Origin of the sequence: Halorubrum sp. CSM-61, assembly GCF_003781945.1 — an archaeon.
Classification (GTDB): domain Archaea; phylum Halobacteriota; class Halobacteria; order Halobacteriales; family Haloferacaceae; genus Halorubrum.
On sequence record NZ_RJJW01000002.1, the window covers coordinates 168,883 to 226,553 of the forward strand.

The following is a 57,671-nucleotide window of genomic DNA, read 5'->3' on the forward strand; positions in this document are numbered from 1 at the left end:
GTCGGACCGCCCCGTCGCCGTCGTCGACCGGAGCGCGAACGCGAGGTCGGCCACGTCGTCGTCCAGCACGCCGAGGTCAGCGTCGCGCGCGACCGCCTCGACCGCCGCGGGGAAGGGCCGCCCCCGCGCGACGTGGCCCGAGACGGCGTGGACGAAGTCCGCCAGCTCGCGGTCCTTCGCGTCGTCGATCCGGGTGCGCCTCCCCGCGACGGCGCCGACGGGGAGCGCGAAGGCGGCGTACGAGAGCAGCCCCACGTTGACGAGGGTGTACCCCTCGAACGCGAGCGCGGCCGCGAGCAGCGCGGCGGGCGGCGCGCAGACGACCGCGGCGCTTGCCGGATTGTGCCCGGCCGAGGCGAGGATTCCGCGGGGGGTCGCCGGCAGGTCGTAGCTCGCGCGCTGGTTCGGCGGGCGGAGCGTGCCGACCGCGACCGCGCCGACGAGCCCGATGGCGACGAGGAAGGCGACGGCGCCGTAGAGGACGACCGCCCGCGTCGGCACCACCCCGACCGGGGTGTCGACCGGCGGGAGCAGCTCCGGGACGACGACCGTGAGCGCGGTCGCCGCGATGACGAGCAGCGCCGGCAACACCAACACGACGACGAACAGCTCCGTGAGCAGCTCTAAGAACCGCCGCGCGCGCTTCCGGGCCCGGTCCTGCCGGTGGGCTAACATTCGGCGCTCCGTCCGCAGGTACTCCGCGAGCGCCGCGTCGCCGGTCGCCGCGTGCTTGCGGAACTTCAGCAGGAACGGCGCGAGCAGCTCTCGCGAGGGCGTGTCGCGGGCGACGCGACGCAGCCCCTCGTCGAGGCTCCCGGCGAGTTGCGCGGCGTTGATCGCCTTCCGCAGCGAGGCCGCGGTCCCGCCGTACGCGTCGTTGGCGGCGGCCTTCTCGACCATCTCGCGAGGGCCGTCGCTCCCGGCCGCGAGCAGTTCGAGGTAGCGCACCGCGGACGGGAGGGTCCGCTCGATGTCGGTCCGCCGGGTCGCCGTGAGCCACCGGAGGTGGAGGCCGCCGAGCCGCACCGTCGCGCGCTTCGCGAGGAGCCCGGCGAGGGCGGCGGCCACGAGGGCGACGCGGTCGGCCGACAGCGACCCGATCGGGACCGGCGATCGCGCGCCGATCCGGGCGTCGGCCGCCGCGAGCACGCCCGGAACGATCGACGCGGCGACGATCAGCGCCGGGACGACGACGGCGACGCAGGCGACCCACGAGAGCCCGTACACCCGCGACAGGTACGTCTCGAACCCCGTGTCGAGCGCGGTGCCGCGGTACCGCTTCCGGTCGGCGTCGTGCCGGCGGTCGCCCGCGTGGCGCGCGAACAGGGCGTACAGCACGCGGTCGACCACCGAGGAGCCGCCGGCCCGCGCGAACCCGTCTGCCTCGGCCGCGTCGAGGGCGCGGCGGCCGCCCGGGGCGTCGGTCCGGGTCCGCGAGTCCCCGCTCACGGTCGCCCCTCCCCGTCCGCCGTGCGGGCGGCGCGCTCGACGGTCGCCGCCTCGTCGGTCCGGAGGTCCGCGAGGAACTCGAACAGCGCGTCGAAGTCGTCGATCCCGTCGCGGACGAGGTACTCGACGTACCGGCGCTTGGACGCGAACTCGGACTCGACGGCGGCCACGTCGCGGTCGGTGTTGTCCGCGACGCGAGCGAACGCGTGGAGCCGGGGACCGTCACCGCCGGGCACGGTCGACCCGCCGGTCTCGGGGGCGCCCGAGAACCGGAACTCGCCGCCGGCGTCGCGCCACGCGACCGTGTTGTAGTACACCGTCTCGGTCCCCTTGTCGACGACGCCGGCGCCGCCGTGTTTGGGGTTCCCCGTCGGGCTGCGTTTCGCCTCCGGGTCGAGCGCCTCGTACTCCGCCTCGGAGAGCAGCTCGACCGCCCGCGAGACGTAGCGCTCGCCGTCGACCTGCCGCGGGAAGACGACGAGATCGACCTCGCGGAGGAGGTACGCGGGGAGCCCGCGCTCGATCACGCGGTTGACGAGCGCCTCCACGTCCTCGGCGTGGGTGGTGCCGATCACGCCGTGGCCCGTGTTGAGCGTCTCCGCGAACGTCTCGAAGCTCGCGGGCGTGTTGATCTCGGCGATCACCTCCACGTCGGGGTTGAGGTAGTTCGCTTCCGCCATCAGCTCCGACATGCTCACGGCCTTGTACGCGTCCTCGTGGTCGCGCGTCGTGAGCGACACCCCGGTCTCGTGCGGGAGCCGGACCTCGCGGGACCCCTCGTCGATCGACACCGGCCGGTCGTCGAACGGGATGAAGGGCGTGTGGGCGTTCAAGAGGGTCGTCTTCCCCACGCCGGTCGGTCCGGCGAAGAGGACGGTCCCCCGGTGCTCGTACAGCAGCCACAGCAGGGTGACCAGGTCGGGCGAGAGCGTCCCCCGATCGACCAGATCGACGGGCGTCAGGGCGTCCGCGCTCTGCTTCCGGATCGAGACGTGCGGCCCGCCCTCGGAGATGACGGGGAGCGCCACCGCACACCGGATCGTCTCGTCGACGCCGTCGACGTCGAGGTTCACCTTCGCCGACGGCGTCGACGCGTTGAGCTCGGTGCCGTCGCGGGCCGCCAGGCCGGTGACGACGTTGACGAACGCGGTCTCGTCGTCGAACGCGAGGTTGGTCGGGACGCGTCGCCCGCCGTCGCCGGCGTCGTTCCCGGCCCCCTCCAAGATCGAGGTCCGGGGAACCACCTTCACGCGCTCGCCGACGCGGTTCGCCTCCACGTCCTCTAAGTTCGGGTCGCGGATCGGGACCGTTAAGATCCCCTCGCCGACGAAGTCGCGGAGCACGTAGTACGCCAGGTCGTCGAGCCGGTCGTGGGCGTACCGCGAGTCGATCGGCGGGGCCGCGAGCCCCCGGTCGGCCAGCGCGGAGCGGGCGCGGTGGGCCGCCGCGCCGAGCCACGCGCGGGTGTTGCGCGCGGTGAGCCGCCGCGAGAGGAACCGCCGGGCGTGCTCGGCGACGAACGCCTCGCGGTCGTCGACGACCCCGTTGACGGTCGTCTCCCAGATGCGCTCCTTGCACTCCTCGATCAGCGCCTCGTCGCCCGGGAGGAGGTCGGGCTCGCGGACGGCGTACTTCGTCTCGAACGCGTCGGAGCCGAGCAGCCGCTCGCGGGCGACGACGACCTCGACGGAGAGCCCGGCGAAGCCGACCGCGTACCGGGCGAGCCGCTCGGCGGCGACCCGCTCGACGTACTCCGCGTCGACGTCGACGCCGGTCTCCAAGGGTGCGAACGTCTCGGTGTGGACGACCAGCTCGCGCTCGTCGCCCACGTCCGCCACCTCGATCCGGTCGTCTAAGGCGAGCGGCGTCACGTCGCCGAGGAGCCGGAGGTCGCGCAAGGCGTGGTAATCGATCCGGCGGCGCGCCGCCGCGCTCGCGTCGAGCAGCCGGTCGAGCGCGCGCTCGTACTTCGGCTCGAACCCCGCCTCTGCGCGCTCGTTCACGCCGACCCGCGTGAGGGGTCGCCGGTGGCGCACCCCGGAGAAGTGGTCGCGGACGCGCTCCAGCGCCACCTCGTCGCCCGCCGACAGCGGCGGCTCGCGCACGTCGTAGCCGAACCGGCCGCCGTCGCGCTCGCGGACGGTGGCGACGACCCCCGGCTCCGACTCGTACTGCGCCCGCACGTCCGGCGCGTACCACGCCTCGGGGTCGTCCGGCGGCACCGGCGCGGGCACCGCGCCGCCCGGGTCGTCGTCCGCGTCGTCGACGATCCGGAGGGTCGGCCCGTCGCTCACGGCTCGGCTCCCCGCGTCGCTCGGTTCGTCGCGGCGTCGGCGTCCCGTCTCCGCGTCATCGTTCGATCGGCGGGTGGCCGACGGGTCGGTTTAAGCGTTGTTTTCTGTCAGAGACAGGTAATTTCAGCGTTCGAAAATATACGCGCAAATAGCCCGGTTCGGACGCGCCGCATCCGCCTCCGACGCCGATCCCCCTACCGAGCCCACACGCCCTCGGTGAAGTCGATCGCGTCGTTCCACTTGCCGACCACGGTCGCGACCGCGAGGTCGCCGGTGACGTTGTTCATCGTCGCGATGCGGCCTAAGATCGGGTCGACGCCGGCGACGAAGCCGACGACCGCCAGCGGGAGGCCGACCTGACTCAACACGACGGTCAGCATGACGAGCCCGGCGCCCGGGACGCCCGCGGTCCCGATGCTGATCAGCACGGCGACGACCAACACGAGGAGCTGCTCGGTGAGCGCGAGCGGCTGTCCCACGGCGTTGGCCGCGAACATCACGGTGATCGCCTGCCGGATCGCGGCGCCGTCCATGTTGGCGGTGGCGCCGACGGGGAGCGCGAACGAGTACACCCGCTCTTCGATCCGGAGGGCCTCCTCGGCGTTCGTCATCGTCACGGGGAGCGTCCCGCTGGAGGAGCGCGTCGCGAAGGCGGTGACCATCGCGTCCTTCGCCCCCCGGAGGAACGCGATCGGAGAGACGCCGGCGACGACGCGCATGAGCACGAACAGGTAGGTGAACGAGATGTGGACGACGACCGCGACGGCGACCGCCAACACGAGCGCGCCGAGCGAGGAGAACACGCCCACGCCCTCGGTGCCGATCCCGACCGCCATGAGCGCGAACACGCCGATGACCCCGTACTCCAACACGCCGCGGACGACGACGAACATCGCCTCGGCGCCGATCTCGAACGCCTCGAACACGCCGTCGACCTGGTCTCCGAGCTCCGGTTTCTGCGCCCGGACGTAGGTGAGCGCGATGCCGAACACGATCACGAAGAAGACCGTCGCGAGCAGGTTCCCGTCGGCCATCGCGGCCACCGGGTTGTTCGGGACGATCCCGAGGACGACCTCGGTCAGCGACGGCGGCGCCTGCGACTGCGCCTCGCCGCCCGTGAACTCCACGCCGCGACCCGGCTGCAGCAGGTTCGCGACCGCGAGCCCGATCAGCCCGGCGAGCGTCGTCGTTACCGCGTAGAGCCCGACCGTCGCGCCGCCGATCTTCCCGAGCTTCGCCGGCGAGAGCTGTCTGATCCCGGTGAGCAGCGTGAAGACGATGATCGGGACGACGAGCATGTTGAGCAGGCGCAAGAAGAGGTCGCCGAACGGTTCGACGACGGTCATCCGCTCGCCGAAGACCGCGCCGGCGAGCGATCCGAGGAGGAACGCGAGCGCGATGCGATAGATGAGCGGTACCGATCGGTATCGACGCCACAGCGATCCGGTGAGACTGGCCATGCCGACGGATAGTGATCGAGGGGGGAAACGCCTCCGTTACGGACCGCACTTGAAGAGACCTGTGACGCCGCTTCCGGAGACCGCGATGGGAAGTTCGTCATCGAAACGCGGATAGCCGGCCGGCGAACGGCCGGAAGCGGAGCCGATGGCCGCGTCGGCGGGGATCGAGTCGCCGGAGATCCCGAGTCGAAATCGGTCCGGTTGAGAGTCGGACCGTCACCGGAACCGGCAAACGCGGCGGTCGTCGCTCCCCGTGCGGCGTGTCGGACCCGACCGATCTCCGTCTCCGAATCCCCTCTCGCCGTCACCGATTCTCCGAGTTGATACCGAACCGCGAACGGTTAAACCCCGGTGACGACGAGTCGACACTAATGCGGACGACACGGATCCGGAACGTCGGGGAGCTGGGGCTGCTCGCGGCCGTCGGCCTCGTTCCCCTCGGATACCACCTGACATCGCTGTCGGCGATGAGCGACCCGGCCGCGATCGTGACCGGCGCGCTCGTCCCCATCGCCTGCAGCGCGCTCGTCGTCGCCGCGACGGTGCCGGTCGCCCGGTCCCCACTCTCGCCGACGTACACCCTCCGTATCACCGGCTGGAGCGCGCTAGGGGCGGTGACGCTCGGCGCGGTCGCGCTGCTCTTCGTCGCCTACGAGATGAGCCAGGGACCGCCGCCGGAGCGACCGTTCGTGGTCATCGTCGGCGCGGCCTCGGTCGGGTCGGTGTTCGGGCTCGCGTTCGGGCTGACGGACGCGCGACAGCAGCGCACGCAGGATCAGTTGGAGCAGGCGAACGACCAGCTCACGGTGTTGAACCGCGTGCTCCGACACAACATCCGGAACGCGATGACGGTCGTCAGCGGGCGGGTGGAGCTCCTCAGCGAGCGCGCCGACGGCGGCGAGGAGAGCGCCGCGGTCGTCGAGGAGAACGTCGACCGACTGCTGACCGTCAGCGAGCACGCCCGCCACATCGGCTCGGTGATCGGCACCGACGGCGCCCACGAGGACGTGGAGGCGGTCGTGGACCTCGTCGAAGTCGTCGACGGCGTGGTCGAGCGGCTCCGGGCCGAACACCCCGACGCCGAGTTCGACGTCCCCGACGCGGAGGCGTGCCGGGTGCGGGCGCACCCGCTCGCAGAGGTCCTCGCGTCGGAGGTGATCGAGAACGCGGTGGTGCACAACGAGGGCGACTCGCGGCGGATCGACGTCTCGGTCCGCCGCGTGGACGGCGGCGCCGCGCTCCGCGTCGAAGACGACGGCCCGGGGATCCCCGAGGAGACGGTCGAGACCCTCCGGCGCGGCTACGAGACCTCGATGCGCCACACGGACGGGCTCGGCCTGTGGCTCGCACAGTGGGTCGCAGACCGATCCGACGCCGACCTCGCGTTCGAGTCGACCGCCGAGGGTCAGGTCGTCGCGATCCGGTTCGAGCGCGTCGAGGGGACGGAGGGGGTGCCCGCGAGCGACGAGATCGTCGGGGGCGACGGAGACACCGAAGGCGACGGTCCCGGCTGAGAGACAGACGGAGAACGTTGCCCGAACTGCAGGCCCTTTCACCCGGTCGGGCGAACCCCGACGAGATGAGCACGCTGGACCGGCTCGAACGGGTTGGACAGTTCACGAGCAAGTACTTCGTCCTCTGGGTCCTCGTCGCCTCCGCGGCCGCGCTGTACGCGCCGTCGGCGTTCACGCCGATCGCCGAGTACATCACGCCGCTCTTGGGGATCATCATGCTCGGGATGGGACTGACGCTCACGCCCGACGACTTCAAGCGCATCGTGGAGCGCCCGCGCGACGTGGCGATCGGCGCCGCGGCGCAGTGGCTCGTGATGCCGACGCTCGCGTACGCGCTCGTCGTCGCCCTCGGGCTCCCGTGGGAGGTCGGCATTGGGCTGATCCTCGTCGGCGCGGCGCCGGGCGGCACCGCCTCGAACGTGATGACGTACCTCGGTCGCGGCGACGTGGCGCTGTCGGTGACGATCACGACGGTGACGACGATCGCCGCCCCGCTCGTGATGCCGGCGTGGATCGTCGCCCTGGCGGGCGAGCAGATCTCCGTCACCTTCGCGCAGCTCTCCGAGACGATCGTCTGGGTGGTCTTGGTGCCGGTCGTGGCGGGGCTCGCGCTCCGGCTCCTCCTCGACCGCTACGCGCCGACCGCGGCGAAGGTCGGGCTCTCGGTGTTCCCCGCGGTCAGCGTGGTCGCCATCGTCGCCATCGTGGCCGCCGTCGTCGGCCTCAACGTCGAGAACATCCTCACCGCGGGCGCGCTGGTCGCCGTCGCCGTCGTCCTCCACAACGGGCTCGGCCTCGGCGCGGGCTACGGGGTCGGGAAGCTGACCGGGATGGCCGAGGACCGCGCCCGGGCGTGCGCCTTCGAGGTCGGCCTCCAGAACAGCGGGCTGGCCGTCGCGCTCGCGACCGCCTTCTTCGACCCCATCACGGCGCTGATCCCGGCGCTGTTCAGCGTCTGGCACAACGTCTCGGGACCGGCGCTGGCGACGCTGTTCACCCGGATCGACGGCGAGCCGATCTCGGAGTACGAGCCGGCGGTCGGCGCCGACTGAATTCCGGAACCGACCCGCGGCCTTTTGTTCCGCGCGCCGGTACTCGATCCCATGCGCGCCGCCATTTTCAACGGTCCCGGAGCGATCGGCGTCGAGGAGCGACCGCGCCCCGAGATCGAGGCCCCGACCGACGCGATCGTCCGCGTGACCCACACCGCGATCTGCGGCTCCGACCTGTGGTTCTACCGCGGCGACAACGACCGCGACGCGGGCTCTCCGGTCGGTCACGAGCCGATGGGGATCGTCGAGGAGGTCGGCGACGAGGTCACCTCCGTCGACCCCGGCGACCGCGTGCTCGCCCCCTTCGCCATCTCCTGTGGCGAGTGCGAGTTCTGCCGGAAGGGGCTCCACACCTCCTGCGAGAACCGCGACTCGTGGGGCGGCGACAACGGCGGGGGGCAGGGCGAGTACGTCCGGTCGACCCACGCCGACGGGACGCTCGTCCGGGTCCCCGACCGGTTCGCCGACGACGAGGAGACGCTCCGGTCGCTGCTCCCGCTGACCGACGTGATGGGGACCGGCCACCACGCGGCCGTGAGCGCGGGCGTCGAGGCCGGCTCGACGGTGGCCGTCATCGGCGACGGCGCGGTCGGGCTCTGCGGCGTGCTGGCGGCCCGGCGGCTGGGGGCGGAGCGGATCGTCGCGGTCGGCCACCACGAGGACCGCCTCGATCTCGCCGAGGAGTTCGGCGCCACGGAGACCGTCTCGGCGCGCGGCGAGGCCGCCGTCGAGCGGATCCGCGAGCTCACGCACGGCGGGCCGAACCACGTGATGGAGTGCGTCGGCGCCGCGAGCGCCATGAACACCGCGATCCACGCCGTGCGTCCCGGCGGCACGATCGGCTACGTCGGCGTCCCCCACGGGGTCGACGACGAGGGGCTCGACGTGTTCGGGATGTTCGGGGACAACGTGACGCTCGCCGGCGGCGTCGCGCCGGTCCGCGCGTACGCCGAGGAGCTGATGGACGACGTGTTACAGGGCACCCTCGATCCCGCGCCCGTCTTCACGGAGACGATCGGCCTCGACGAGGTCGCCGAGGGGTACCGCATGATGGACGAGCGCGAGGCGATCAAGGTGTTGGTCAAACCGTGAATCGTCCGATCTAGGGGGGCCGTCCACGATCCGGTGGGCGGACCCGAGGGGAGCGAATCCGGAGAGCGCGAACCCGAGGGGCGCGAACCTCGGCCGAACCGCGTGCGCCGGCCGACGACTGACGCGGCCGGGGCGGCTCAGTCCCCGAATTCCGACGGTTTTTCGCGGTGAGTTGCTCGCTCGGGAAGGGGGTCGCAGCGGACGGATCCGCAGAGAATTCACTCGCGTCCGACTCAGAGAAAATACCCCCGCGTGAGGTATCTTTATTTTCAGGGATAAGTATGATAGACTCGGATATGCCAGACGTTACCCTTCGTCGAACGCAGTTGGCGACGCCGGCGAGCGACGAGAAGATGATGCACTCGGCGGCCGACAGCGACGCCGACGAGGTGTTCCTCGATCTGGAGGACTCGGTCGCGCCGAACGCGAAGCCCGACGCGCGCGAGCCGCTGATCGAGGCCGCCCGCGAGGAGGACTGGAGCGACAAGGTGCTCAGCTTCCGGATGAACGGGATCGACACGAAGTGGTGGTACGACGACCTCATCACGGTCGTGGGCGAGGCCGGCGAGCACATCGACGACATCATCGTCCCGAAGGTCAAGTCCGCCAGCGACGTCCACACGGTCGAGAACCTCCTCGCGCAGGTCGAGGAGAACAACGGGTTAGAGGTCGGCGCCATTGGCCTCGAACCCCAGATCGAGGACGGCGAGGGGATCCACAACGTTCACGACATCGCGCACGCGTCCGACCGGCTCTCGTCGATCATCTTCGGACCCGGCGACTACTCCGCGGCGATGGGGACGCCGGGACTCGACATCGGCCAGTTCCCCGAGTACCCCGGCCACTACTGGCACCACGCGCTCTCCGAGTGTAACTCCGCCGCCAAGTCCGCCGGCCTCCCCTGTCTCGACGGCCCGTACGCCGACATCGAGGACGCAGACGGGTTCCGCGAGTCCGCCGAGAACGCCAACATGATCGGCTGCGACGGCAAGTGGGCGATCCACCCCTCGCAGATCGAGATCGGCAACGAAGTGTTCGCGCCGGACCCGGAGACCGCCGAGCGCGCCAAGCGCATCGTCGACGCCTACGCCGAGGCGATGGAAGAGGGCAAGGGCGCCGTCAGCGTCGACGGCCAGATGGTCGACGAGGCCACCAACAAGATGGCCCAAGACATCGTCGAAACCGCCGAGGCCGCCGGGATCCTATAACACCTCGATCGAGCGCGCTCGCGTCCTTCCGGCACACCGACTTTTTCGCGTCGATCGCGTCTCGGAGCGGTCACCGACTGATCGATTACGGGAGTGAGTATCGCAGATCGGTGGTGGCGAATCAGTACTTAAAGGATCCGTGAGCGATGGCGACGATCGCTTATAAATAACAACGCGGTGGCGCGCCCCGGTGAGCGGCCCGTAGGGCCGCGAACCGACGGTGCGAGGGAGTCGCTGGCGGCGACAGCCGCCAGCGACAGGGCGAGAGCGAAGCTCTCGCTAGCAACCGGACGTAGTCCGGTGACGAGGCTGGGGAGGCGTGAGGCGCGGTTGCGGTGCTGTGCGGGTGGGATTCAAAGGGGCAGTCGCTGTGGGCGGCGCAGGCGACGCAAGCACCGCAAGGAGCGAGTAAAACGAGCGACTGAGGCGCGCAGCGAGCGTGCGCCGCCCACAGCGACTGGGGCTTTGGAGGTCTTCGCCGCAACACCGTCGACCACTTATAAACAACCGACAGCAACACCACTCGATCGCTTATAAACAACCGATCAATCCACGTGCAATACCCACTCCCGAAATCGCTCGTCTTCCGTCTGTTCCATTTATAACGGCTCGATCAGCTCGACCGCGTGCCCGTCGGGGTCCTTCACGAACGCGGTTCGCGCGCCGGCCTCGGGCTGGTCGCCCGGCTCCTTCACGACGCCGTGGTGGTCGATCGCCTCGAACGTCGCGTCGACGTCGTCGACGCCGACGGCGACGTGGTCGTAGCGGTCGCCGTCCGCGCTCGGCTCCTCACCGTCGGTGTCGGACAGCTGTAACTCGACGCCCGCGTCGTCGGCGACGTACACGTTCCGGGTGTCGCCGTCGGCGGTCGTGAACTCCCACGACCGCTCGAACCCGAGCTGCTCGACGTACCAGTCCGCGGTTCGGTCCGCGTCGGCCACGTTCAGACACGTGTGGAGAATCTCCATGCCTCGGCGTGTCGCGGCCGGATAATAAATCCCGGTCGGAGCCGCGAAAATGTATCATCAACAAAGGTTTTATTCGCGTCTCGTCCCCCCTATACGGTATGGCAAGCGAGCCCACGCGAGGAAGTAGCACGCCCGACCTGGACACGTCGGCGGCCGCACTCGGCCACGATCGACCGGACGTGGCCGCGTATCGGGCGCTCGCGGAGGATCTCCGCGATCGCGTCGCCGGCGAGGTGCAGTTCGACGAGTACGCGCAGGTGCTGTACGCGACCGACGGGAGCATTTATCAGGCGCGTCCGGCCGGGGTCGTGATCCCGCGTTCGATCGCGGACGTGCAGGCGACCATGGAGGTCGCTGCCGACCACGAGGTCCCCGTCATCCCGCGGGGCGCCGGCTCGTCGCTCGGCGGCCAGACCGTCGGCCCCGGCTGTGTCGTCCTCGACTTCTCGACGCACATGGACGAGATCCGCGAGGTCCGCCCCGACGACCGGCGAGCGGTGGTCCAGCCGGGGGTCGTCCAGGACCACCTCGACGACCGGCTGGCCGAGGACGGCCTCAAGTTCGCGCCCGATCCGGCCTCCTCGGCGCGCGCGACCGTCGTCGGCGGCATCGGCAACAACTCGACGGGAGCGCACTCGGTGCGGTACGGCATCACCGACGCGTACACCGAGGAGCTGAAAGTCGTCCTCGCGGACGGCTCGCTCATCCACACGCGCGAGGTCGTCCTCGACTCGCCCGAGTACGAGGAGATCGTCGCCAAGGACGACCGGGAGGCCGCGCTCTACGAGACCGCGCGCGCGCTCGTCGAGGAGAACCGGGCCGAGATCGACGAGAAGTACCCCAACCTCAAGCGCTCGGTCTCCGGCTATAACCTCCACAAGGTGATCTACGAGAACGACGCGGGCGAGGAGGTGATCAACCTCTCGAAGCTCTTGGTGGGCGCCGAGGGGACCCTCGGCACGATCGTCGAGGCCGAGGTGTCGCTCGTCACCCGCCCCGAGGAGACCGCGCTCGCGCTGTACACCTTCGACTCGCTCGGCGACGCCATGAAGGCGGTCCCCGAGGCCTTGGAGTTCCCGGTGAGCGCGGTCGAGTTAATGGACGACGAGGTGTTCGCGCTCGCCGCGGGCTCCCAGGAGTTCGCCCAGTACGCCGAGCCGATTCCGGACCGCGCCACCGCGGCGCTCATGCTGGAGTGGGACTCGGAGCTCGTCGACGACTTCGAGGCGGCGATCGCCGACACGAACGCCCACTTCGTCGACGACGGCGACGCGTTCGACGTGCTCGAAGCGTACACGCCCGAGGACCAGGAGGACCTCTGGAACCTCCGCAAAGCGGCGATTCCCCTCTTGATGAGCATGCGAGGCGACCCCAAGCCCTACCCGTTCATCGAGGACGCCACCGTGCCGCCCGAGGAGCTCGCCGAGTACGTCGGCCAGTTCGAGGACGTGCTGGACGACCACGACACCTCGGCCGCCTACTTCGCGCACGCGGGGAGCGGCACCCTCCACATCCGCCCCATCCTCTCGCTGAAAGAGGAGGAGGGCGTCGAGAAGATGCACTCCATCGCCGAGGACGTCACCGACCTCGTCTTAGAACACCACGGCGCCTTCTCGGGCGAGCACGGCGACGGCCTCGCGCGCACCGAGTTCAACCCCAAGATGTACGGCGAGGCGCTGTGGTCGGCGTTCCAAGAGCTCAAATCGACGTTCGACCCCGACTGGCGGATGAACCCCGGGAAGGTCGTCTACGTCGACGGGGACACCGCGGCCGAGCGGGGGTACCCCGACACCGCCGCGGACACGGACATGCGCGAGAACCTCCGGTACGGGCCACAGTACCAGTCGATCGAACCGCAGACCGAACTCGACTTCTCTGACGAGGGCGGCTTCTCCCACCTCGTCGAACTGTGTAACGGCTGTGGCACCTGCCGGGAAACGGACTCGGGCGTCATGTGTCCGACCTACCGCGCCTCCGAGGAGGAGATCCAGGCGACCCGCGGACGGGCGAACATGCTGCGGGCGGCGATCAGCGGCGAACTCGACGAGGACGAGATCCACTCCGACCGCTTCCAGGAGGAGGTGCTCGGCCTCTGCGTCGGCTGTAAGGGCTGTCAGAGTGACTGCCCGACCGGCGTCGACCTCGCGAAGCTGAAGGCCGAGGTGAAACACGAACACCACGAGAAGGAGGGCGCGGGGCTGCGCGAGCGGATCTTCCGGGACATCGATCGGTTCTCGGCGCTCGGGAGCACGCTCGCGCCGATCTCGAACGCGGCGACGAAGATCCCGGGCGCTCGGAAGGTGATGGACGCGGTCGCGGGGATCGCCCCGAACCGCGAGCTGCCGACGTTCCGCTCGGAGAGCTTCGAGGAGTGGTTCGAGGCGCGCGGCGGGTCGGCGGTTACCCGTGGCGAAGCGGCCGACACGGTGGTGCTGTTCCCGGACACGTACACGAACTACAGCTACCCCGAGGCTGGCAAGGCCGCGGTCGAGGTGCTGGAGGCGGCCGGTATCCGGGTAGAGGTGCCAGACGACCTCGCGCCGTCGGGGCGCGCGGCGTTCTCGACCGGCTTTCTGGACGACGCTCGCGAGCGCGCGGCGACCAATGTCGAGCGGCTCGCGCCCCGGGTCCAAGAGGGACAGTCCGTGGTGTTCGTCGAGCCCTCGGACGCGGTGATGTTCCAGGACGAATACCTCGATCTCCTCGACGGCGAGGACGTGGAGGCGGTCTCCACGGCCGCGTACGGGGTGTTGGAGTACCTCGACGCGGGACGCGTCGACGAGCGGTTGGCGTTCGACGCGCCCGCCGAGTCGCTCACGTACCACGGCCACTGCAACCAGAAGGCGACGAACAAGGACCACCACGCGGTCGGGGTGCTCCGGCGCGCGGGCTACGACGTGGACCCGCTCGACTCGTCGTGTTGCGGGATGGCGGGCTCGTTCGGCTACGAGTCCGAGCACTACGACCTCTCGAAGGCGATCGGCCGGATCCTCTTCGATCAGGTCGACGAGAGCGACGGCGAGACGGTGACCGCGCCCGGCGCGTCCTGCCGGTCCCAGCTCGGCGACCGTGACAGCGATGCGGAGAACCCCCCACACCCGATCGAAAAGGTCGCTCGCGCCGTGACCGGCCCCGCGGCCGACGCCGACGTGAGCACCGCCCAGCCAACGGGACCGGCGGCCGCCGACGACTGAGGCGGCGTCGCGGCGACCCTTCTCGATTCGACTGCGCCGGTCGCTCGCGTGAGACGGATTCGCGCCTGGATCCTCACGAAAGACACAGAAGAATTGTTGATGTATAACGAACTATTCACCACTATACGGTGCGATTCCGAGCCGCTTATCCGCATATAGGGGCGATCAGTCACTGTAATGGCAGAGATCAAAACGATCCTCAAAAGCGACTCCGCGCGACTGAAAGACACCCCGCGACCCGAAGACCTCGAGGCGGCGACCAGCCCGGCCGCGCGCCTGCTGGCGTGGCTGCGCGCCTGAGCGACGCTGATCTTTTGAACTGGTAGCCGATTCGACTCGTTCGCCGACCGACGAGCCCGTCGCTCGCGAGTCGCCGGCGTCGCTGATAAAAAGACCGCGCCGCGGTGCGGTTCCCGCGCTCAGAACACGGTGGGGAACAGCACGTAGCTGAACAGCAGACACAGCAGGCCGACGCCGGTCGCGTAGTACAGCAGCGGGATCATGTTCAGCCGCATCACCCGCCCCTCCTGTCCGAGGAGGCCCACCGTCGCCAGCGCGGCGACGAGGTTGTGGATCGCGACGAGGTTCCCGATGGCGCCGCCGACGGCCTGCGCGCCGACGATGATCGTCCGCGGGAGCCCCAGCTGCGTCGCCGCCTCGAACTGGAACGCGCCGAAGGTGATGTTCGAGACGGTGTTCGATCCGGCCATCGCCGCGCCGAGCGCACCGATCAGCGACGCGAAGGCGGGGTAGGCGACGCCGAGCGCGTCGGCGGTCGTCTGCGCGAGCAGGACGATCATGCTGCCGACCTCGGGCGCGCCCGGATGCGCGCCGGACTGGAGCATCACCTGCACCATGGCGATGACGAAGACGAGGGCGATGAACGGCGAGACGATCTTCCGGCCCGCCTCCTTCCACGCGTCGCCGACTTCCTGTCCGGACATCCCGAAGATCGGGATCGCGAGCACGGCGCTCACGAGCAGCCAGAAGCCCGGCACGTTCATCCACGCGACGCTCCCGGCGAGCGTGGTGCCGAGGATGTCGCTCCAGCTGACGATGAAGATGTCGCGGTTGATGAACTCGGAGATCGGACCGACCGCCCGCGTCACGACCAACAGGATCACGAGCAGGATGTACGGCGACCACGCCTTCAGCAGCGACATGTCCTCGCCGCCGCTGAGGTCGGCCGCCTCGGCCTCCGGCGAGACGCCGCCGCGGCTCTCGGCGTCGCCGCCGTTCGAGCCGTTCGACTGCCCCGGCTCGATCGAGCCGACCCAGTGGTCTTCCCACCGCTCGCGCTCCGGGAACTCCCACTCGTCGTCCGGCAGGAGGTAGCCCGCGCGCAGGATGCTCAGGATGATCGCGCCGCCGACCATCGAGCCGATGAGCGCCGGGAACTCGGCCGTGAGGAACCACGCCGAGATCCAGTACGGGACCGCGAAGGCGATCCCGGAGAGCAGACACAGCGGCGCGACCTCCCAGGCCGGCGCCAGCGAGCGGTCGTCCGGGTCGCCGAAGAAGTAGACGACCATCCCGACCGCGAACAGCGGCATCACGAACCCGACCAACGCGTGATACGTCGCCGCCCACGCCGCCACTTCGACCGAGAACTCCTGGACGCTCATTCCGCCCTCCTCGATCGCGGTACGGGTGAACTCGACGCTCTCCATCGGGCTCTGGATCCCGACCACGATCGGCGTCCCCACCGCGCCGTACGTGACCGCGATGATGTGGCCGATGATCGCGGCGACGACCGCCGCGAGCGCCGGGAAGCCGAGTCCGAGGAGCAGCGGCGCGACGACCGCGGCCGGTGTCCCGAAGCCGGCGGCGCCCTCGATGAACGTCGCCATGAAGAAGGCGATCAACACGATCTGGACGCGCCGGTCGTCGCTGACCGTCGCGAACCCGCGGTTGATCCGGTCGAACGCGCCGGCCTCCATCAGGGTGTACAGGAGTACGAGCGCCCCGAAGACGATCCAGAGGATCTCTACCGCCGTCATCACGCCGACCGCGGACGCCGCCGCCAGCCAGTTCACCGGCATGCTCCACGCGGTGTATCCGATCACCAGGGCCGCGACCCACGCCAGCGGCATCGCGCGGGTCGCCGGCCAGAGGAGCCCGATCAACAGTACTCCGGCGAGGAGCAGCGGAACCGCGGCCACCGCGACGTCGATTCCGGTGGTCATGGCTCTCTCCCCCGGTTATGCTCGACTACTCGATTCCGTCGACGACTCATGTGACAGGTTACCACCCACATACGACGCGAATTACATCACAGTCATTAGTTATAAAAGGTAAGTATCATATCGCCGCTATCTCTTCTCAGAGCGAGAGTCCCGCTACGCGACGGACTCGGCGGCCGGGCGTCCTGAAGAATTCACTGACTTATCGCTCCCCGCCCGGTTCGGCCGCGAGCGCGGCGTCGCGCAGCTCCCGGCAGCGGTCGTCCTCCACAGTCAGCTCCGGGACCGCCGTGGGACTTCCGTCGGCGTCGACCGCGACGAACACGAAGTACGACTCGGTGGTCAGCTCGCGCTCGCCGGTCCGGGGGGACTCACGGAACGCGCGGATCCGAGTGCGGAGGCTCGTGCGCCCGACCGCGTACACGTACGACTCGACGATGCAGGTGTCGCCCTGCGGCACCGGTCGCTTGAAGTCGAGCCCGTTGATCTTGGCCGTGACGCAGGTCTCGCCCGCGGCACGCATCGCCGACATCGCGCCGATCTCGTCCATCCATTTGACGACGTTGCCCCCGTGAGCCGACTCGTAGTTGTTGGTGTGGGTCGGCTGGACGCGCTGGCGGTTCTCGATGTAGGTGTCGCTGACGGTCGGCATGGCGGTGCTCACACGCCGGGGCGTGAAAGGGGCGGCGGCGCGCCGTCGGTTCCGGAGCGTGAGTTCACAGAGCATACGTGACCGCTTCTCTCTTGAAAACCCGATCGTCCCTGGGCGTTTTCGCGGATCGCTGGAGCCGCAACAAGATATATATACTCGCGTGGCATTCACTAGCATGCATGTCTAGTAGTGCACCCAGCGCGGACGACGACGTGTTCGACGAGTTCCTGTCCGATCACGGCCACGAGACGGAGATCGTACGCTGGGAGCGATCTTATAACAAGCTTCAGTGTCCGGAGTGCGGTGCGCTACACCCCGAGGGAACAGCGCGGTGTGACGTGTGCGACTGGCGTCCGACCTGACGCCGACGGCGTCGTACAGTCGATTAGCGGTTTTCTTTCGAGCGGAGTCGGCGGCAGTATTATGTAGTATCAATCGATAGTGGCGAGTATGCCGACCTGCCAGAACTGCGGTTCGTTCGTCACGACCGACTACGTTCGGGTGTTCACGCCGAACGAGGTCGATCGGCCCCGAGTCTGTCCCGCCTGCGAGGACCTCGTCCGCGACGGCGCCGACGTGCGCGAGGCGCGGGCAACGCGAAGCAACTGACGGCGGCGACCCGACAGCGACCATGTCGACGCCCCGACGGAAGACGCGGAGACGCCCCGACGCGACGTTCCCTCCGGAGCGGCCCGAGCCACGGCGTTTAAGGAGAACCGGAGTCAGGAGTAGACAATGACCGATCCCACGGTGACGCGACTGTTCGGCGGTCCGGGCAGCGGGAAGACCACGGCGCTTCTGGACCGCGTCGAGGGGATCCTCGAGGACGACGAGGCCGACGTCCGCGACGTGCTCGTCGTCTCGTACACGCGCGCCGCCGCCGCCGAGATCCGCGAGCGGCTCGCCGAGCGCCTCGACATCTCCCCCCGCAGCCTCCAGGGGAACGTCTGTACCATGCACGCGAAGGCGTACGAGCTGCTCGACCTCTCTCGCGGCGACGTGGTCGGCGAGGACGACAAGGAGGCGTTCTGCGAGGAGTACGGCATCGAGTTCGAGGACCAGCACGGCGGCGCGGGGCGGCGGACCGCGCGGTCGACGACGATCGGCAACAAGATCATCGCCACCTCGCAGTGGCTCCAGCGCACCGAGCGCGACGTGGCCGACTGGTACGACGTGCCCTTCCAGTGGAACGTCGAGGAGGTCCGGCTCCCGCCCGAGGAGGACCCGAACGCCCAGCAGGGGAACAAGTACACGCCGACGTGGCCCTCCGACGACGACCGGATCGACATCCCCGAGACGATCCGCGCGTGGCGCGGCTACAAGGGCGACCACGACCTCGTCGGCTTCGCGGACATGCTCGAACGCGTCGCGCAGCGCTCGCTGGTCCCGAACGTCGAGTACCTGATCATCGACGAGTTCCAGGACATCACGACGCTGCAGTACAACGTCTTCGAGGAGTGGAAACCGCACATGCGGAAGGTGCTCATCGCCGGCGACGACGACCAGGTCGTCTACGCGTGGCAGGGCGCCGACCCCGACCTCCTGCTGGACACCGAGGTCGACGAGGACGTCGTCCTCCCGAACTCCTACCGGCTCCCCTCCGAGATCCTCAACGTCGTCAACGCCGAGATCCGTCACATCGACAAGCGACAGGAGAAGGACCTCCACCCCCGCAAGGAGGGCGGCACCGTCGAGGCGATCGAGTCGCCGTCGATGCTCGAGCTCGTCCGGAACGTCCGGTACACGGTCGAGGACGACGAGGGCAGCGTGATGTGTCTGTTCCGGGCGCGCTACCAGATGTTCGACTTCATCGACGAGTTCATCGACCACGGGATCCCCTTTACCATGCTGACCGACGGCCGGATGTGGACCGACCGCGTGCAGGACTACGTCAGCGCCATCGAGAAGGCCGACGCCGGCGACCCCGTGAACGGGCTGGAGGCCCGACGCCTCGCCGACATGCTGCAGGACTCGGCGTTCGGCACCCACGAGCGCGACGAGTTCTACGACTTCCTCGACGACCGCGAGGAGGCGGCCGACGCCGACGACGTCTCCCTGATCGAGGTGACGCGCGACGAGCTCGACGAGTTCATCCCCTTCATGCCGGACGCCGCGAGCGCCGACGACATGGTCCGGAAGGTGACGAGCTTCCAGCGGAAGTCGATGGGCGCGTACTTCGGCGGCGACTACGAGGGAGCGGACCCGACCCGCGTCCGCGTCGGTACCATCCACTCCGCGAAGGGCCGCGAGGCCGACCACGTGTTCGTCGCGACCGACCTCACCGAGAAGGTGGTCGAGCAGATGGCGGCCTCGCTCGACGACCCGACCGACGTGGACGGCGTCGAGGAGTTCACGAAGACCACGAGCCCCGTCCCCGTCCTCACCGACAACGAGCGCCGCGTGTTCTACGTCGGGATGTCCCGCGCCCGCGAGCGGTTGGTGATCATGGAGAGCCTCATCAGCGGGGCGCCGACGCTCCCGATCAGCGTCCTGCTCTTCAACGAGCTCCGCGACGAGCCCGCACAGGAGCTCGTCGAGGAGGTGCAGGCGGAGCTGGCCGTCCCCGAACCCGAGCCGTGAGCGACGACGGATTCGGCCAGATTCGTCCCCTCCGAACCGACCTCGCCCCGATCGCCGAGGCGGTCGCGGACGCGGGCGCCGACGCCTTCGTCGCCGTCGGCGACCGGTTCGACGACGACCTCCGGTACCTCACGCGCTTTGCCGGTCCGGACCGGGCGTACGCGCTGGTGGTCGTCCCGAGCCACGACCGGGACGGCGAGAGCGGCGCCGCGGGCCGCGCCGTCCTCTGTGCCCCCTCGCTGTTCCGCGAGCAGGCCGAGCGGGAGTTCGTCGCCGGGGCGCGCGACGGGGGTGGAGATGACGCCGAGTTCCACGACGGCGTCGCCCGCGAGGTGCGGACCGAGCGCGTCGGCGACCACGCGGGCCAGCGCGCCGCGGCGGTCGTGCGCGACCTGCTCGGCGGTAGAGATCACGGTGGCGAGGACGGCGAGAGAGACGACGGCGACCCCACCCTCCTCGTTCCCCCGCCGATCCCGCACGACGCGGCGGTGTACCTCGAACGGGCCGGCAACGCGCTCGCGTCGACCGGTGCGGTCGAGGACGCCAGATCGCGGAAGACCGACGCCGAGGTCGACCGGCTCCGCCGCGTCCAGCGCGCGGCGGTCGCGGGGATGGCGCGCGCGGAGACCGCGCTGGCCGCGAGCGAGGTCGTCGGGGCGGCGTCCGCGGGAGGGACGTCGCCCGACGGCGACTCGGAACCCGACCGCAGGCCCGCCCTCCGCTGGGAGGGCGCCCCCCTGACGACGGAGCGCCTGCGGCGGGCGGTGAACGCGACGCTCGCGGCTCACGGCGTCCGGGACGCGGGCGACACCGCGATCGGCGCCGGCCCGTCGGCGGCCGACCTCCACTTCGTCGGCGACGAGCCGATCCGCGCGGGCGAGACGGTGCTGATCGACGTCTCGCCGCGCGGCCCCGACGGCTACCGCGGCGACCTCACCCGGACGTTCGTCGTCGACGGCGACGGCGGCTGGGAGCGGCGGGCGTACCTCGCGGTCGAGTCGGCCCGGAAGGTCGCGCTCGGCGAGATCGAGCCGGGCGTCCCCGCGAAAGCCGTCCACGGCGAGGCCGCCGCCGAACTGGGCGCGTACGGGTTCGACCCGAACGCGAGGGAGGGCGAGCCCGGGTTCACCCACGGGGCCGGCCACGGCGTGGGCGTGAGCCTCCACGAGTCGCCGTCGCTGTCGAGCGGGACGGAGCTGCGACCGGGCCACGTCGTGACGGTCGAGCCGGGCGTGTACGACCCCGAGGTCGGCGGCGTCCGGCTGGAGGACCTCGTCGTCGTCACCGAGGACGGCTGCGAGGTGCTGGCCGAGTACCCGTTCGGGATCGTCCCGGCCGATCGGGAGTGAACTCGGACGGAGAGCCTACTTCTCGACCGCGGTCGCGTCCTCGGGTCTCGACTCGGTCTCTTCCGCCGTCGAGTCCGCGTCGGTCGAGCCCTCGTCCGCGGGATCGAGAGCGGCGAGCCCGCGGAGCTGTCGGGGGAGCAGCCCCGCGAGCAGTCCCCGAACGATCCGCCCCGGATCGAGGAAGTACTGCGGGAGCACGACCATCGCGGCGGCGACGACGAGCAGGCCGACGCCGAGCGCGACCTCGCCGGCGAACAGCCGGACGACCGCGTAGTTCGCGAGCGGGAGGGCGAAGATCAGCGACGCCGCCAGCCCGATCATATCGGTCAACCCGAGTCTCATTGCGACCGGGTTGGCTCCCGGGGGTCAAAAGGGGCGCGGCGTCGGCGGCGCGGAGTCGTGGGACGCGGCCGCAGCGGGTCCCGAGCGAACACCGAACCGATATGTGTCGCGCGCGCCCAGTTCCGGTATGTTCACCGGCATCGTCGAGGACACCGGAACCGTCCGGGAGCGGACCGAGACCGAGGACGGGCTCCGGCTCCGGATCGCCGTCGACGGGTTCGACGACCTCCACCACGGCCAGTCGATCAGCGTCAGCGGCGTCTGTCTCACGGTCGAGGAGTACGGCAGTGGCGCGGACGCCGGCGAGAGCGACGACGGAGGCACCGACGACGGCGACGCAGACGCCGATTGGTTCGAAGTGTTCCTCGCGAGCGAGACGGTCGCGAAGACGTACCTCGGCGAGGTCGCCGCGGGCGACGCGGTCAACGTCGAGCGGGCGATGCCCGCCGACGGGCGGTTCGACGGCCACGTCGTGCAGGGCCACGTCGACACCGTCGCCGAGGTGACGGCGAGCGAGCGCGTCGGCGAGGACTGGCGGTTCACCTTCTCGATCCCCGAGGGACACGACGACTACCTCGTCGACAAGGGGTCGGTCACGCTTGACGGCATCTCGCTGACGGTCGCCGAGAAGCGGGCCGAGGAGTTCGACGTCGCGATCATCCCGACGACCTACGAGCTGACGACGCTCTCGGCGAAGTCGGTCGGCGACCCGGTCCACCTGGAAGTGGACGTGATCGCGAAGTACGTCGAGAACATGATCGGCGGGGACGTCTAGCTGACGTTCGGGGCGGGAAGCGCGGGAAGATGACCCTCAGTATCGTGGCCTGGACCCTCTGGGGTTGAGACGACGCAGCCGGAGTCGGTTTGTGACGCCGATCGCCTCAGTTCCGCATACCAGTGATTTTTCGGTGAATAAAAATGCAAAAAGGACCTGTACCTAGACTTATACCATTACTCAAGTAATTATATCTCCTTTCTCCCCACATACATCAATCTTATATACAACTCTTTGTGACAATTGGTCGCAATGTCAGAGAAACGATCGGTTAAATCGCTACCACGCAGGACGTATCTCAAACTCGCTGGAGCGGCTGGCGGTGTGACAGCACTCGCCGGGTGTTCGGGGTTCGGCGACTCACAGGAATCTCCCTCACAGGAGTTTGAAGGAGCCTCTGAATCCGGCGAGAGGGAAGGGCTGACGAGTAGTATTCCGGACATCCGACTGGACACCGCAAGGTTCGCTTCCGAGCGCTCGTTCGACAACGACGGGTACGAGCGGATGCATCTCTACCGGAAGAGCCGTGCGGTCGAGACGCTGCTCGGGGATCCCCGGGTTAACGATCTGGTCGGGGACTGGATCGGCGCGTTCGAGGTCTACGAGGTGCTGACGAACCACCTCGAGGTCGTCAGTCTCCAAGGGCCGGCGTCGTTCACCGTCGAGGAGATCGGGTTCCCGTACCCCGGCGAGGAGATCAGCGAGGACGCCGAGGCGACCTTCGAGATCACCGCGGAGGAGCGGCAAACCGTATACGGGCTGATCGACCGGCACACCGACGAGATCGTCGGCCTAGAGATTACGGAACCGGAGGACGTGAGCTGGGAGAAGACCCAGAATGCCGAGGACATCGAACACGGACACCTGATCCTCGAGAGTGATGTCGTCCAGGAGGAGTTCGGCGATCTGAGCGAGTATAAGTGGTACCCCTCTTGGAAGGGGTCCGGCGGCGGGTTCACCGGTCTTGGCGCGGGGGATCTCAGACACGGGATGGGCGGTACCGCGGCGCTGTACGTTGAGGACGACGGCGAGTTGAAGGTAATAAGCGCGTTCTTAGACGGGTCCGGAGACGAGCCCGAACTGATCAACGTCACCGTTGTCGACAACGCCGTCGAGTACCAGCCACCGGACCTCGCCAGCGACGTCGTCCCGGTGGAGAACTCCGTCGTCGACGAGGTCCCCGGCGTGCCGTTCGAAAAACGCCCCTACTACACTGCAAACGAGGGCTGGCACCGGATCGAACCGCCCGAGAGTAGCTTCGAGCAGAGCGACTGGTCGATCGAGTGGCAAGATCCCACGTATGAGGGGATCACGATGACGGGATCGTACAACGGCAAACCGGTGTTCGAGGCGTTAAACACGCCGATGACGATCACCGGGTACTACCTCCCGCCCCGCGAGGGCCGGATGACACGCGAGTACTACTTCCCCGACGACGACACGGTCTTCACCGGCGATCTCGCCTTCTGGGATGTTCACGGGACCGATTTCGGCGGACCCGGACTGCTCTCGAAGATCGACTTTCCCGCGGACAATGGACGGCCGAGCGGCTTCCAGCTTAAAACGCATTACCACACCGGTGCGGAGGGGCTCGAGAGCGTCGACTTCCACTCTGGGTTCCGGTTCGGCCCGTACAACTACGACATCGCCTACGACTTCTACGAGGACGGCGTGTTGCGGCCGGTGTTCCGGCGGGCCGGCCCCGGCTTCGTAAAGCAGTTCGTGAACAAGGTGCAAGCGAACTCCGAGAGTTACGCCGAAAACGGCAGCTACGAGGAGCGCGTCGTTCAGCACTACACCTCGACGCAGGCGTTCGACATCACGCCCGGAACCGAAAGCGGCGTGGCGGTCGAGCTGTTCGACGGCGACGAGTGGACGGAACCCGACGAGGAGTTCTACGTCGGCGGCGACCCGGGCATGAAAGCGCGCTTCAGTAACCCCGACGGTCCCGAGGCGGTCGATATTCCGCTCGACGACGACACCGAACTCGTCGTCGTCCGCCGCCACGAGGACGAGATAGGACCCGGCGAGGCGACGGCAGAACGGCTCGTGGACGAGGAGACGCCGTCGAATCTATATCACCCCGCGCAGTACGTCGACGGCGAGTCGATCCAAGGCGAGCGGCTGATCGTCTGGCTGTTGATGGTGGGAGCGACCAACCAGGTCCCCTACCCCTCCGGGACGACGAACTTCACGACGACCGGTCACATCGAACTCACCGGCTACGAGTAACAGGATGGATCGATCGGAGGTTCCGGCGGTGACATCGAGCGAGAACGAGTCCGGCGCGTCCCGGCGACAGTTCGTGCGCCGCGTCGTGGCCGCCGGCGGGGCGACCGCGCTTGCGGCCTGTCTCGACGGGCAGGGCCGCGACGCGCTCGACGCGCCGCCCGGGAGCGATCCAGAGACGCTCCCCGACCGACAGCACGCCTGGAACCAGACGCTCCCGACCGACTCCGACGGAACCGTCGGCCGGGCGTCACACCACGTGTTCCTGCGCCTGGCGCTGACGAGTGCCCCGAACCGGACGGACCGCGAACGCGTCGAAGCGGCACTCCGGAGCGTAGAGCGGGCGCTCGAATGGGGACCAGATGGCGTACTCTTTACGCTCGGGTACACACCGGCGTACTTCAACCGGTACGAGCAGTCAATCGACGCCGTCGATCTTCCCGACCCGGATCCGATCACCGCCATCACCGCCGAAAGCCGGATCGACGTCGACGACGGCGACGCCATGTTACATCTCGCGAGCGAGGATCCGGCGGTGGTCCTCGCAGTCGAAGAGGCGCTCTTCGGCGAGAACGACTCGCTCAACGGCCATGACGTCGGGGAGACGCTCGCGCCGGTCTTCGAGCGGACGAACCGTCGGACCGGATTCGTCGGGTCGGGACTCCCAGCCGACCGTCAGACCGGACTTGACGGGGTTCCAGAAGGCGAACCCGTGCCCGAGGAGGCGCCCTTCTTCATGGGATTTCGGTCCGGGTTTCGGAAGAGTCAGGCGACCGAGGACCGCGTGACGATCCGGTCCGGGCCGTTCGCGGGCGGTACGACCCAACACTTCGAGTCGATCGAACTCAACCTCGACATCTGGTTCGACGACAACGACCACGAACAGCGCGTCGCGCGGATGTTCAGCCCCGAACACGCGGCAGAGGAAGCAGTCGGAACCGTGGGTGAGCGACTGGGAGCGGCGACCGGAGCCACCGACGTCACCGACGATATCCACGATCACGCCCGGGAGCACGGCACGGTCGGCCACGCCCAGAAGCTTGCTCAGGCACGCGAGGACGGAGAGCCGGTACTTCTCAGACGGGATGTCAACACGACGGAGGGCGACGCCGCAGGGCTTCAGTTCCTCTCGCTCCAGCGACGGATGTCGGAGTTCACCGCCGCTAGAGAGGCGATGCTCGGCGAGCGGTTCCACCAGTACGGACTCGGTCCGCGACAGCCAAACGGGATCCTCCAGTACATCCGCGTCCGCAGCTGGGGGAGTTACCTGATCCCCCCGCGGGGGAGCCGGGCGCTCCCGCGGCCGTCCCAGTGAACGGCGAGCGGGGCATCCACGGCGGCCCCGATCATTCGCCGATCCCTGCCTCCGACGGATCCGATAGCACAGACCGGTCCGAAAGCACCAAGAAGCGATGGACGATTCGGCGGAAAACCACCGAGTCTCGATTCCTCAGGCGTCCTTCGCGCCCTCGACGGTCTCGCGGACGGCGTCGACGCCCTCGTCGTGGAGCAGGTCGCCGACGACGATCACGTCGCTGTGGGCGGCCATCTCGTTGGCCGACTCGTAGCCGTGGATCCCGCCGCCGTAGAAGAGGGCGGCCTCGTCGAGCGCGTCGTGGGCGGCCGCGACCTTCTCCGTGTCGCCGAACGTGCCCGAGTACTCGACGTAGACGATCTCCTGGCCGAACATGCGCTCGGCCACCTTCGCGTACGCCTCCACGTCGTCGGCGCTGAGGTCGCAGTCGGCCTCGGTCAGCTGGGCGACCGACGCCTCGGGGTTCATCACGATGTACGCCTCGGTGTGCGTCCGGTCCCAGTCGAGGTCGTCGATGCGGACCCACTCCTTGTGCGCGCCGGTGATCCAGAACGGGCCGCCCGCGTTGAACACGGTCGGGATCAGGTAGCCGTCGAGGGCGGGCGAGTCGATGACGACGCCCGGGTTCGACGGCTCCTGGTACAGCGGCACGTCGTACTCTGCGGCGGCGTCGACGACGCGGCTCATCTTCTCCGCGGTGACGTCGAGGGTCCCGCCGATCTCGATCGCGTCGGTCCCGGTCCGGCAGACGTCCTCGAAGGTGTCGTCCCCGTACAGCTCCTTGTCGGGGTCGACCTTCAGCACGTGGTCCCAGTCGTCCCACGGGTTGTTCATCGGAAACGACTCCACCGGCAGGAACCAAAAAGGTGCGGAACCTGTCTCGCGAGCGGGCGGCTCGAGAGCCGAGACTACAGCAGGTCGTCGATCTCGTCGTTCTGGAACGCGTCGGCTGGATCGGCCTGTTCCTCCGGCTCGTCCCGGACCGCCTGCCGCGCGCGTTCGAGGAACTCCTCGACGCGGCGCGAGCGCTCGACGCCGCCGAGGAGGACGAGGGCGGCCACCCGGTCGGAGTCGAGCGGGAAGTCGCCGCCGCGCACCTGCATCGACCCGGTCTCCTCTTGGAGCCACTTGCGCGCCTTCTCCGCGCCCTTCCGAGAGATCCGGTCGGGGTCGCCCGCGATGGCGACGAGGGCCGCGTCCGCCTCGGTCGCGTTCGGGAGCGACATCCCGGTCATCACCGCGCTCCGGACCGCGCTCATCACGGTCGTGACGTTCTCCTCGGGGTCCTCGGCGGCGGGCGCGGAGGAGAACCCGACCGCGGCCATGCCGCCGGCGCGGAGCGTGTTGATCACCTCGCTCGTGTCGACGACCGACTCCGCGACGCCCTCGACGGATTCGCCCGCCGCGAGCAGGAGCCCGACCCGCTTGGCCATCGAGGCGTTGATCGCCGCGTAGCCGCCCTCGACCGACTCGCCCGAGGAGCGCCACGCGTCGTTGTCGAGCAGGATCGTCGCGTCGGCCTCGCGAACGAGCGTCTTCAGCGAGCGTCCGGCGTTCACCTGGTACATCGCCCCCTCGTCGCGGCCGGGGAGGACCCCGAGCGCGTACACGGGCACGTCGTACACGCGGCTCAGCTCGCGGACGAGGATCGGCGCGCCGCCGGAGCCGGTGCCGCCGCCGAGCCCCGCGACCACGAAGATCGCCTCCGCGTCGGCGGTCACCTTCGGCGCGAGCGCGTCCAGCACCTCGACGGCGTCTTCTTCCATCACTTCGGCGCCGAGCTCGTTGTCGCCGCCGACGCCGTGTCCGTTCACCCGGGACTGCCCGACGAGGACCGTGTCGAGCGGGAGGGGTTCTAAGTCCGCCGACGCGGTGTTCACCGCGAGCGCGTCGAGCACCGCACCGTAGCCGGCGTCGGCGTCGAACTCGGCGAGCGCGGTCGTGAGCTTCCCGCCCGCCTGTCCGACGCCGAGGAGGACCGCTTTCATGATCGTAAGGTAACCGATCGCGCGGTAATACCTTTTCCCCCGAGGTTTAAGTGCGGAACCGCGGCCAGTCGGCCGCGTGACCGACGACACTCGCGACCGCGACCGACCGTTCGCCGACGGCGGGGAGACGGCGGAGACGACGAGCGACGGGCGTACCGGCCACTCTTCCTCCTTCGGCCGAGCCGATCGCACGCCGGCCGGAACCGCCGACTCCACGCGATCGACGGCGCAGCGTCCGACAGACTCCGACCCGAGTGGAGCTCCGGGTGAGGACTCGAACGCCGTTCCGAACGCCGGATCGAACGGTGACCGGCTCGAAGAGCGGCTCCGCGCGGTCGAACGCGCGCTCACCGGGACCGACGACGCCGTCGCCGACCTCGGCGACGAGGCGACCGCGAGCGCGGAGCGGGAGGAGCTGTCGACGCGGCTCGGCGACCTCGAGGCGCGCGTCGAGGAGCTGGAGGCGGCAACGCAGGCGATCAGGGGGTACGTCGGATCGATCCGGTCAGTGAATCAAGCGGTCGAGCGCCGTGCCGACCTCGCGCTCGCGAAGGCCAGCGAGAACGGCGACGCCGGTGTAAACGGCGGAACGAACGCGAGGGACGGCAGGGCCGCGGGCGAAGTCGCGATCGACGACGCGACCGCGGACGACGCGCTCGACGGCGGCGTGCCGAGCGAGGCCGACCTCGACGCCGCCGTTCCGACGGATCGGCGGCGAGGAAACGAACGGAGATCGGCGGCCGAACCCGCGGTCGATCGCCCCGAGACGGACGGCGAGAGCGCGGGCGACTCGTGGCGCTCCGGCGCCCTGGATCGGCTCCGTGACTCGCTGTAACCGACTTCGCGGCGCGAGGTGGGAGCCGTGATCCGCGTCGTCCTCACGGTCCTCGTCGCCGTCGCGCTCCTCGCGGTATCGATGCCGGCGCTGGAGGACTCCCGGACCGGGACGACTGACGAGCGGCTCGGTACCGAATCGGACCGCGTCGAGCGGGCGATCGGCGGGCTCGCCGCCGGGTCGATGAGCGTCTCGGATCCGTCGCTCGCCGCGCGAACGACGGTGACGGTCCGCGCTCCGAGCGGCGTCACGGCCGCGCGGGTCGACCGACTCGCGCTCGTCGAGACGGAGCGACCGGAGAGCGAGCCCGTCCCGGCGCTCCGCTATCGGATCGACGGCGGGCGCGAGCGAACCGCCTCGATCGCCCCCGAGGTGACGACCGCGACCGTCGAGATCGTCGACGGGCCGATCGAGCTCCGGACGCGCGGTGAGAGCCGTCTGGAGCTCCGCCTCGTCGACGGCCCGATCGTCGAGATCGCGCGGATCGGGTGAGGGTTTATAAGTGATACCGCGGCCACGCTCGCCATGAGCTTCGATCTCCCCTCGATGTCGTCGCTCGGGAGCGACGACGCGCCTCTGCACGCGCTCCCGTGGGTCGACGACGAGGCGGACGACTGTCGGTGCGAACCGTCGTTCAGGGAGCCGGTTGGCACCGGCGTCGACGACCGAGTCGTGCTCGCGGTCGACGCCGGCGACTGCCCCGGACGCGGCGATCTCGCCGCGAGTCCCGCCTGTCTCGCGACGGTCGTGGAGGCGCTGACGGAGCGCGACGCCGACGTGGTCCGGACCCGCCACGCCGGGCGGGAGCGGACCTACGCCGGGCGGGCGGCGGCGTGTCTGATCGCCGCCGGACGGTTCCGCGAACGGATCGAGTTCCACGAGACGCGGCTCGCCGATCGCGTGACCCGGGAGCCGATCGCGGCGGCGCGGGAGGCGAGCGGCCGCGAGGGACCGCCGAAGCGGATCGCCGCGGAGACCGGACTGGCCGAGACGGTCGCGGACGCGGAGGAAGTCGGCGAGGTGTTGCGGGCGCACGCCGGGCCGACGATCGCGGCCACGCGCGTCGCGTCGGCGCCGCCGCCGGACGCGGCGCTCGTCGATCGGTGGGAGGTCGACACGGGCGCGACCGTGCGGCTGTACGAGGGGGCGGGACCGCTGCGGACGTACCACCTCACGCCCCCCTCGGCGCGGCTCGACGACGAGGCCGTCGAGCGACTCGCCGCCGCGAAGGACCGGCTGCTCGACGACCCGACCGGCGGCGACAGGGCTCCGGGGCGAGCGGTGCGGTCGGTGGCGGCGGCCGGCGACCCAGTCTCGACGCTGGGCGACGTGCTCCGTCGACACACCCGCGGGTACGGCGCGTTCGAACACGTGTTCGCCGACGACCGCGTGAGCGACGCGACGCTGTCGGCGCCCGTCGCGGAGAATCCCCTTCGGGTCGTCGTCGACGGGGAGCGCTGCCGGACCAACGTCAGGCTCCCGCCCGAGGGCGCGGCGACGCTCGCGTCCCGCCTCCGGCGGACGAGCGGACGGGGGTTCTCCCGCGCGAGCCCGACGCTCGACGCCACGATCGAGGCCGAAGCCGGGCGCGTCCGGGTCGCGGCGACGACGGACCCCGCCAGCGACGGCCTCTCCTTTACGTTCCGGCGTGGCGATCCGGACGCGTGGACCCTCGCGCGGCTCGTGAACGTCGAGACGGTCACGCCGGCGGCCGCGGGCCTCCTCTCCGTGGCGGTGGAGCGTGGCGTGACCGGGCTCGTCGCCGGCGGCCGCGGCGCGGGAAAGACGACCGCGCTCGGGTCGCTCCTCTGGGAGCTACCGGCCGAGACGCGCTCGATCCTGATCGAGGACACGCCGGAGCTGCCGGCCGAAGCGGTGACCGCGGCCGGACGCGACGTCCAGCGGCTCCGCGTGGGCGACGGCGCGGAGCCGTCGCCGAGCGAGGCGGTGCGGACCGCGCTTCGACTCGGCGGCGGCGCGATCGTCGTCGGCGAGGTCCGCGGCGAGGAGGCGGCGGCGCTGTACGAGGCGATGCGTGTCGGCGCGGCCGGCGAGGCGGTCCTCGGGACGATCCACGGCGAGACGCCCGAGGCGGTCCGCGAGCGGGTCGTCAGCGATCTCGGCGTTTCCCCGTCCTCGTTCGCCGCGACCGACCTGATCGTCGTGCTTGACGACCATCGCGTCGAGACGATCGCCGAGGTCGTCGGCCACGACGGCGAGGCCTCGTTCGAGCCGCTGTTCGAGCGGACCGGAACGGGGCTGGTCCCCACCGGACGGATCGACCGCGGAGAGAGTCGACTCGTCGAGTCGCTCACGGAGACCGGCGAGTCGTACGCCTCCGTCCGCAGTGCCATCGACCGACGGGGGAAACGGATCGGGGAGGCGGCGAGAACCGGACGGACAGCGCCGGAGCGCTACGTCGACCGTGACGATCCCAGCCGACGGAACGACGGCTTCGGCGGTGGCGAGCGATGACCGGTCCGAATGGCGATTTCGACGGAACGCCGGGACGGGGTGCGGTGGACGGCGACGAGGGATCGGCGGAGCTTCGCCGCGCAGTCGCGTTCCTCCGGTGGGACGCCACGAGCGCGCGGGTGATCGAAGCGGGGTACCGGGCCGGCGTGGGAGTCGGCCTCGCCTGCGCCGTCGTCGTCGCGTTCGTCTCCGGGCCCGTCCCGGGCCTGCTGTTCGGGCTCGCGGGGGGACTGGGAGCCACGCACGCCGTGCATCGCGGACCGGTGTGGCTCGCCTCGCTCCGCCGGACCAGGGCCCTCGGGGCCGCGCCCGGGCTCGTCGGACGGCTCGTGTTGCGGATGCGGTTGGACCCGTCGACGGAGCGCGCCGTCCGGTTCGCCGCACGGACCGGCGACGGACCGCTCGCAGACGGCCTCGCGCGGCGCGAGCGAGCGAACGCCGACGGACCGACCAGCGGGCTCCGGGAGTTCGCCCGCGAGTGGCAGCCGTGGTTCCCGGCGATCGACCGGGCTGCGGCGCTCGTCCGGACGGCGGCGTCCGCCCCGTCGGAGCGTCGGGGACGGTGTCTGGACCGTGCGCTCGACGCGACGATCGCCGGAACGACCGATCGCCTCGCTACCTTCGTCGGCGAGGTCCGCGGCCCGGTCTCGGCGCTGTACGCGTTCGGCGTGCTGCTCCCGCTCGCGCTCATCGCCCTCCTCCCGGCGGCCGCCGCGGCGGGCGTCCCGATCGGTTCCGGCGTCGTCGCGGCGCTGTACCTCGGCGTGCTCCCGATGGGACTGCTCGCGGCGGCGGCGTGGCTGCTCTCCCGTCGCCCGGTCGCGTTCGCGCCGCCGAGCATCGACGGGGACCATCCGGACGTTCCGGAGAGACGGATTCACGCCGCTGCCGCTGGGGTGGGGACCGGAGCCGTCGCCGCCGCCGTCGCGGCGCGGTTCGTCGCCGGGTGGACCGCACCGGTCGCGGGGGTCGGCGTCGGTGCCGGCGTCGCGCTGTTCGTCGCCGTCCGACACCGCAGGGCGGTGCTGTCGGACGTCCGCGCCGTCGAGCGCACCCTCCCGGACGCGATGACGGTGATCGGCGGCGACGTGGCCGAGGGCGTCGCCGTCGAGACCGCGATCGCGAACGCGGGCGAGCGGATCGACGGCGCCACCGGCGAGCTGTTCGAACTCGCGGGGCGACGGAGCGACACGCTCCGCGTCGGCGTCCGAGAGGCGTTCCTCGGCCGCGGCGGTCCGGCGGTTCCGGTGCCGTCGCCGCGGGTGCGGGGCGCTGTCGCGCTGCTCGCCGTCGCCGCTCGGGAGGGGCGACCGGCGGGCGACGTACTGCTCGAGCTCGCCGACCAGCTGGAGGACCTCCGCGAGCTCGAGAGCGACGCGCGGCGACAGCTCGCGACCGTAACGGGGACGCTGACGAACACGGCGGCGGTGTTCGCGCCGCTCGTCGGCGGGGCGACGGTCGCGCTCGCCACCGGCATCGACGCGGTCGACGCCGGAGGGCTCGGTGCCGGGGCGACCGCCGGAGCGGACGCGCTCGGCGTCGGCGGTGCCGGCGGCACCGGCGCTTCCGGCAGCGGAGGGGTCGGAACGGCCGGCGAACCGTCCGCGGGATCGAACGGAGGCGGCGCGCTCTCGGTTCCGGTGCTCGGACGGATCGTTGGCACGTACGTGCTGCTCCTCGCGGCGCTGCTCACCGCGCTGGCGACCGGCCTTGAACGCGGATTCGACCGGACCCTCGTCGCTTATCGGATCGGGATCGCGCTCCCGACCGCGACCGCGACGTATCTCGTCGCGTTCCTTGGGGCCGGACTACTGCTGTAGCGAAGTGGGTGACCCTCCGAACGGCTCCCGGAGCGATCCTTTAAGTACGAAGCCGCGGCCAGCCGCCCCGTGTTCGAGACCCACCTCGACGCCACGTACGCGTGGCTTGGCCTGGCGCTGGTGAGCGTCGCGACCGTCGGCGTCGCCGCCGCGCTCCCGGCCTCCCCGCCGCCGGACGCGAGCGGCGTCGCGCACACGATCGACTCGGTCGCCGACGGCGAGCATCCCGCGACGGCGGAGCACGGACTCGCCGCGGACCGAATCCGCCTCACCGAGCGCGCCGTCGCGCTGGAAGGCGGCGGCGGAACCGCGCGGGCAGCGCTCCGCGCGCCGCGGATAACTCCCGTCCCGGCGGGCCGACACGGAACCACCGAGGCCGACGGGCTCCACCGCGTACTCGGCGGGGTTCCACCGGACGCCGCGTTCGACGATCCCGAGGCGTTCGCGGCGGCCGCCGAGCGCGCCCGGGCGAGGGACCACGAGTGGCGTCCGGCGCCGGATCGGCTGACGGTGAGACGCGTTCACTACGGAGGGACACATGTCACGCTCGTCGGGTGAGGGGTTCCTCCGCTGGGAACGGACCGAGGGTCGCGCCGCGGTCGAGCCGATCGCCGCGCTGGTCGCCGTGCTCGTCGTCGGCACGGCGCTCGGACTGTACGCCGTCGCGCTCGACGACGCGGCGCCGGAGCGGGAGCGGCCGACCGCCGAAGCCACGCTCGATCGGATCGAGCCGGCGGTGACGACCGGCGGCGTCGTGAAGCCGGAACGGTTGCGTGGCGTCGGTGAGTTCCGATACGCCGCGACCGTCGCGATCGAGGCCGACGGCGAGACGTGGACGGTCCAGTCCGGCGACGAGGCCCCGGCGGCGGAGATCGCTCGGAACACGGACGGGATTGCGGTCGCCGAGCGACCGGTAACGGTTAAGATCGGACCGGGGCGGAACGTCCGCGGAACGCTTCGAGCAGTGGTGTTCCGATGACGAGTACCGTGCTCGACGTGACGGTGCTGCTCCTCTGCGTCTCCGCGAGCGTCGTCGCGCTCGGCGCGGCCGAGGGCGACCGCGGGACTGCGGGGCCGGAAGCCAGCGAGGTCGCCGATCTGATCGCGACGGAGACGGTGACGGTGACGTACGCGTCGAACGAGGCGCCGAACGGGACCCGGACGGTTCACGCGACGCGTGCCGAGCTGCTGGCGGCGGTGGTGGCCGGAGGCGGAGGAGACGGTGAGGAACCCGCAGCGAGAGGATCGTTCGAATCAGAATCCCTGTCGGCCGTCGAGCGTGGGACCGGACCACGGACGCGGATCGACGTTGAGGTGGAGATGCAGGAACCGAGGCGGGACGCGAACGAGAGCGTCGGGGGAGCGGAGGAATCCCCGTCGGACGCCGCGACTGGAGCGCCGCGCCGGAATTCGAACGAGTCCGCGCTGCCGGCCGGGCCCGGTGGATGGGACTTCGGTTCGGACGGAATCGATCGAGACCCGACCGGAGCGGCCGGGACGGGCGTTCCGTGGCGTATCGATCGGAAGGAAGACGGTGACGGGAGCTCCGAAGCGGAGGGACCGGTGACCGGCTCCGAACCTCCGGAGCCGATCGCGGTCGGGAGAGAGCCGCCGCGGGACGCCGACGTCACGGTCGCCGTGATCACGCATCCGGTACCGAACGACGGGGACTCGATCGGTCGGGTTAGGATCGTGATCAGGAGGTGGTGAGCGTGCGAAATGGGTCGGCGAACGACCGGACGTCCGACTGCGGATCGCGGTGTCGGTCCTTCACCGTCGACGAGCGCGCGCGAGTCCCGTTCGCGCTGATCGGCGTGCTCCTCCTCGTGACGAGTTCGACGTACGCTGCGGGACTCGCGGATCAGGGGCTCGTCGGCGAGGACCGGAGCGTGGAGCGCGCCGTCGAGCGCGTCGACGCCGATTCGACCGCCGCGCTCAGGACCGCGGCGCGGCAGGCCGCGCACGACGCAGCCGCGGAGCCGGTGACGCGGGCGCCGTCCGAGACGGCCGCCGACTCGGGAAGCGAGCGGGGAGCGACCGCCGTCAGGAGCGGTTCCGCCTTCGAGGACGCGTTCCGTATCCGGCTCGCGCTCGCCGGCTCCGAGGCGCTGTCGGCCGTCGACGCCGAGGTGGGCGGCGCGAGGGCGACGGCGTCGCTGCCGGCGGTCGACGATCCGAGCGAGCTGGCGGCGGCGCGCGACCGGGTCCGCGTCGAACCCGCCGCGAACGGAACGGCGACGCGCGTGACGTTCGAGGGAGTAGAGACGACGGCGACGCGGAACGGGCGCACGGTCGTCGAACGAACGGATGACCGGACCGTCGTGGTGGCCGTGCCGACGTTCGCGGCGCACGACCGGACGGAACGGTTCGAGGAGCGGCTCGGCCGCGGTCCGGTCGAGGGACCGGGGCTGGGTCGCCAGCTCACCGCGAGCCTCTACCCCATGACGTGGGCTCGCGGGTACGCCCAGTACGCCGGCGCGCCGGTCGAGAACGTCCTCGCGAACCGCCACGTGGAGCTGTCGACGAACGCGGGGATCGTCCGGACGCAACGCGACGTGTTCGGCGCGAGCGACCCGAACGCGCGCGGGGGAGTGGCGCGCGCGACGGCACGAACCGGGGCCACCGACCTGCTCAAACCGACCGGCGTCGACGAGGGGTCGTGGAGTGAGGCCGTGCTCGACGCGCCGACGCCCGGAGAGGGCGACGGTCCGACCGATCGGCCGAGCGAGGACGGCGCGTTCGAGCTGGGGGAGGACCGGACGGACGAGCGCACTCCGGTCCCGGTCGGTCGCGCGGCCGACGAGGGAGCGACGCACGTTTACGACGATCTTGACGCGATCATCGAGGATGCGTATCGAGTCGAAGCGAGCGTCGAGACGTCGACGACGCGTGTTGTCGACGGCGGGCGGCCGACGCCGCCGACGCCCTCTCCCTCGGAATTCACGACGACCGGTGACTGGGAACGCGTCGACCTGACGCGGACGGAGCGGTCGCCGGTCGTCTCCGGGAGCGGCGTGCCCGAGGGCGTTCCCGCGGGAACGGTCGACCCCGGCGAGCGCGTCTCGTTCGGCGTGGCGACCCGCGAGGCGACCGTGGAGCGCGTCGCCGTCGCGGAGTGGGAGCGGGTGTTCGTCGAGCGCGGGCCGAACGGAAGCGTCGTGGACGAGCGGGTCCACCGAGTGACCACGCGCGACGCCGTGACCGATCGCTACCGAGTGCAGGTGTCGGTGTCGGGAGAGCACGCGCCGACCGACGGGGCGCCCGACCGGGCCGCCGCGACGTTCGGATCGGGCGACGCGACCGACGGTCCGGATCTCCGCGATACGCCGCCGGCCGCCCGCGACGATCTGGGTGTCGACACCGACGGCGGCGTCGACAGGATCGCCGAGGAGGCGGTCGACGGCGGGGAGGTCCGCGAGTCGACGGCCGTCGTCGGCTCCCGCTCGTCAGCTGACCGAGACGCCGTCGCGGCCGACGTGGCCGCGCTCGCGAGCGACGTGCGCGACATCGAGACCGAGGCGTCGATGGGGGACGCGGCGATCGGCGAGGCGGAGCCGTACGCCGACCTCGCGGATACGCTCCGCGATCGACGCGCGGAGCTCGTCGACGCGCCGGGAACGTACGACGGCGCCGCCGACCGGGCCGGCACAGCCGCCCGCGTCGCGTACCTCGACGCCGTGGTCGACGAGCTCGAGAGTGCTGCGGACGACCGCGAACGCGCGACGGACGGGTTCCTCGACCGCGTGAACGGCGCGTTCGACGGGCCCGACGTGGGCGACGCGCTCGCCAGCCGCGAGGCCGCCCGCGATCCCGGGACGTATTCGGTCGGCGACGAGGGCCCCGGCGGAGCGGTGACGTTCGCGCCGAACGGCTCCCCCGGATACCTCCCGCGCACGACCGTCGACGGAGGGGCCGTCGACGGCCTGGACGGGACGACGACCCGGCCGCTCGCGGCCCGCAACGTGAACTACGTCACCGTCCCGTACGGCGAGGTGTCGAGCGGCGTCGTCGATCGGATCCTCGGCACCGAGGACACGGTGCGGGTCGGGACCGCCGGGCGGTCGCTCCTGTTGGCGAACGAGGCGCTGGCGACCGGCGACGACCCCGAGCTGCGGGCGGACCGGGACGCGCTCGCCCGACAGATAGACGAGTCGCTGGACGAGGTGGACGGAGAGCTCCGATCGACGCTTCGCGTCCGAACCTCGCTGTCGCGCGACGAGCGACGCAGGGCGCTCGACGAGGCCGCTGCGAGCTACGGCTCCCCGGGCGAGCGTGCGGTCGCCGTCGGGAACGGATCCTATCCCGAGCGAGTCGCCGCCGAGGCCGCCAGCGTCGGATCGCTGTCGCGGGCGTCCGAGGAGGCGCTCGCCGCGAACCTCCGAGTCACGACTCGGACCGCGGCCGGGAGAGACGCGGTTCGGGTCCCCACCCGATTCGTCGAGGGGACGACGAGCGGCGCGCGAGTGGTACTCAGAGACCGGCTGGAGAAGGAGATCGAGAACCGAGCGGCGCGGGCCGGCGACGCGGCCGCCGAAAAGGCGAGCGAGAAGGCGGCGGAGGAATTGGGCGAGAAGTGGTCGCTGAAGCCCGCCCGAACCGTGGGTGCGGGGCTCCCGGTCGCGCCCGTGCCCGGGTACTGGGTGACGACGGTGAACGCGTGGCGCGTGCAGGTCCGCGGGGAGTACCCGCGGTTCGCGCTGCACGCCGACGTCGGCGCGCCCGGCGAGCGCTTCGAGTACGTCCGGAGCGAGGGCGACGTGACCGTCGACGTCGGCGGCGAGACGGTGCGGCTGGGCAAGACCGAACCGGTCGCGTTCGAGACCGAGACGGTGATCGCCGTCGCGGTTCCGGCCGGCCCGCCCGGTGTGGGCGACGTGGACGGGACCCGCGACGAGCGGTCCGGGGGGTGGCCGTGTCCCGGCGCGATGGGCGAGTCCTCGGACGGAGACGGCGATAGAGCGTGTGCGGACCCGTGACCCGACCGCAGCCGTTTTGAGACGCGGCGACCGAGGGCGACCATGTTTCACGAGATCGTCGTCGACGGTGCGACGGGAACCGAGAGCGAGCCGGACGAGGTGACCGCGGCGGCGCTTTTGGCGTCGTTCGAGACGCTGGTGAACGAGGCGATCGCGGAGGTCGGGCGCGACCGGATCGCCGAGAAGACGATGGTCGACAGCGAGGCGCTCGACGCCGCCGCCGACGGCGACGCAGCCGGGATTCGACTCGAAGACGGGGCCGCGATCGTCGCCGCGCCGACCGACCGGGACGCCGACGCGGTCGTCGCCGAAGTCCGCGACCACCTGCTGATGGGGATGGCGACGGCGGTGCTCGACGTCGACGCGATCGCCGCCGCGATCGACGCGGACCTCACGGGACAGGAGGTCCAGCAGGCCCTGGAGGGGCGCGCCCCGATGACGCTCGGCCAGCTCGCGGAGATTATGGCGGTCATCGAACGCCGGAAGCCATGAGGGTCGTCGTCGTCGGGTGCGGCTACGTCGGCCTCGAACTTGCTCGGCAGCTCGCCGAGCGCGGCCACGCCGTGACGGGGGTCCGGCGGTCGGACGCCGGACTAGAGGCGATCGAGTCGGTCGGGGAGGAGGTAGCGAGCGGCGGGAGAGACGGCGACGCAAACGCGGAGGGCGAGGTAGACGCCGTCCGCGCGGACGCGACCGACCCGGCGTCGCTCGACGCGCTCCCGGACGCGGACGCGATCGTGTTCGCGGCCAGCTCCGGCGGGCGCGGCGCCGCGGCCGCCCGCGAGGTGTACGTCGACGGCCTCCGAAACGTGATCGAGGCGTACGGGTCGCGAGCGACGACCCCGGACAGGCTCGTCTACACCTCCTCGACGGGCGTGTACGGCGACCACGACGGCGCGTGGGTCGACGAGGAGACGCCGATCGAGCCCACGACCGAGAAGACCCGCGTCCTCGCCGAGGCGGAGCGGACCGCGCTGGAGACGGCGGCCGAGTTCGGGATCGACGGGACGGTCGCGCGCTTCGCGGGGCTGTACGGGCCGGACCGGTACCGGCTCGAACGCTACCTCGACGGGCCGGTCACGGCCGGCTACCTCAACATGGTCCACCGCGACGACGCCGCCGGAGCGGTCAGGTACCTCCTCGAAGCCGACCGCGCTCGCGGCGACGCCGTCCTCGTCGTTGACGACGAGCCGGCCGACAAACACGCGTTCGCCGACTGGCTGGCCGAGGCGTGCGGCGTGCCGCGGCCGGAAAAGCGGTCGAAGGCCGACCGGATCGCGGCCGGCGGCCTCTCCGCGGCGGCCGAACGACGGATCCGGACCAGCAAGCGCTGCTCGAACGACCGCCTGCGGGCGCTCGGCTACGAGTTCGCCTACCCGACCTTTCGCGAGGGGTACCGCGACGCGGTGCGGGCGTTCCGGGCGGCGAAGCGGTAACCCGGCCGACTGATCGCCCCGACCGCTCCGACCGGTCGCCCTGGCCCCCGACCGACCGCACTGGCCGCGGCCACCGCGTCGTTGCCGGCGGGTCGAAACGGTAACGAACCTTGATGTACCGGGAGCGAGTCGACCGGCACGTATGTGGTCTCCGAGCGCGGTCGACGACCGGCTCTCGCAGGCGGAGGTGCTGGCCCGGGAGAGCCCGGAACTCGTCGTCGTGTTCGCGGTCGGCGCGCTCGTCGCGGTCGTCGGCGCGTACGTAGTGTTTCGGGCCCGCAGGACGCCCGGCGTCAGGTTCCGCCGGCTGTTGGCCGACCACGACGAGATCGCGGTGTTGATGCATCCGAACCCGGACCCCGACGCGATGTCGGCGGCGCTCGGCGTCGCGTCGCTCGCGGAGCAGCTCGACGTCGACGCGGCGGTCCAGTACCCCGGACAGATCCGCCATCAGGAGAATCGAGCGTTCCGCACGGTGCTCGACTTGGACCTGGAGCCGATCGAGCACGTGAGCGATCTGGCCGCCGAGTCGGTCGTGCTGGTCGATCACAACGAACCGCGGGGGTTCGCCGGCGCCGACGGCGTGCTTCCCCTCGCCGTCGTCGATCACCACCCCGGCGACGGTGCCGGGAAGGCGTTCACCGACGTACGGACCGACTACGGCGCGACGGCCTCGGTGGTCGCCGAGTATTTCGAGCAGAACAAGGCGATCCCGGTCCCGCCGGACAAACACGCGAGCGAGACGGACAGCGACCTCACGCTTCCCACCAACACGGCGACCGGGCTCCTGTACGGCATCCTCACCGACACCAAACACCTCACGGTCGGCGCGAGCGAGCCGGACTTCGCGGCCGCGGCGTACGTGTACCCCGGCGTCGACCAGGACCGCCTCGACCGGATCGCCAATCCGGCGGTCGACGCCGAGGTGCTGGAGGTGAAGGCGCGGGCCATCGCCGGCCGTCGGATCGAGGGGTCGTTCGCGGTCGCCGACGTGGGCGGCGTGAACAACGTCGACGCGATCCCGCAGGCGGCCGACGAGCTGATCCAGCTGGAGGGCGTCAGCGCCGTCGTGGTGATCGGGGAGCGCGACGAGACGGTCCACCTCTCGGGGCGGTCGCGGGACGACCGCGTCCACATGGGCAACGCGATCGACGCCGTCCTGTCCGACCGCGAAAACGGCAACGGCGGCGGCCACTCGCGGATGGGCGGCGGGACGATCGCCCCGGCGATCGACCCGACCGAGGACGAGGAGCCGGAGAGCGTGGACCGCGATCGGCTCGCCGACGACCTGTTTCGCGCGCTCGCCGGCGACGTGTGAGCCGGGGGCGACCGACAGGCGAGAGGACGCGGCGGGGCGGCTCGCCACCGAGACTTAAGTCGGCGGCGGCGAAGTCACGGGTATGAGTCCCGACATCTCGCTACGGAGCCTGCCCGCGGACGACGGCTGGCGCGCGCTCGCCGGCGTCGGCGTCGGGTACGCGATCGCGACCGGCCTGATCTTCGCGCTGCTCTTCGTCGTGCCGTACCTAGTGCTGCGAGGACTGTAGCGACCGGCGCGAGCGACGAGTTCGAACGACCGGCGAGAAATCGGAGATCGACGGCGACGAGCCGCGTCAGGCGAACGCGAGCGAGTCGTCGGCGCCGGTCTCGTCGTCCTTCTGGAGCTTCTCGTGAGCCCCGAGGAAGTCGTCGAGCGTGACCTCGGTGCGGTCGTCGCGGATCGCGAACATCCCGGCCTCCGTGCAGATGGCCTTGATGTCGGCGCCGGACGCGTCCGGCGTCATCTCGGCGAGCTCGGTGAAGTCGATGTCGCTCGCGAGGTTCATCTTCCGGGTGTGGATCTGGAAGATGATCTCGCGGCCCTCGGTGTTCGGCTTCGGCACCTCGATGAGGCGGTCGAAGCGGCCCGGCCGGAGGATGGCGGGGTCGAGCATGTCGAAGCGGTTGGTCGCAGCGATGATACGGACCTCGCCGCGCTCGTCGAACCCGTCCATCTCGGAGAGCAGCTGCATCATCGTCCGCTGGACCTCGGCGTCGCCCGAGGTCTTCGAGTCCGTCCGCTTCGAGGCGATCGCGTCGATCTCGTCGATGAAGAGGACGGCGGGCTGGTTCTCGCGGGCGACCTCGAACAGGTCACGGACCAGCTTCGCGCCCTCGCCGATGAACTTGTGGACGAGCTCGGAGCCGGCCATCTTGATGAAGGTCGCGTCCGTCTCGTTGGCGACCGCCTTCGCGAGCATCGTCTTCCCGGTCCCGGGCGGCCCGTACAGCAGGACGCCGCTCGGCGGCTGGATGCCCACGTCCTCGAACATGTCGGGGTGTTCGAGGGGCATCTCGACGGTCTCGCGGACCTCCTGCATCTGGTCTTCGAGCCCGCCGATGTCGGCGTACGTGACGTCGGGGGAGTGCTCGACCTGCATCACGCGGGCGCGCACGTCCGTCTCCTTCTCCAGCTTCTTGACGACGGACAGCGAGTTGTTCACCGCGACCCGGTCGTCCGGGTCGAGCTTCTCGCGCATCTCGGCGGTGACCTCGGTGAGCGCCTCCTGGTTGTTCCCGTGCTGCTTGATGACGGCGCCGTCGGGCGTGATCTCCTGGACCGTCGCCACGAACAGCGGGGACTGCTTCAGCTTCTTGTTCTCGTGGGTGAGCCGTTCGAGCTTCTGCTGGTACTTGTTGTTCTCCGCGTTCGCGTCGAGGAGCTTGTCGCGCATCTCCTCGTTTTGCGACTCGAGCACGTCGAGCTCCTCTTGGAGGGACTCGATCTTCTCCTGTCTCGACGCCGACCCCTCGTCGTAGGGTAGCTCGACGTCGTCGACGGTGTCTGTCATTGTGCGTAATAAGGCGTCTCGCGGGTAAGAGGTTTCGGGTGGGGGAGAGATACCGGGGTGCGCCTGATCAATATATACCCGATGGTAATAAAATACGATAGTAAATATTATTTACCAGCATGAAAAAGGAAGAGGTACACATGAGCGCCACCGACGCCGTCGTCACCGAGGAGAACGCCGCAGACCGCTGGAGCGCCGTCCGGGACCTGCCGCCGAGCGCGAAGCTCGTCGCGAAGGTCCTCGACTACAACGACACGCTCACGCAGAGCGAGCTCGCCGAGGAGACCCTGCTTCCGCCTCGGACCGTCAGGTACGCGCTCTCGCGGCTGGAAGAGGAGGACGTCGTCGACTCCCGGTTCTCCTTCGCCGACGCCCGGAAGCGGCTGTACACCCTCTCGGTGTAAGGGCCGATCCGGGATCGACCGCGCCCTCTCGTCCCCGTTCCGGTCTCCGCCTCCCCTTCTCGCCATTCCCCCACCTCTCCGTTTCCGCACCCCCTCTCGCGAGCCGTCCCTTATGAGCGATGCCGACCCACTCGGCCCCATGGTCTCGACCACCGACGTCAAACGGGCGCTCTCCGCGCTGGCGACGCGCACCGACACCGCGACCCGGCCCTCCGTCGCCGTGATCGACGAGGCCGACGACGCGCGGTCCGACCTCCGACGGGCCGCGGGGTTCGTCGACGCCGACGGGCTCGACCGGTTGGACGAGGCGATCGCCGCCGCCGAGCGCGCGGGCGACGAGGCCGCCGCGGAACGCGGGCGCCGAGCGCGCGCGGCGTTCCGGCGGTTTCGCGAGGCGGCCGCCGGCGGCGACAGCTGCGGCGGCGACAACGACCGAGCCGGCGACGGGAGCTCCCGGCAACCGCCGGACCACTTCCGCCCCGCCCCCGGAACCCCTAAACCGGATACCGGCCAAGACCCGGGCAGATGACACGGGTGATCCACACCGGCGACACCCACGTGGGGTACGCGCAGTACCACTCGCCGGTCCGACGACAGGACTTCCTCGACGCGTTCGCGGCGGTGATCGACGACGCGATCGAAGGGGAGGTCGACGCGGTGGTCCACGCCGGCGACCTCTTCCACGACCGGCGGCCGGAGCTCGCCGACCTGATGGGGACGATCACGGTCCTCCGCCGGCTCGACGACGCCGGGATCCCCCTCCTCGCCGTGGTCGGGAATCACGAGTCGACCCGAGGGGGCCAGTGGCTCGACCTGTTCGAGCGGCTCGGACTCGCGACGCGGCTCGGCGATGAACCCACCGTCGTCGGCGACACCGCCTTCTACGGGCTCGATCACGTCCCCGTCTCCCGCCGCGACGACCTCGACTACGCGTTCGCGGACCACGACGCGGAGTACGCCGCCCTCGTCGCACACGGCCTCTTCGAGCCGTTCGGCTACGCGGACTGGGACACGGAGGAAGTGCTCGCGGAGAGCGACGTGGCGTTCGACGCGATGCTCCTCGGTGACAACCACACGCCCGACTCCGCACAGGTCGACGGCACGTGGGTCACGTATCCCGGCTCGACCGAGCGCGCGAGCGCGAGCGAGCGCGAGGGGCGCGGGTACAACCTCGTCACGTTCGACGCCGACGCCGCCGGGGGCGACGACCGCGTGGAGATCCGGCGGCGCGCGCTCGACACCCGCCCGTTCGTCTTCGTGGAGGCCGACCTCCGCGAGGGGGAGGGCGCGGCGCGCGTGCGCGAGAAGATCCGCCAGCACGACCTCGAGGACGCGGTCGTCCTCGTCGACGTAGCCGGCGAGGGCGATCCGGTCACGCCGGCCGCGATCGAGGAGTTCGCGACCGACGAGGGGGCGCTGATCGCCCGCGTGACCGACCGGCGCGAGGTGGAGACGGACGCCGAGGTCGACGTGAGCTTCGCCGACCCCGAGGACGCCGTCCGGGAGCGCGTCGAGGAGATGGGGCTGTCGGCGGCCGCGCTCGACGTCGAAGAGGCGGTTCGGGCCGACACGATCCCCGACACGAACGTCAGGGAGACCGTGAAACGGCGGATCGAGGAGCGGGTCGACGACATCGACGACCTCGGAGCGTTCGACGGGGGCGAGGCCGCAGAGGGGAACAACCAGAGCGAGTCCGAGGTCGATGGAGTCGAAGCCGACGGCGACGCCGGCGAGGAAGCGGCTGACGACGAAGCGACGGACGACGCCGACAGCGCTGACGACGAAACGACCGACGGCACCGCCGATACCGACGGACAGGTCTCCATGGAGGACTACCTGTGAACTTCGATCGCGTCCGGCTTACGAACTTCAAGCCGTACGGCGACGCTGACCTCCGACTGACCGAGGGCGTCACGGTCATCCACGGCCTCAACGGCAGCGGGAAGTCCTCGCTTCTGGAGGCCTGCTTCTTCGCGCTCTACGGGGCGAAGGCGCTCGACGGCACCCTCGAAGACGTGATCACGAACGGCGAGGAGGAAACCGAGGTCGATCTGTGGTTCACCCACGACGGCGTCTCCTACCACGTCGAACGACGGCTCAAGGAGTACGACGGGCGGATCGACCACCAGTGTACCCTCGAAGCGACGGACGGCAGCGGCGTGACCCGCGACGGCGCCCGCGCGGTGCGGGAGTTCGTCACCGAGCTCCTCCGGATGGACGCCGAGGCGTTCGTCAACTGCGCGTACGTCCGGCAGGGCGAGGTGAACAAGCTGATCAACGCCACGCCGCGCGAGCGTCAGGACACGATCGACGACCTGCTCCAGCTCGGGAAGTTAGAGGAGTACCGCGAGCGCGCCGGCGACGCCCGGCTCGGCGTCGAGGACGTGTTGGAGAACCGCCGCGGGCGGCTCGACCAGCTCGACGACCAGATCGCGGAGAAAGAGGAGAAGGACCTCCACGATCGGCTCAACGGGCTCGAAAGCGACCTCTCGGAGGTCACCGACGAGATCGACCGCTACGAGAGCCAGCGGGAGCAGGCGAAGGAGACCCGCGAGGCCGCCGCCGAGACGCTGTCGACCCACGCGGAGAAGCGGGAGAAGCTGGAGTCGGTCGAGGCGGAGATCGACGAGATCGAGGCGGCGATCCGGACGACCGAGCGCGAGCGCGACGAACACCGGGAGGCGATCCAAGAGGCCCGCGAGCGGATCGATGAGATCGAGGGCGAGATCGACGACCGGCTCGACGACGCCGGGCTCGACGCCGCGAGCGACGAGGCCATCGCGGCCCGGCGGGCCGAGCTCGACGACCGCGAGACCGAGATCCGCGGGGAGCTCGGCGACGAGCGGGTGAGCGCCGAGGCGTTTCGCAACCAGGCGACGAACCTCGCCGGAAAGGCCGACGACCGCACCGAGCGCGCGGCGGAGGTCGAGGCCGAGGCCGACGATCTCGCCGACGAGGCGGAGGCGGCGGCGGACGAGGCCGACGAGCGCGAGTCTTCGATCGAGGAACTCCGAGAGGAGGCCGGTGAGCTTCACGAGCGGTTCGAGACCGCGGACGTCGACGTCGACCGCGATGAGGTCTCTGACGAGCGCGATCGGCTCCACGAGCGGCGCGGCGAGGTCCGCGAGCGGATCGCGGAGCTGTCCGCGGAGCTGAAGAACGCCCGGGAGCGCGTCGAGGAGGCCGAGGAGCTGCTCGCGGCGGGGAAGTGTCCGGAGTGCGGCCAGCCGGTCGAGGACTCGCCGCACGCGAGCGGGATCGACGAGGACCGCGAGCGCGTCGCCGAGCTGGAGGCGGAGCTCGAGGCGGCCCGCGAGCGCGAGAGCGACCTCGACGACCGGATCGCGGAGCTGGACGAGCTCGCGAGCGCGGCGGACCGCCTCGACGAGATCGACGAGACGACGGAGATGCTCGAAGAGCGGGTCGAAGAGAGGCGCGCCGAGGCGGAACGGAAGCGGGAGGCGGCCGCGGAGAAGCGCGAGCGCGCCGACGACCTCCGCGAGGAGGCCGAGGAGACCCGAGAGGTCGCCGCCCAGAAGCGCGAGGAGGCCGAGGAGGCCGCGGCGCGCATCGAGGAGCTCGAAGCGGCGCTCGCGGCGGTCGACGACGCGCGGGAGGCGGTGGCCGCGATCGAAGAGCGCCTGTCGGCGGTCGCGGACGCGGAAGACGAGATCGAACGGCGCCGCGAGAAGCGGGAGAACCTGAAAGAGGTGAACGACGAGCGGCGCGACCGGCTCGCCGACAAGCGCGAGCGCCGCGACGAACTCGCCGACGCGGTCGACGAGGACGCGGTCGAGGAGGCGAGGGGGAAGAAGGAGCGGGCCGAGGAGTACCTCGAGAAGGTCGAGGGTGAGCTCGACAGCCTCGCTGAGCGCCGGACGGAACTAGAGAACGCGATCGGCGGAGTGAAGGGGGAAATTCGGGAGTTGGAGAACCTCCGCGACGAGCGCGACGAGCTGGCCGACACCGTCGCGGCGCTCGAGGACCTCCACGAGGAGACGAGCGAGCTGGAGGCGATGTACGGCGACCTCCGGGCGGAGCTCCGCCAGCGCAACGTCTCGGAGTTGGAACGCACCCTCAACGAGACGTTCGAGCTCGTCTACGGCAACGACGCCTACTCGCACATCGAGCTCGACGGCGAGTACGTCCTCACGGTCTACCAGAAGGACGGGGAGCCGCTCGACCCCGAGCAGCTCTCCGGCGGCGAGCGCGCGCTGTTCAACCTCTCGCTGCGCTGTGCGATCTACCGGCTGCTCTCGGAGGGGATCGAGGGCGCGGCGCCGACCCCGCCGCTCATCCTCGACGAGCCGACCGTCTTCCTCGACTCGGGCCACGTCTCCCGGCTCGTCCGGCTCGTCGAGGAGATGCGCGGATTCGGCGTGCGGCAGATCCTCATCGTGAGCCACGACGACGAGCTCGTGGGCGCGGCCGACGAGCTGGTGACCGTGGAGAAGGACCCGCGCTCGAACCGGTCGACGGTGCGGCGGGAGGACGCCGCCGCGCTCGACGCCGCCGAACTCGCCGACGACTGAGGGGGCGACCGCTTCGCCGTCACGGTGTATAAATCGAATCCGACAGTCCACGTCGGCGCGCCTCCGAGCGCCCGCTTATAATCGGGCGCGAGGAGTCCGCGAGGGAGTCGGTCGGCGCTTTTAAGCGCCGACCGACGAGGCTGGGGAGGCGCGAGGCACACACGCGGCCGATCGAGGACAGACGCGACGGCCGCGAACGGCCTCGGATCGCGCTTATAAACGGGTCACTCGTCGCCCGACCCGCCCCGCAACAGCCCCATCGCTTCGACTGCGACCGGCGTCGCCTCGTAGCCGCGCCGCCCGGCCACGTCGACCTCGTCGATCAGGCCGGCGGCGCGGAACTCCGTGATCGCGCCGTGGAGATCGGACTCGCACATGTCGGCCGAATCGAGGAGGTCGATCGCCGCGATCGGTCCCTCGTCGACGACCACCGCGAGGAGGCCGAGCGACTCGTCGTCGTGGACGGCCCGGAGCAGCCGACGAACCGGTTCCGGAACGCCGGACGCGGCGGTCGCGAGCGGCGACTCGCCGTCGACGACGCGGAGCTCGTCGTTGTCGACGTACCGCTCCTCGCCGGTGGTCGGGTCCCGCACCCGGCTCGACTCGGCGGAGCGTTTCACGAGGAGGTACGTCTCGCCGGCCGCGTCACGAACCGTCTGCATGGTCGGAGAGAGCGGTCGCGCGGGCATTACGCTTCCGGGGGCGAGGCGTCCGCGTCGGGGTCGTCGTTGTCCGCGTCGTCGCGCACACCGTCGTTGTCCACGTCTACGTCGTCGGGGTCCGACTCGTCGTCGACCTCGTCGCCTCCCGAGTTCGACTCCGCCGCGTCCTTCGACCGCTCCCACGACCGATACGTCTGGTAGGTCCGCACGCCCGCGAGGAGCCCGGCGACGAACAGGGCCGGGCCGAGCCGCGACCGCCCCTCGAAGAACCACAGCATCGGGCCGAGCGCGACGAGGAGCACGGCGGCGTTGGCGTAGATGACGGCGACGACGAACGCGCGAAGGGTCCCCGAGTCGACGTCGCTCGCGCCCTCGAAGTCGCCGCCGTTGTCGAACGTCTTCACCGAGGGCGCCGTCGGAATCTCGGGCGTCATCTCCCGCTCGGCGTCGGAGCTCTCGCCGAAGGAGACCTCGCCCTCGTCGTCCTCGTCGAGGCTGAACACGCCCGGACGTACGCGGGGACGAGGCAAAGGGGTTCCGTCCCGTCTTCGATCCGCGAGCACCGCGAGCCGCGGCTGCGGAGCGAAGCGAGACGGACTGAAGCGGGACGGGGCGAAAGACCGACCGTCGTCAGATCGCGTCGGCGAGCCGGACCGTTCGGCTCGCCTCGACCCACGCGAGGGGGTTCGCGGCGTCGAAAAGCACCACGTTCCCGTCGTCCTCGTACACCTCCACCTCGGCGTCGACCTCGTCGCGATCGACCGGGCGAGCCGCCTGGGATTCGGAACGTGGGTCCGAAGACATGGACCGTGGTAAGCCATCACACATTATATGCCTTTCTGTGGCGGGATAGCTCGCCGCACCCGAAAGCCGAGTTTTTTAGCCCGGTGCCGCCGAAGGACCGATATGACTCAGTCGGGGCTGTCGGACTTCTCGCCGTCCGGAGACGCTGACGGCGGGTCGGGAGGCAGCACGGAGGCCGAACGGGAGGAGCTGGCCGCACAGGAGGCGGCCGTCGTCGCCGGCGGCGGGCGCGGACGCGTCAGCGACGTCGTCGACGTCGACGAGGCGAAGTTCCCGGAGTCGACCGGGACCGTCGAGCTGATGATCACCCAGATCGATTACGCCGTGGAGGGGTACGGCAGCGACGAGTACCCGGTCGTGCACGTGTTCGGGCGCCGACCGGCGGAGCACGTCGACGGCGCCGACCACGACACCGTCGAACACCTCCGCGTGCTCGGCGTCGAACCGTACTTCTACGTCCCCACGGCCGACCTCGACCGCGACCCGGTCGAGGAGTACGACGTGGTGATCGGCACCCGAGAGGAGAACGTCGAGGGGGAGCCGTACGAGAGCATCCGCGGCGAGCCGCTCACCCGGATCGTCGCGCGCACGCCCCGTGACGTGGGGAACATCCGCGACGACTTCGCGACGACGTTCGAGGCGGACATCCTCTTCCCGAATCGCTTTCTTATCGACAACGGAATCAACGGCGGGATCCGCGTGGAGGAGCGCCGCCTCGACGACGGGGAGGGGACGATTCAGGTCCACGAGGGGATGCTCGAGCCGGCCGCGGTCGACGCCGAGATGCGGGTGAACACCTTCGACATCGAGGTCGACGACCGCCGCGGCTTCCCCGAGGACGGCGAGGAGCCGATCATCTGTCTCACCAGCCACGACTCCTACGACGACGAGTACGTCGTCTGGCTGTACGACGCGCCGGAGGCCGAGATCCCGCCGCCGGAGGACCTCCCGGACTACGAGGGGATCGTCGGCGACGGCGGAGAGGTCGACTTCGAGGTCCGCACCTTCGAGGAGGAGGCCGCGATGCTCGACGCGTTCGTCGAGTACATCCAGGAAACCGACGTAGATCTTATGACGGGGTGGAATTTCGAAGATTTCGACGCACCATATCTCCTCGATCGGATGGAGGTCCTTGACGACGGCAGTCAGTACGACCTCTCCGTCGACCGGCTCTCCCGGATCGGCGAGGTGTGGCGCTCGGGCTGGGGCGGCCCGGACGTCAAGGGCCGGGTCGTCTTCGACCTGCTGTACGCCTACAAGCGAACGATGTTCACTGAGCTGGAGTCGTACCGGCTCGACGCGGTCGGCGAGCGCGAGCTCGGCGTCGGCAAGGAGCGCTACACGGGCGACATCGGCGACCTCTGGGAACAGGACCCCGAGCGCCTCCTTGAGTACAGCATCCGCGACGTGGAACTCTGCGTCGAGATCGACCGGAAGCAGGACGTGATCGCCTTCTGGGACGAGGTGCGGACCTTCGTCGGCTGCAAGATCGAGGACGCGCCGACCCCGGGCGACACCGTCGACATGTACGTCCTCCACAAGGCGTTCGGGAAGTTCGCGCTCCCCACGAAGGGCCAACAGGAGTCGGAGGAGTTCGAGGGCGGCGCCGTCTTCGATCCCATCACCGGCGTCAAGGAGATGGTGACGGTCCAGGACCTGAAGAGCCTCTACCCGATGTGTATGGTGACGATCAACGCGGGCCCGGAGACGAAGGTCGACCCCGACGAGTACGACGGCGAGACGTACGTCGCGCCCAACGGGACGCACTTCCGCAAGCAGCCGGACGGGATCATGCGCGAGATGGTCGACGAACTGCTCTCCGAGCGCGAGGAGAAGAAGGCGCTCCGGAACGACCACGAGCCCGGCACGGAACCGTACGAGCAGTACGACCGACAGCAGGCTTCTGTCAAGGTTATTATGAACTGCTTCACGCCGGATACCGAGGTCGTGACCCCCGACGGCGTTCGGTCGATTACGGAGTTGGAGGTCGGCGACGCCGTGTACTCGCTCGATCCCGAGACGGAGGAGATGGCGGTCAAGACCGTCGAGGAGACCCACGCGTACCCCGACTACCGGGGCGAGCTCGTCGACATCGAGACCTCGAAGATCGACTTCCGCGTGACGCCGAACCACCGGATGCTGGTCCGGAAAAACGAGACGAACGGGATCACGGAAGACGGGTACAGTTTCGTGGAGGCCGGCGACCTCGATCGGGCGACCAACTACGAACTGCCCCACGACTGGGACGGGCCCGACGGCGAACGGGTAGAGGAGGTCGACCTGACCGAGCTCGTCGACGGCGAGTACGAGGTGTGGGTCCGGCCGAGCGTCCACGGTCACACGTTCACGGCCGAACTCGGCTGGACGCCGCGACGCGTGCCGAAGGCGGACGTCGGCGAGACCGGCTACGTGTTCACGGCGGCCGAGTTCGAGGAACATCGCGAGTACGTCGAGTCGGTGTGCGAGATGAGCTTCGTCCACCGCGAGTCCGGTCGGAAGTGGATCCCGCGGACGTTCGACGGCGACGACTTCTTCGAACTGCTCGCGTGGTACGTCACGGAAGGGAACGTGTACACGTCAGCGGAGAAGCGGTTCGGCGACAACCTTCGCGGCTCCGCGACCACGATACAGATCGCGCAGGACGCCGTGGCGGACGGCGGGGACTCCGACCACGAGACGATCGGGGATCTCCTCAATCGGATGGGGCTGGACTACTACGTCGACGACCGCAGCTATCAGTTCACCTCGGCGCTGCTCGGGGACCTCCTCCGGGACCGCTGCGGCGACGGGAGCTTCGAGAAGCGGATCCCGGACCGCGTCTTCGAGGCGACGAGGGCGCAGAAACGCGCGTTCTTGGAGACGCTGATCGACGGCGACGGTGACCGGCAGACCGGATCGTGGCGGTACACGACGTCAAGCGAGGAGTTACGGGACGACGTGCTCCGTCTGTGTGCCCACCTCGGGCTCACCGCGAACTACAACCGAGACAGCGGGAGCTGGCGGGTTTACGTCACGGAAGAGGCGAAGAACACGCTTCGAATGCACCGGAGTGGAAGCCGAAGCGGGGCCGAAGACGGCGTCTACTGCGTGACCGTCGAAGATAATCACACGCTCCTCGCGGGACGGAACGGGAAGTTCCAATTTGTCGGACAATCCCTGTACGGAGTGACAGGTTGGGATCGGTTCCGGCTTTACGACAAAGAGGGCGCAGCAGCCGTCACGGCGACCGGTCGCGAGGTCATCGACTTCACCGAGGAGGCCGCAGAGGAGCTTAATTATCAGGTAGCTTATGGGGATACTGACAGCGTTATGCTATCTTTATCTGACATGTCGAAGGAGGAGGCGATCGAGACCTCCTTCGAGATCGAGGACCACATCAACGAGCGCTACGACGACTTCGCGCGCGACGAACTCAACGCCGAGTTCCACCGCTTCCAGATCGAGTTCGAGAAGCTCTACCGCCGGTTCTTCCAAGCCGGCAAGAAGAAGCGGTACGCCGGCCACATCGTCTGGAAGGAGGGGAAAGACGTCGACGACATCGACATCACCGGCTTCGAGTACAAGCGGTCGGATATCGCCGGGATCACGAAGGAGGTCCAACAGAACGTCATCGAGACGATCGTGACGGGAGACGACATCGACGAGGACCTAGAGGAGATAAAAGCGTACCTCGTGGACGTGATCGCCGAGGTGCTCGACGGCGACGTGGACCTCGACGAGATCGGTATCCCGGGCGGGATCGGCAAGAAGCTCGACGCCTACGAGACCCCGACCGCGCAGGTGCGCGGGGCGAAGTACGCCAACCTCATGCTCGGAACCAACTTCGGCAGCGGCTCGAAGCCGAAGCGGCTCTACATCGAGAAGGTCCACCCCGACTTCTGGCAGCGGATGGAGGACGAGGAGGGGCTCGACCCGCAGCGAGACCACCTGTACGGGGAGTTCAAACGCGATCCGGACGTGATCTGTTTCGAGTACGCCGATCAGGTCCCCGACGAGTTCGAGGTCGACTGGGAGAAGATGCTGGACAAGACCCTGCAGGGACCGATCGAGCGCGTCATCGAGGCGCTCGGGATGTCCTGGGAGGAGGTCAAGACGGGACAGGAACAGACCGGGCTCGGCTCGTTCATGTGACTCGGCCCGGGGCCTGAGTCCAAATTTTGGAAACAGCTTTTCGATCGTCGGAAAAATTCTTGCCGATCTCGAGAGATTCTACGGGGAGATGCGTAACCATTAACCCGCCGAGAGACCACTATACGGACACGAGGCAACGAGAATACATATGGCAACTCTCGAAATCAACGATCTTCACGCGCGAGTGGCGGAAGAGGACGGCGAACGCATCCTTCGGGGAGTCGACCTGACCGTCGAGTCCGGTGACATCCACGCGCTGATGGGCCCGAACGGCTCCGGGAAGTCGACGCTCGCGAAGGTCATCGCCGGCCACCCCGCGTACGAGGTCACCGGCGGCGAGGTCCTCCTGCATCTCGACGAGGAGGACGTCGCCGACATCGACGCCGAGCTCGACGACGAGGACTACCACTGGGAGCTGCTCGAGCTCGAACCCAACGAGCGCGCCGCGCTCGGCATCTTCCTCGGGTTCCAGTACCCGGCGGAGATCGAGGGTGTCACCATGACGAACTTCCTCCGACAGGCGCTCAACGCTAAGGCGGACGAGCGCGAGGAGCTGTTCGAAGACGAGGACGAGGAGTCGGCCGAGGCCGACGACGACGAGGGCTACGAGACCTCCCCGATGGAGGGTCCCGCGGACGACGGCGAGATCGGTGTCGCCGAGTTCCAGGAGATCCTCTCGGAGAAGATGGAGCTGCTCGACATGGACGAGAAGTTCATGCAGCGGTACCTCAACGCCGGCTTCTCCGGCGGCGAGAAGAAGCAGAACGAGGTGCTGCAGGCGGCGATGCTCGAGCCCGCGGTCGCGGTGCTCGACGAGATCGACTCCGGACTCGACATCGACCGACTGCAGGACGTCTCGAAGGGGATCAACGCGCTCCGCGACGAGCAGGGCACGGGCGTCCTCCAGATCACTCACTACCAGCGGATTCTCGACTACGTCGAGCCCGACCACGTCCACGTAATGCTGGACGGCGAGGTCGTCAAGAGCGGCGGCGCGGAGCTCGCCGAGAAGCTCGAGGACAAGGGGTACGACTGGGTCCGCGAGGACGCGTTCGAGACCGCGTAACCGAATCCAGTCACGCGATACACGTAAACACGGGAACCCGTAACAATACACTATGAGCTCACAACAGGACGAACTGAAGGAGACAGACACCGAGGCCCGCTTCGAGTTCAAGAAGGAGGAGAAATCCGCCTTCCAGACCGAGAAGGGTCTCACCGAGGAGACGGTCCGCGTCATCTCGGAGGACAAAGACGAACCGGAGTGGATGCTGGAGCGGCGCCTGCGCGCGCTCGAGCAGTTCCAGGAGATGCCGATGCCGACCGACTGGCCCGGACAGCCCGACCTGAGCGAGGTCGACGTCGACGAGATCATCCCGTACATTCGGCCCGACGTGGACGTCCGCGCCGGCGTCGACGACTGGACCGAACTCCCGGACGAGATCAAAGACACCTTCGACAAGCTTGGGATCCCGGAGGCCGAGAAGAACGCGCTCTCCGGCGTCGGCGCCCAGTACGAGTCGGAGGTCGTCTACCAGAACATGCAGGAGCGGTGGGAAGAGAAGGGCGTCATCTTCTGTAACATGGACGAGGCGGTCCAGGAGCACGAGGAGCTCGTCCGCGAGCACTTCATGACGAAGTGCGTCCCCCCGAGCGACAACAAGTTCGCCGCGCTCCACGGCGCGATCTGGTCCGGCGGCTCGTTCGTCTACGTGCCGGAGAACACCACCGTCGACATGCCGGTGCAGGCGTACTTCCGGATGAACTCCGAGGGGATGGGCCAGTTCGAGCACACGCTCATCATCGCCGAGGAGGGCTCCGAGGTCCACTACATCGAGGGCTGTTCCGCCCCGAAGTACTCGGCGTTTAATCTTCACTCCGGCGGCGTCGAAGTGTTCGTCGGCGAGGACGCCCACGTCCAGTACTCCACGGTGCAGAACTGGTCGAAGAACACCTACAACCTGAACACCAAGCGCGCCATCGCCGAGAAGGGCGGGCGCATGGAGTGGATCTCCGGGTCGATGGGGTCGAAGGCGACGATGCTGTACCCCTCGACGATCCTGAAGGGCCGCGGCGCCTCCGACAACCACATCACCATCGCCTTCGCGGGCGAGGGACAGGACATCGACACGGGCGCGAAGGTGTACCACAACGCGCCGAACACCAAATCGACCGTCGAGTCGAAGTCGATCGCGAAGGACGGCGGCCGCACGAACTACCGCGGGCTCATCCACATCGCCGACGGCGCCGAGAACTCCTCGACCGCCGTCGAGTGCGACGCGCTGATGTTCGACAACGAGTCGACCTCCGACACCATGCCGTACATGGAGATCAACGAGTCGAAGGTCGACGTCGCCCACGAGGCGACCGTCGGGAAGATCGGCGACGAGGACATCTTCTACCTGCAGTCGCGCGGCCTCGACGACGACGACGCCAAGCAGATGATCGTTTCGGGCTTCATCGAGCCCATCACGGAGGAGCTGCCCATCGAGTACGCCGTCGAGCTCAACCGGCTCGTCGAGCTGGAGATGGAGGGCTCGCTCGGATAACATGAGCACGCAAGCAATCGAGAGCCTCTCTGAGGACACGGTACGACGCATCGCCGACGAACGCGACGAGCCCGAGTGGCTCCTCGAGACCCGTCTGAACGCGCTGTCGGCGCTGGAGACGGCCGAGCTGCCGGACGTGATCCAGACGCCCGGGCGACGCTGGACCGACCTGGAGGCCCTCGACTTCGAGTCGCTGGTCGACCCGCTGAACCAGTCCGACGCCACGGAGCGGACGGTCGGCGACGACGAGGTCGTCGTCCTCCCCTTCACGGAGGCGTTCGACGAGTACGGCGACGTCATCGAGGCGAACTTCGGCTCGGTGCTCGACCCCGAGCACAACTACCTCACCGCGCTGTCGGTGGCGCTGTTCACGACCGGGACGTTCGTCTACGTCCCCGAGGGCGTCGACGTCGAGGACGTGACGGTGCGCGCGGAGATGAACTCCCGTTCGCTGTTCAGCCAGACGCTCGTCGTCGCCGAGGAGTCGTCGTCGGTGACGATCCTCGAATCGATCGAGTCCGGGGATAGCGAGGCCGCCGCCTCGGAAGGCGTCGACGGCGACCGGTACTTCTCGAACCTCGTCGAGATCGCCGCGGGTGAGAACGCGAACGTCCAGTTCGGCTCGCTCCAGAACCTCGACGACGACTCGTACACCTACTCGCTGAAGCGCGGCGTGACCGACACGTATGCGACGCTCGACTGGATCGAGAGCAACTTCGGCTCGAAGCTCACGCGCTCCGACGTCGAGACCGAACTGAACGGCGACGGCTCCGAGAGCCAGATCGTCGGGACGTTCTTCGGCACCGAGGACCAGCACTTCGACATCAACGCCCGCGTCTGGCACCAGGCCGAGCACACGACGGCCGACCTCGTCACGCGCGGCGTGCTCGACGACGTGGCCCGCTCCGTCTACGAGGGGGTTCAGGACGTCGGCAACGACGCGTGGAACACCTCCAGCTACCAGCGCGAGAACACGCTGATGCTATCGGACGACGCCGAGGCAGACGCGTCCCCGAAACTGATCATCCACAACCACGACACCGAGGCCTCGCACTCCGCGACGGTCGGACAGGTCGACGCCGAGGACCTGTTCTACCTCGAGAGTCGCTCGATCGACTCGCACACGGCTCGGAACATGCTCGTCGAGGGCTTCTTCGTGCCCGTGTTAGAGGAGATCGCGGTCGACGAGTTCCGCGACGACGTCGAGGAGCTCGTCTTCGAGCGCCTGCAGTAGTCGCGGATCTCGGAGCAGGTCGATTTCCGTTTGCCGTTTTTCCGCGTGCAACGCCCCCGAGCCGCGGCGCTCGCGATCGAACGGCGATCGAAGGGGAACTCCTTAAGTCGGACTACGTCCGAGTGCACGTGTATGCGTACGGTCGTATCGAACGGTGACGGGTGGTCGCCGTGAGCGTGAGCCAGCGGATCGCCTCGGACGACCAGCTCGCCCGGTTGTTACAGATCGGAATCGTGCTGGAGGAGGTCGTGGAGGCGCGGGCGCACCACCACTACCAGAGCCTCGACGCCGAACTCGACGAGGAGATCGAAGAGCTGCTCGCGGACGCCGCCGACGAGTCGGCCGAACACCGCCAGCGGCTCGAGTCGCTCATCGAGGGGCTCGGCGTCGACAGCGTCCCGTTCGACGAGATCGAGTCGCTCGTGGGCGCGCGGTACGGGCGGACCCAGCCGGAGGACTTCGACGGCGTGCTCTACGACCAGCTGTGTAACGAGGAGACCGCCTACAAGTTCTACGACGATCTCATCCAGGCGATCGAGGAGTCGGACGCCGAGTTCTCGGTCGACCGCGCGGAGCTGTTAGACGAGCTGCGCGCGATCCGCGAGGAGGAGGCCGAGGGAGTCAGCGAAGTGACGGCGGTCATGGAGCGACGATGAACCGGGGGATCGAACCGACGACGAACGCCGACGGAGGGAAGCCGTGAACACCGCAGACCAGTACCTCAAGACGATATACGTCGTACAGAAGCAGGAAGACGGTCCCGCCTCGACCGGTTCGATCGCCGACTCGCTCGGCGTGAGCCCGGCGAGCGCCAACGAGATGATCGGGAAGCTCGAAGAGCGCGGGCTCGCCGAACACGAGAAGTACAAGGGGGTCCAGCTCACCGACGACGGGATCGTGCGGGCGCGCGACGCGCTCCAGACCTACTGTATCATCGAGCGCTTCCTGGCGAACGTCCTCGCCGTCGAGGACTTCCAGGCGGAGGCTCGCGAGCTGGAGGCGGTCATCGACGACACGGTCGCGGAGCGGCTCGACACGATCATCGACCGACAGCCGGAGTGCCCGGACTGCTTCGACCCCGAGACGGACGCCTGCGCGTGTCTGGAGATCGCGGCGGCACCGGTCGAACCCGAGCAGTAGCGGGGTCGCCTTCGGAAAACCGTCCTCAGACGCCCGTCGAGTAGCGCAGAATCCCCGCGATCCCGCCGAACGCGTCGAGCAGCTGTTCGCCCTTCTCGAAGTCGGTGGAAATGAACTTGGTGTCGGTACCGCGCTGCTCGGCGATCGCCATCAGGTGCTCGATCACGTCCTCGCGCTCGTCGACCTCCGCCTCTTCGC

Annotated in this window: 49 protein-coding genes (2 of these 49 only partly in view); 35 read left to right on the forward strand and 14 right to left on the reverse strand. The window is 69.5% G+C overall.

What is annotated here, in order from left to right:
* The 3 genes from EDM04_RS03990 to EDM04_RS04000 form a co-directional block, all read right to left on the reverse strand.
* Nucleotides 1-1,449 carry the 5' portion of a type II secretion system F family protein gene (locus EDM04_RS03990; protein WP_123619864.1) on the reverse strand. Its footprint begins 513 nt before the window's first position, so the window shows 1,449 of its 1,962 coding nt (coding positions 1-1,449); it begins with the start codon at nucleotides 1,447-1,449; the stop codon falls past the left edge of the window.
* Complete coding sequence (locus EDM04_RS03995; protein WP_123619865.1) at nucleotides 1,446-3,743, reverse strand: type II/IV secretion system ATPase subunit; 2,298 nt, start codon at nucleotides 3,741-3,743, stop codon at nucleotides 1,446-1,448. The genes EDM04_RS03990 and EDM04_RS03995 overlap by 4 nt, the downstream gene beginning before the upstream one ends.
* Before the next feature lie 194 nt (nucleotides 3,744-3,937).
* Entirely contained in the window at nucleotides 3,938-5,203 is a 1,266-nt protein-coding gene (locus tag EDM04_RS04000) for a dicarboxylate/amino acid:cation symporter (RefSeq protein WP_123619866.1), read from the reverse strand.
* Between the two features lie 371 nt (nucleotides 5,204-5,574).
* Between EDM04_RS04000 and EDM04_RS04005 the strand changes: the two genes are divergently transcribed.
* The 4 genes from EDM04_RS04005 (at nucleotide 5,575) to EDM04_RS04020 (ending at nucleotide 10,069) form a co-directional block, all read left to right on the forward strand.
* The gene (locus tag EDM04_RS04005; protein WP_123619867.1) at nucleotides 5,575-6,717 is read left to right on the forward strand and encodes an ATP-binding protein; all 1,143 of its coding nucleotides are present in this window, start codon (nucleotides 5,575-5,577) and stop codon (nucleotides 6,715-6,717) included.
* Between the two features lie 65 nt (nucleotides 6,718-6,782).
* Nucleotides 6,783-7,769 (forward strand): bile acid:sodium symporter family protein, encoded by a 987-nt coding sequence (locus EDM04_RS04010; RefSeq protein WP_123619868.1) that lies wholly within the window; start codon nucleotides 6,783-6,785, stop codon nucleotides 7,767-7,769.
* Between the two features lie 51 nt (nucleotides 7,770-7,820).
* Nucleotides 7,821-8,861, forward strand: a complete 1,041-nt coding sequence (locus EDM04_RS04015; RefSeq protein ID WP_123619869.1) for a zinc-dependent alcohol dehydrogenase family protein — start codon at nucleotides 7,821-7,823, stop codon at nucleotides 8,859-8,861.
* Nucleotides 8,862-9,157: 296 nt separating this feature from the next.
* Complete coding sequence (locus EDM04_RS04020) at nucleotides 9,158-10,069, forward strand: CoA ester lyase (RefSeq protein ID WP_123619870.1); 912 nt, start codon at nucleotides 9,158-9,160, stop codon at nucleotides 10,067-10,069.
* Between the two features lie 599 nt (nucleotides 10,070-10,668).
* Here EDM04_RS04020 and EDM04_RS04025 read toward each other — a convergent pair.
* Nucleotides 10,669-11,037 (reverse strand): VOC family protein, encoded by a 369-nt coding sequence (locus tag EDM04_RS04025; protein WP_123619871.1) that lies wholly within the window; start codon nucleotides 11,035-11,037, stop codon nucleotides 10,669-10,671.
* Between the two features lie 98 nt (nucleotides 11,038-11,135).
* Between EDM04_RS04025 and EDM04_RS04030 the strand changes: the two genes are divergently transcribed.
* Nucleotides 11,136-14,231: an FAD-binding and (Fe-S)-binding domain-containing protein gene (locus EDM04_RS04030; RefSeq protein WP_123619872.1), complete on the forward strand. Its 3,096-nt coding sequence runs from the start codon at nucleotides 11,136-11,138 to the stop codon at nucleotides 14,229-14,231.
* 177 nt (nucleotides 14,232-14,408) lie between these two features.
* Nucleotides 14,409-14,531, forward strand: a complete 123-nt coding sequence (locus EDM04_RS18940) for a hypothetical protein (RefSeq protein ID WP_277424140.1) — start codon at nucleotides 14,409-14,411, stop codon at nucleotides 14,529-14,531.
* A 119-nt stretch (nucleotides 14,532-14,650) separates the two neighbouring features.
* Here the strand turns inward: EDM04_RS18940 and EDM04_RS04035 are convergent, their stop codons facing one another.
* Together EDM04_RS04035 and EDM04_RS04040 are read right to left on the reverse strand one after the other, a co-directional pair.
* Nucleotides 14,651-16,417: an L-lactate permease gene (locus EDM04_RS04035; protein WP_123619873.1), complete on the reverse strand. Its 1,767-nt coding sequence runs from the start codon at nucleotides 16,415-16,417 to the stop codon at nucleotides 14,651-14,653.
* Nucleotides 16,418-16,616: 199 nt separating this feature from the next.
* Entirely contained in the window at nucleotides 16,617-17,066 is a 450-nt protein-coding gene (locus tag EDM04_RS04040) for an acyl-CoA thioesterase (protein ID WP_123619874.1), read from the reverse strand.
* Between the two features lie 179 nt (nucleotides 17,067-17,245).
* Between EDM04_RS04040 and EDM04_RS04045 the strand changes: the two genes are divergently transcribed.
* The 4 genes from EDM04_RS04045 (at nucleotide 17,246) to EDM04_RS04055 (ending at nucleotide 20,995) form a co-directional block, all read left to right on the forward strand.
* A complete protein-coding gene (locus EDM04_RS04045) occupies nucleotides 17,246-17,428 on the forward strand; it encodes an HVO_0416 family zinc finger protein (RefSeq protein WP_080509988.1) in 183 nt (60 codons plus the stop codon).
* A gap of 88 nt (nucleotides 17,429-17,516) precedes the next feature.
* Nucleotides 17,517-17,675, forward strand: a complete 159-nt coding sequence (locus EDM04_RS18415; protein ID WP_008002314.1) for a hypothetical protein — start codon at nucleotides 17,517-17,519, stop codon at nucleotides 17,673-17,675.
* Nucleotides 17,676-17,801: 126 nt separating this feature from the next.
* Nucleotides 17,802-19,646 carry a UvrD-helicase domain-containing protein gene (locus tag EDM04_RS04050; RefSeq protein ID WP_123619875.1) on the forward strand — a complete coding sequence of 615 codons (1,845 nt, stop codon included), beginning with the start codon at nucleotides 17,802-17,804 and terminating at the stop codon, nucleotides 19,644-19,646.
* Nucleotides 19,643-20,995 carry a Xaa-Pro peptidase family protein gene (locus EDM04_RS04055; protein ID WP_123619876.1) on the forward strand — a complete coding sequence of 451 codons (1,353 nt, stop codon included), beginning with the start codon at nucleotides 19,643-19,645 and terminating at the stop codon, nucleotides 20,993-20,995. The genes EDM04_RS04050 and EDM04_RS04055 overlap by 4 nt, the downstream gene beginning before the upstream one ends.
* Before the next feature lie 15 nt (nucleotides 20,996-21,010).
* On the opposite strand, the gene EDM04_RS04060 is transcribed toward EDM04_RS04055, so the two are convergent.
* On the reverse strand, nucleotides 21,011-21,337 hold the full coding sequence (locus EDM04_RS04060; RefSeq protein ID WP_123619877.1) for a hypothetical protein: 327 nt from the start codon (nucleotides 21,335-21,337) through the stop codon (nucleotides 21,011-21,013).
* Between the two features lie 127 nt (nucleotides 21,338-21,464).
* Here EDM04_RS04060 and EDM04_RS04065 point away from each other — a divergent pair, with 127 nt between their 5' ends.
* The 3 genes from EDM04_RS04065 to EDM04_RS04075 all read left to right on the forward strand — a co-directional run bounded on the left by EDM04_RS04065 (nucleotide 21,465) and on the right by EDM04_RS04075 (nucleotide 25,656).
* Nucleotides 21,465-22,112 carry a riboflavin synthase gene (locus EDM04_RS04065; protein ID WP_123619878.1) on the forward strand — a complete coding sequence of 216 codons (648 nt, stop codon included), beginning with the start codon at nucleotides 21,465-21,467 and terminating at the stop codon, nucleotides 22,110-22,112.
* Between the two features lie 324 nt (nucleotides 22,113-22,436).
* Nucleotides 22,437-24,344 (forward strand): hypothetical protein, encoded by a 1,908-nt coding sequence (locus tag EDM04_RS04070; protein ID WP_241154846.1) that lies wholly within the window; start codon nucleotides 22,437-22,439, stop codon nucleotides 24,342-24,344.
* Between the two features lie 4 nt (nucleotides 24,345-24,348).
* Entirely contained in the window at nucleotides 24,349-25,656 is a 1,308-nt protein-coding gene (locus EDM04_RS04075) for a Tat pathway signal protein (protein ID WP_123619880.1), read from the forward strand.
* A 135-nt stretch (nucleotides 25,657-25,791) separates the two neighbouring features.
* Here EDM04_RS04075 and EDM04_RS04080 read toward each other — a convergent pair whose 3' ends face one another.
* Both EDM04_RS04080 and EDM04_RS04085 read right to left on the reverse strand, forming a co-directional pair.
* Nucleotides 25,792-26,490 (reverse strand): phosphoglycerol geranylgeranyltransferase, encoded by a 699-nt coding sequence (locus EDM04_RS04080; protein WP_123619881.1) that lies wholly within the window; start codon nucleotides 26,488-26,490, stop codon nucleotides 25,792-25,794.
* A gap of 74 nt (nucleotides 26,491-26,564) precedes the next feature.
* Nucleotides 26,565-27,644 carry a tubulin/FtsZ family protein gene (locus tag EDM04_RS04085; protein WP_123619882.1) on the reverse strand — a complete coding sequence of 360 codons (1,080 nt, stop codon included), beginning with the start codon at nucleotides 27,642-27,644 and terminating at the stop codon, nucleotides 26,565-26,567.
* Nucleotides 27,645-27,720: 76 nt separating this feature from the next.
* Between EDM04_RS04085 and EDM04_RS04090 the strand changes: the two genes are divergently transcribed.
* The 12 genes from EDM04_RS04090 (at nucleotide 27,721) to EDM04_RS18420 (ending at nucleotide 40,733) form a co-directional block, all read left to right on the forward strand.
* Nucleotides 27,721-28,479 (forward strand): hypothetical protein, encoded by a 759-nt coding sequence (locus EDM04_RS04090; RefSeq protein ID WP_123619883.1) that lies wholly within the window; start codon nucleotides 27,721-27,723, stop codon nucleotides 28,477-28,479.
* Between the two features lie 27 nt (nucleotides 28,480-28,506).
* Nucleotides 28,507-28,971: a hypothetical protein gene (locus EDM04_RS04095; RefSeq protein WP_123619884.1), complete on the forward strand. Its 465-nt coding sequence runs from the start codon at nucleotides 28,507-28,509 to the stop codon at nucleotides 28,969-28,971.
* A gap of 33 nt (nucleotides 28,972-29,004) precedes the next feature.
* Entirely contained in the window at nucleotides 29,005-30,954 is a 1,950-nt protein-coding gene (locus EDM04_RS04100) for an ATPase, T2SS/T4P/T4SS family (RefSeq protein ID WP_123619885.1), read from the forward strand.
* The gene (locus EDM04_RS04105) at nucleotides 30,951-32,774 is read left to right on the forward strand and encodes a type II secretion system protein (RefSeq protein ID WP_123619886.1); all 1,824 of its coding nucleotides are present in this window, start codon (nucleotides 30,951-30,953) and stop codon (nucleotides 32,772-32,774) included. Before EDM04_RS04100 ends, EDM04_RS04105 begins: the two co-directional genes overlap by 4 nt.
* Before the next feature lie 69 nt (nucleotides 32,775-32,843).
* Nucleotides 32,844-33,332, forward strand: a complete 489-nt coding sequence (locus EDM04_RS04110; RefSeq protein WP_123619887.1) for a hypothetical protein — start codon at nucleotides 32,844-32,846, stop codon at nucleotides 33,330-33,332.
* Entirely contained in the window at nucleotides 33,313-33,753 is a 441-nt protein-coding gene (locus EDM04_RS04115) for a hypothetical protein (protein ID WP_123619888.1), read from the forward strand. Before EDM04_RS04110 ends, EDM04_RS04115 begins: the two co-directional genes overlap by 20 nt.
* Nucleotides 33,750-34,484 (forward strand): hypothetical protein, encoded by a 735-nt coding sequence (locus EDM04_RS04120; RefSeq protein ID WP_123619889.1) that lies wholly within the window; start codon nucleotides 33,750-33,752, stop codon nucleotides 34,482-34,484. The genes EDM04_RS04115 and EDM04_RS04120 overlap by 4 nt, the downstream gene beginning before the upstream one ends.
* Nucleotides 34,478-37,750 carry a hypothetical protein gene (locus EDM04_RS04125; RefSeq protein ID WP_206424420.1) on the forward strand — a complete coding sequence of 1,091 codons (3,273 nt, stop codon included), beginning with the start codon at nucleotides 34,478-34,480 and terminating at the stop codon, nucleotides 37,748-37,750. The genes EDM04_RS04120 and EDM04_RS04125 overlap by 7 nt, the downstream gene beginning before the upstream one ends.
* Nucleotides 37,751-37,792: 42 nt before the next feature.
* Entirely contained in the window at nucleotides 37,793-38,242 is a 450-nt protein-coding gene (locus EDM04_RS04130; RefSeq protein ID WP_123619890.1) for a DUF5791 family protein, read from the forward strand.
* The gene (locus EDM04_RS04135; RefSeq protein ID WP_123619891.1) at nucleotides 38,239-39,186 is read left to right on the forward strand and encodes an NAD-dependent epimerase/dehydratase family protein; all 948 of its coding nucleotides are present in this window, start codon (nucleotides 38,239-38,241) and stop codon (nucleotides 39,184-39,186) included. The genes EDM04_RS04130 and EDM04_RS04135 overlap by 4 nt, the downstream gene beginning before the upstream one ends.
* 142 nt (nucleotides 39,187-39,328) lie before the next feature.
* On the forward strand, nucleotides 39,329-40,504 hold the full coding sequence (locus tag EDM04_RS04140) for a bifunctional oligoribonuclease/PAP phosphatase NrnA (RefSeq protein ID WP_123619892.1): 1,176 nt from the start codon (nucleotides 39,329-39,331) through the stop codon (nucleotides 40,502-40,504).
* Nucleotides 40,505-40,586: 82 nt separating this feature from the next.
* Entirely contained in the window at nucleotides 40,587-40,733 is a 147-nt protein-coding gene (locus EDM04_RS18420; RefSeq protein WP_164471079.1) for a hypothetical protein, read from the forward strand.
* A 66-nt stretch (nucleotides 40,734-40,799) separates the two neighbouring features.
* Here the strand turns inward: EDM04_RS18420 and EDM04_RS04145 are convergent, their stop codons facing one another.
* A complete protein-coding gene (locus EDM04_RS04145) occupies nucleotides 40,800-42,017 on the reverse strand; it encodes a proteasome-activating nucleotidase (protein WP_123619893.1) in 1,218 nt (405 codons plus the stop codon).
* 140 nt (nucleotides 42,018-42,157) lie between these two features.
* On the opposite strand from EDM04_RS04145, the gene EDM04_RS04150 reads away from it, so the two are divergent.
* The 4 genes from EDM04_RS04150 to rad50 all read left to right on the forward strand — a co-directional run bounded on the left by EDM04_RS04150 (nucleotide 42,158) and on the right by rad50 (nucleotide 46,953).
* Nucleotides 42,158-42,421, forward strand: coding sequence for a helix-turn-helix domain-containing protein (locus EDM04_RS04150; RefSeq protein ID WP_123619894.1), 264 nt, complete (start codon nucleotides 42,158-42,160; stop codon nucleotides 42,419-42,421).
* A gap of 139 nt (nucleotides 42,422-42,560) precedes the next feature.
* Nucleotides 42,561-42,950: a hypothetical protein gene (locus EDM04_RS04155; protein WP_123619895.1), complete on the forward strand. Its 390-nt coding sequence runs from the start codon at nucleotides 42,561-42,563 to the stop codon at nucleotides 42,948-42,950.
* The gene (mre11, locus tag EDM04_RS04160) at nucleotides 42,947-44,263 is read left to right on the forward strand and encodes a DNA double-strand break repair protein Mre11 (RefSeq protein WP_123619896.1); all 1,317 of its coding nucleotides are present in this window, start codon (nucleotides 42,947-42,949) and stop codon (nucleotides 44,261-44,263) included. Before EDM04_RS04155 ends, mre11 begins: the two co-directional genes overlap by 4 nt.
* Nucleotides 44,260-46,953 (forward strand): DNA double-strand break repair ATPase Rad50, encoded by a 2,694-nt coding sequence (gene rad50, locus EDM04_RS04165; RefSeq protein WP_123619897.1) that lies wholly within the window; start codon nucleotides 44,260-44,262, stop codon nucleotides 46,951-46,953. The genes mre11 and rad50 overlap by 4 nt, the downstream gene beginning before the upstream one ends.
* 224 nt (nucleotides 46,954-47,177) lie before the next feature.
* On the opposite strand, the gene EDM04_RS04170 is transcribed toward rad50, so the two are convergent.
* The 3 genes from EDM04_RS04170 to EDM04_RS18425 form a co-directional block, all read right to left on the reverse strand.
* Nucleotides 47,178-47,615, reverse strand: coding sequence for a hypothetical protein (locus EDM04_RS04170; RefSeq protein ID WP_123619898.1), 438 nt, complete (start codon nucleotides 47,613-47,615; stop codon nucleotides 47,178-47,180).
* Nucleotides 47,616-47,641: 26 nt separating this feature from the next.
* Nucleotides 47,642-48,118, reverse strand: a complete 477-nt coding sequence (locus EDM04_RS04175; protein WP_123619899.1) for a hypothetical protein — start codon at nucleotides 48,116-48,118, stop codon at nucleotides 47,642-47,644.
* Between the two features lie 127 nt (nucleotides 48,119-48,245).
* The gene (locus EDM04_RS18425; protein WP_164471080.1) at nucleotides 48,246-48,419 is read right to left on the reverse strand and encodes a hypothetical protein; all 174 of its coding nucleotides are present in this window, start codon (nucleotides 48,417-48,419) and stop codon (nucleotides 48,246-48,248) included.
* A 102-nt stretch (nucleotides 48,420-48,521) separates the two neighbouring features.
* On the opposite strand from EDM04_RS18425, the gene EDM04_RS04180 reads away from it, so the two are divergent.
* The 6 genes from EDM04_RS04180 to EDM04_RS04205 all read left to right on the forward strand — a co-directional run bounded on the left by EDM04_RS04180 (nucleotide 48,522) and on the right by EDM04_RS04205 (nucleotide 57,473).
* A complete protein-coding gene (locus EDM04_RS04180; protein WP_123619900.1) occupies nucleotides 48,522-52,550 on the forward strand; it encodes a DNA polymerase domain-containing protein in 4,029 nt (1,342 codons plus the stop codon).
* 148 nt (nucleotides 52,551-52,698) lie between these two features.
* Nucleotides 52,699-53,616, forward strand: a complete 918-nt coding sequence (locus tag EDM04_RS04185) for an ABC transporter ATP-binding protein (protein ID WP_123619901.1) — start codon at nucleotides 52,699-52,701, stop codon at nucleotides 53,614-53,616.
* A 52-nt stretch (nucleotides 53,617-53,668) separates the two neighbouring features.
* A complete protein-coding gene (gene sufB, locus EDM04_RS04190; protein ID WP_123619902.1) occupies nucleotides 53,669-55,099 on the forward strand; it encodes a Fe-S cluster assembly protein SufB in 1,431 nt (476 codons plus the stop codon).
* Nucleotide 55,100: 1 nt separating this feature from the next.
* Nucleotides 55,101-56,333 carry a Fe-S cluster assembly protein SufD gene (sufD, locus tag EDM04_RS04195; RefSeq protein ID WP_123619903.1) on the forward strand — a complete coding sequence of 411 codons (1,233 nt, stop codon included), beginning with the start codon at nucleotides 55,101-55,103 and terminating at the stop codon, nucleotides 56,331-56,333.
* 170 nt (nucleotides 56,334-56,503) lie between these two features.
* Nucleotides 56,504-56,989, forward strand: a complete 486-nt coding sequence (locus EDM04_RS04200; protein WP_123619904.1) for a ferritin-like domain-containing protein — start codon at nucleotides 56,504-56,506, stop codon at nucleotides 56,987-56,989.
* A 43-nt stretch (nucleotides 56,990-57,032) separates the two neighbouring features.
* Entirely contained in the window at nucleotides 57,033-57,473 is a 441-nt protein-coding gene (locus tag EDM04_RS04205; protein WP_123619905.1) for a metal-dependent transcriptional regulator, read from the forward strand.
* 25 nt (nucleotides 57,474-57,498) lie between these two features.
* Here EDM04_RS04205 and prf1 read toward each other — a convergent pair whose 3' ends face one another.
* A protein-coding gene (gene prf1 / locus EDM04_RS04210) for a peptide chain release factor aRF-1 (RefSeq protein ID WP_123619906.1) crosses the window boundary here: on the reverse strand, nucleotides 57,499-57,671 show its 3' portion. The gene runs 1,078 nt beyond the window's last position; 173 of the gene's 1,251 nt are visible here — the last part of the coding sequence; its start codon lies off the right edge, out of view; it ends in the stop codon at nucleotides 57,499-57,501.

Coding starts and splice junctions, on each gene's coding strand:
- EDM04_RS04000 (WP_123619866.1), bottom strand. CDS start 5,203: ATGGCCAGTCTCACCGGATCGCTGTGGCGTCGATACCGATCGGTACCG.
- EDM04_RS04005 (WP_123619867.1), top strand. CDS start 5,575: ATGCGGACGACACGGATCCGGAACGTCGGGGAGCTGGGGCTGCTCGCG.
- EDM04_RS04010 (WP_123619868.1), top strand. CDS start 6,783: ATGAGCACGCTGGACCGGCTCGAACGGGTTGGACAGTTCACGAGCAAG.
- EDM04_RS04015 (WP_123619869.1), top strand. CDS start 7,821: ATGCGCGCCGCCATTTTCAACGGTCCCGGAGCGATCGGCGTCGAGGAG.
- EDM04_RS04020 (WP_123619870.1), top strand. CDS start 9,158: ATGCCAGACGTTACCCTTCGTCGAACGCAGTTGGCGACGCCGGCGAGC.
- EDM04_RS04025 (WP_123619871.1), bottom strand. CDS start 11,037: ATGGAGATTCTCCACACGTGTCTGAACGTGGCCGACGCGGACCGAACC.
- EDM04_RS04030 (WP_123619872.1), top strand. CDS start 11,136: ATGGCAAGCGAGCCCACGCGAGGAAGTAGCACGCCCGACCTGGACACG.
- EDM04_RS18940 (WP_277424140.1), top strand. CDS start 14,409: ATGGCAGAGATCAAAACGATCCTCAAAAGCGACTCCGCGCGACTGAAA.
- EDM04_RS04035 (WP_123619873.1), bottom strand. CDS start 16,417: ATGACCACCGGAATCGACGTCGCGGTGGCCGCGGTTCCGCTGCTCCTC.
- EDM04_RS04040 (WP_123619874.1), bottom strand. CDS start 17,066: ATGCCGACCGTCAGCGACACCTACATCGAGAACCGCCAGCGCGTCCAG.
- EDM04_RS04045 (WP_080509988.1), top strand. CDS start 17,246: ATGTCTAGTAGTGCACCCAGCGCGGACGACGACGTGTTCGACGAGTTC.
- EDM04_RS18415 (WP_008002314.1), top strand. CDS start 17,517: ATGCCGACCTGCCAGAACTGCGGTTCGTTCGTCACGACCGACTACGTT.
- EDM04_RS04050 (WP_123619875.1), top strand. CDS start 17,802: ATGACCGATCCCACGGTGACGCGACTGTTCGGCGGTCCGGGCAGCGGG.
- EDM04_RS04060 (WP_123619877.1), bottom strand. CDS start 21,337: ATGAGACTCGGGTTGACCGATATGATCGGGCTGGCGGCGTCGCTGATC.
- EDM04_RS04065 (WP_123619878.1), top strand. CDS start 21,465: ATGTTCACCGGCATCGTCGAGGACACCGGAACCGTCCGGGAGCGGACC.
- EDM04_RS04075 (WP_123619880.1), top strand. CDS start 24,349: ATGGATCGATCGGAGGTTCCGGCGGTGACATCGAGCGAGAACGAGTCC.
- EDM04_RS04080 (WP_123619881.1), bottom strand. CDS start 26,490: ATGAACAACCCGTGGGACGACTGGGACCACGTGCTGAAGGTCGACCCC.
- EDM04_RS04085 (WP_123619882.1), bottom strand. CDS start 27,644: ATGAAAGCGGTCCTCCTCGGCGTCGGACAGGCGGGCGGGAAGCTCACG.
- EDM04_RS04100 (WP_123619885.1), top strand. CDS start 29,005: ATGAGCTTCGATCTCCCCTCGATGTCGTCGCTCGGGAGCGACGACGCG.
- EDM04_RS04105 (WP_123619886.1), top strand. CDS start 30,951: ATGACCGGTCCGAATGGCGATTTCGACGGAACGCCGGGACGGGGTGCG.
- EDM04_RS04115 (WP_123619888.1), top strand. CDS start 33,313: ATGTCACGCTCGTCGGGTGAGGGGTTCCTCCGCTGGGAACGGACCGAG.
- EDM04_RS04120 (WP_123619889.1), top strand. CDS start 33,750: ATGACGAGTACCGTGCTCGACGTGACGGTGCTGCTCCTCTGCGTCTCC.
- EDM04_RS04130 (WP_123619890.1), top strand. CDS start 37,793: ATGTTTCACGAGATCGTCGTCGACGGTGCGACGGGAACCGAGAGCGAG.
- EDM04_RS04135 (WP_123619891.1), top strand. CDS start 38,239: ATGAGGGTCGTCGTCGTCGGGTGCGGCTACGTCGGCCTCGAACTTGCT.
- EDM04_RS04140 (WP_123619892.1), top strand. CDS start 39,329: ATGTGGTCTCCGAGCGCGGTCGACGACCGGCTCTCGCAGGCGGAGGTG.
- EDM04_RS18420 (WP_164471079.1), top strand. CDS start 40,587: ATGAGTCCCGACATCTCGCTACGGAGCCTGCCCGCGGACGACGGCTGG.
- EDM04_RS04145 (WP_123619893.1), bottom strand. CDS start 42,017: ATGACAGACACCGTCGACGACGTCGAGCTACCCTACGACGAGGGGTCG.
- EDM04_RS04150 (WP_123619894.1), top strand. CDS start 42,158: ATGAGCGCCACCGACGCCGTCGTCACCGAGGAGAACGCCGCAGACCGC.
- EDM04_RS04155 (WP_123619895.1), top strand. CDS start 42,561: ATGGTCTCGACCACCGACGTCAAACGGGCGCTCTCCGCGCTGGCGACG.
- mre11 (WP_123619896.1), top strand. CDS start 42,947: ATGACACGGGTGATCCACACCGGCGACACCCACGTGGGGTACGCGCAG.
- EDM04_RS04170 (WP_123619898.1), bottom strand. CDS start 47,615: ATGCAGACGGTTCGTGACGCGGCCGGCGAGACGTACCTCCTCGTGAAA.
- EDM04_RS18425 (WP_164471080.1), bottom strand. CDS start 48,419: ATGTCTTCGGACCCACGTTCCGAATCCCAGGCGGCTCGCCCGGTCGAT.
- EDM04_RS04180 (WP_123619900.1), top strand. CDS start 48,522: ATGACTCAGTCGGGGCTGTCGGACTTCTCGCCGTCCGGAGACGCTGAC.
- EDM04_RS04185 (WP_123619901.1), top strand. CDS start 52,699: ATGGCAACTCTCGAAATCAACGATCTTCACGCGCGAGTGGCGGAAGAG.
- sufB (WP_123619902.1), top strand. CDS start 53,669: ATGAGCTCACAACAGGACGAACTGAAGGAGACAGACACCGAGGCCCGC.
- sufD (WP_123619903.1), top strand. CDS start 55,101: ATGAGCACGCAAGCAATCGAGAGCCTCTCTGAGGACACGGTACGACGC.